Here is a 56144-nt window from a genome sequence, read left to right as displayed (position 1 = left end):
TCAATCTCGAAAAGCAGTCCAGGGATCGCGAGGCGCGTCACTCCCAGAAGTGTCATCGGCGGGATAACCCGATAGGGGTCGAAACGTATGCCTATCAGGTCGAAATTCTTCAGCGCTTCATCCACGTCAGTGGCATAGATACCCAGCTTGACCACATTGCTCAGGTCCAGGCCCGCGCCTTTCAGCACCGCTTCCAGATTGTCGAGCGCGAGGCTGATCTGTGCGCGCATGTCGCCGGGATCCTGCGGGGTGCCTTCCCCATCCACTGCGGTCTGGCCCGCGCAGATCACTTGCCGCGCCGCGCCTTCGATCATCTCTGCCTGATTGTAGCCCAGCTTGATCGACCAGTCCCAGGGGTTCACTGCTGTCCGTTTCATGTCGCAATCTCCTTTTCTGTGTTGCTGGAAACGGTCTAAAACGAAATAGTGCCAAAGGGTGTCACCATTTGTATTATGTTGGCGATATGAACGTGAGACTCAGACATGACGCCATCGTGCGCAGCCTGCGCCGGAACGGCACATCCACCGTTGAAGCGCTTGCCAGAGAGGTTGGCACCTCTCGCCGAACCGTCTTGCGGGATATCAGCGCCCTGAGGGACGAAGGCTATGTGATCCATTCCGATGTCGGCCGCGGTGGCGGTCTTCAGCTTGATCCGCAGTCGGTCCAAACGAACGCCAAATTGACGGTTCCCGAGGTTTTCGCCCTGTTGATCAGTGTCGCCGCCATGCGGGCCGCTGGGAATTTGCCTTTCTCCGAACTTGCCGACGCGGGGCTTGCCAAGATCGAAAAAGCCCTGCCGACAGACAAAGTCAAAGACCTGCGCAGTTTCCTGGAGTGTCTACACATCGGCCAGCTGTCGCCGCTACAGGATCTGTCGGACATGGGGAAAATGGACCCGGAACTGCTGCCCGCGTTTGAAACGGCCTTTCTGGGACGCCGGTTTATTCGCTTTGACTATCGCGATGCAAAGGGCCGTAAGACCCGACGCGAGGTCGAGCCGCAAGCCATGCTGATCTTGCCGCCCCTGTGGTACCTCGTCGGCTGGGATCCCTCGCGCGAGGACTTTCGCCATTTCAGGATGGACAGGATAAGCCGCCCGGAAGCGGTAGCCGAAACACACTTTCGCCGCCGGCACGTACCTTTCGAAGACGATGTTTGCCCTTACAGCGAATTGCTGGCGCAAAACCAAACCGGTCGTCTGTAACGCACGAAACATTCGTCAAAATGGGCTCTCTCGGAACCTTCGCCACGCCAGGGATGAATGGCCTCCTTCGGAGATAGGGGCCGTTCATATAGTCGCGCGTGAATTGGCGTTGAGCGGACCCAGCGACCGTTGGGTCTATGGTTCGAGAAATGCAACGTTGGGGTGGACATTCAATTGTCTCTTGATTGCGTCAATGTCACCCAAAACCCAAAGTTTCCCAATTTTTTGATCCTGCAAAGCAAAGAAGGCCGCGCCGGACCATTCGATCCGCTGCTTGGTTCCGTCTACGTCGAAAAATTTGCCTTGATGCGTACCGACGAAGGACATTCGTGCAGCCGCTGTTTGTCCCGCATCGACGATGTCAATGATATTGCATTGAAAATCCGGAAGAGTCTCGCGAACCTCCTCCATGTAACGAATGAATTCATCCGGCCCTGAGCGCTTGGGGCCGAGGCTCCCACGAAAATCGAACTGTGGGTGCAGGATTTCTCTGGCGCAGTCGTGGTCCGCAAGGTTCCATGCTTCGTTGTAAAAACGCTCAATCAGATCCGACAGCGTCATGAAGTTTTCCCAACCTAGGCAACATGTTCTACATATCACCGCGCGAATTCGAGTGCCAAGGGCTTATGCCAGACCTTTGTCGCGCAATTCATCATGGTCGGTCGTGCGCAAAATACTGCCTTTCTTGCATCATCATCAATGGCTGCTTTGACGCTCATGGATAGACTGTGTGTTCAATCACACGTCTCGCTATCAATCCGATCACGAGTAAGACTCGACACACCCGATGTGGCAGACCAGAAGTTTTTGAATGGTTTTAAGGGGAGTAGAGAATTGGAAGAAAATGAGAAACTATCGCTAAGTGAAGACGACCGATTTGCAATGTTGGCAGCCGCACAGGAAGCTATTGCCTACCGGGAAAGTCTCAAATCATCTGCTGTGAAACCGGAGTTGAGACCCGCTGATTTCGCATCAAACTTCGACAGCGTGCTTCCCAATAAAGGAATGCCCGCCTCTTTGGTTATTGATGACTTGATAACAACTGCGAGCGCGGGGCTACATGGCCATGCGTCCCCTCGGTTCTTTGGTTACGTGTGCGGCGGATCAATGCCTGTTGGTGCAGCGGCGGATTTTCTTGTGACTTCTTGGGGACAAAACGCAGCCTCCTCGTGGGAAAGCCCATCTGCTGCCGTCATCGAGCAGACCGTTTGCCAGTGGTGTCTAGAGCTCCTTGGACTGCCATTGGACAGTGGCGTTGGAATTGTCTCTGGGGCGACAGTGGCCAACGCGCAGGGTATCATCGCCGCGCGGGATTCGTTGCTACATCGACAAGGCTGGGACGTCTTTGAAGACGGTCTCTTTGGAGCGCCGGACGTCCCTGTCGTGATCGGCGATGCGGCCCATTCTGCGCCGATGGCTGGCGTACGTTACGCGGGCCTTGGGTTGGGCCGCGCGACACGCCTTGCGACAGATGATCAGGGTCGGATCAGCTTAAGCGCACTTCGAACCGAACTGGAGGCCTGCAAGAACCCACCTCTGGTTATTCTTCAGGCAGGTCAGATCAACACTGGCGCTTTTGATCCATTCGCGGAAGCAATCCCAATGATACAGGATGCAGGCGGTTGGGCGCATGTAGATGGTGCTTTCGGGCTGTGGGCTCATGCCGTCCCAAGCCTACGGGATCGGTTGACAGGAGTAGATGGCGCCGACAGTTGGGCGGTCGATCTGCACAAGTGGCTGAACGCGCCCTATGATGCTGGGCTTTGCATTGTGCGCGACCGCTCCGCGCTGGTTTCCGCAATGAGCGCTCGCGGCGCTTATTTGCCTGGCGTTGGTGAGACCTGGGAGCCCAGCGACTCTACCCTTGAACTCAGCCGCCGCGCGAGGGGCATTCCAAGCTATGCAATCATGAGGCATTTGGGGGCAGATGGCATTCGCGAGATGATCTCGCGCCATTGCGATATGGCGGCATACTTGGCGGATCATTTGAGCACTGTACCCGGCATCGAAATTGTGAATGACGTTGTGCTGAACCAAGTGGCCATCGCCTGCGGAACGGACGAAAAGACGACCGCGGTCTTGGAACGAATACAGCAAAGGGCACAGGTCTATCCCAGTCATGGGGTTTGGCAAGGAAGACAGATCATTCGTGTTTCCATCATCAACCATGCAACGAGTTACTCGGATATTGACCTTCTCATTGAAGAAATCCTCGATGCAAATGGAAATGGATAAAGATCTTTACTTAAGACGCTCCATGTTTTGCAGTCTTTTGTTGAATATTTGAGTCTTTTGCCGCAGGGCACCAATAAGCCTCGCGAAACCAAGGTCAAAGCTGCCATTCGTGCTGGGCGCAGTAGTCGGTAAGTCTGGGCTCGCTCCGGACCTTAACTGCAAGGTAATTGGTCGGTAGCAAAGCGGGACATTGCGGCCGTCCAATACTTTGTTGCAAATGTCTGCTATCTACGTCGTTCGGCTAAGTAGCCTCAACTCTGATGCGCCCCACGGATGCGGCGAAGCGCTTTAGTATCGGCCTGAGCGGCCAAAGAAGCATCCTACCAATAAACGTAAGAACGGGCCTCGAATTGCGCATCATTGAACGAGCGTACTCATCGGCTTCCTGTTCTTGCTCAGCCACCTGCCCACCCTCAATGTGCCCAGCCACGTGGTGCCCGACTTCATGGTAGAAGGTGAACTCCGCGTCTAGACGCCACCACCAAAGCTTGGCGCCACTGGCGGAGTTGATAGGCCAAGTCAGAATAATTCCAGAGAAAAACAAATTGTACTTTCCCAGATAATCTAGTTCAGGGCGACGCGCGATGACATCTATGCGGGTCACGTTGTTTAGTGATAGCCCCTTTGTTTTGCTCCAGCCTTCAATATTCCTGACGACTACGGAGCGATCCGCGATTTCAGAGGCAACAAATACAGGTATGCCATCAGCAACATGAGTTGCAGGTTCTTCTAGAATGCGCTGTGAAAGAATATCCAATGTCTTGATGTGCATAGGGTGCAATTTGCTTTTACGAAGCCTTGAGACTTCCTCCTCGAAAGCAGATGCGTCCAGTTCATCCAGTATGGAAAGCAACACACCAAAATATTTGGCCAAAGGCCCGCGAGGGTTCTCAGCCCATGCAGATGACGTCAGTTTGTTTTGGATTTGGATGACGGAGTTCGCGTCGTCTTGCAAAATCTCTCGCCAAGCATCTCGAATGGTCTCGACGTGGTTCGTCGAAATGCCTCTCAATAATCTGTCAACAGCTGGCCGAGCTTCCTTTTTCATACTCAAATAAAGACAAGCTAATTCGGCGATTGTTGGGCACTTGAGCGCACCTGCTACGAGAAAATTCTACTTGGGCGAATGCAGGCACACCCAGAATCGCAGTTCGTTCACGACGCAGCATCCGTAACACTGGGCTCGGAGCCGTCGTTCGCTACAGGGCGGTATGCACCCATTGCGCTACGACTGTTAGGAAGCCTGCCCAACAAAACTGGCAGGATTGTCCTCAATGTGATACTTTAAGAAAGCGGACACTTAGGGCGGTGCCTTCCCGCGCTCCTGTCCTTGAGGGATTGAGAAGCATGGTTTCATCTCCCAATAGCCTCGGGAACGCGATAATCCTATATTTGCTCATCTTTTCACCGTCGTATTCTGATGTTCCGACTTGCCATGATCTGATTGCAGATTTGGAAAGACAAAGAGTTGATCAACTCAACGCTGAAAACGAACGCAGGAATAATTTAAAGGTGACAGTTGAGAGTGATATTCAAATTTTTGTGGACAATGAGATAGAGAAAAATAATGAGCTTCGCAAGAATGCGTGGAGAGAAAAGGAAAAAAGATAAACAACCTGGAGGTGAATCATTTCAAAAAATTTCTGCCTCGCGCTCGGATTCAAAAAGAGTTTGAAGATATTAACTCGGCCCTATTGAAGGAGAACCAAGAGTTGGAGAAAACCCGTGATGGCATGAATGAGCGCATAGCTGATATCGATAGAGTGTATTATGACCAGTACAAAAAAGTAAATGACGAAAAAATGCAAAAATAGCGGAAGTAAGAAGTGGTTCAGTGAGTTGCAGATAGTCGAAAATCATGATCGACATTGCTTCGTTTCAATCCGAAATCATTCTTGATACCCATCGAGGTCGACCAGCCCCTGGAGCATGAGGATGCCGTCACTCGTCTGAATGAGTTCAACGACCAATGATTGTCCGCAATCTCTGAATGCGCCAGGTGTTTCCAGACGTTCTGACACCATGTCCATCCCCTTCAGCGCAAGGTTACCACCGATCTTGATCGCCGGTGTAAACCGATGCGCAGGTGTCGTGTGTACCTGTCCGTCGCCGACTACGGCCTCCATTGTTGGCCGAACAGATGTAGAGGGCTCGACCTTGAAGAAGCACGGGTTTTGATTGGACCATTCCCCGAGAGGACGGGTAGACCAGACCAGCCGCAAACGTGTGTTTCCCTCCTCAAAGATCTGCGGATTCCCCATTTGCTTGATCAGATCGACCTTGACCGAATCTAGGGAGCCTGTGGATTTGATCCACTGTGAGCTCGCAATTGCTTGGACGGTCCCGGTGCCGTCGAGGCTTTCTATCAGCTGAATTTGTTCTTTTCCGTCACTGCTGACAAATGCGGTGACCCCTTCCTGAAAGGGTTCTGGGATCGTTAGGTCGGCAAATGTCCCGACCCATCCAACGCTCATGTTCGCCCTTACTTCGCTTTCGGCAGCCATCTTCGAGAGTCCCGGACGCACTCCGCGAAGCGCGAGGTTGGTGACCTGAGAACCCACCGCCGACGGCGTTTCAGCAGCCGTAGTTTGGGCGACTTCCAATATTGTTTCCAGCCTCTTTTCTGGCTGCGGGAGAGAGATCCAAGAGTAAGGCTCCTTGTCACCGCCCCGAACGAGTCCGGCGGACGTGGGCATACCCGCAACCATCAGCACGGGCTGCGGACCTCGCGATCCTGCCACCAAGAAGACGTCGGAGAGGTCGAACTCGAAGATGACATTAGGGCGCTTGCCAAGCAGATTTGCCGGCATCGGCATCCGATAGTCTGCTTCTGTCGATGGCAGAATGACCCCCAAACCGGAGATCAAGTCACTCCCCACTCCCCCGGTATTGTTGCCGATGATGTAGTCGCTCGGGATGCCCAAATCCTCGTGAACTCGAAAGTTCACCGGATTGGGAACGAATGGACAGAGCTGTGCCGGATTATCCTCGCATGCTCCCATGTATCCTCTGAACCGCAGCTTTCCGTACTTGCCGGGCTCCTCGAAGATCGGGACCGGACCGCGTGTTTCTGCGCTCAGGAGGGTGGCAAGTTCCGCCAGTTGCGACTGATCTTCCGATACTCCTGCGTCCCAGGCCTCTTCCCCCGACATCTTGCGCGCCAGTATCTCCCCGGGAGTCGGCTTTCTCTCGCCAATCATCTGGACGATCGGCGTCTGCAGATCGGATGGTCCAGTCAGGAAGTACGGGCCAGCGGCTGTCAAACTGAGCTTGAACTGGCTCCCGCGTGGGCTGCCTGTTTCCCATTCAGCCGTAAGTTCGGCATCGACATACATCGGAGCCTTCGGGATGCCGCCGAGGGCTTGGAGAAGCGCCTCCGCTTGCGCTGGCTCCATTGGGAGTCGCTCGGGGAAGTTCTCCAAATCGACCTCCGGATCGCCTGATAGAGGAACTGTCACGAACAGCGGCAGCGCCAAATCTCCGCAGGCCTCCTTGTCGTGATTTACTGGTGAAGCCCCCTGCATCGGAAACGAATTTGTGCTGAAGTCGTACTCACCGAGGTTCAGGTAGCAATACAGCCTTATCATTATTGGAAATTCTGGCGCGGAAGCCTCCATGAGCTGCGGTAGAGACTGCCGTATCTCGTTTGCCAATCTCTGAGCCTCGAATGGGGTCAGCCGGATGCTGGACAGCCGAATGGCAAGATGCTCTTCATCCCGTCCAGTTGCGGATTTATAGATCTGTCGCGATCTGTCTTCCGGGAAATGTGCGAGCTGTCTGATTGCAGCATCCTGATCCGACAGAAGGGTTCCCAGATCGTCTTTCCTCAAATTTAGGAGCGCTAGCGAAACGAGGCCCGCAAACCGTTTTCTTTCCACTGCTGTGTCTTCGACTATGGTGTTGGGAAACCAAGTAGCGCCAAAGGCTATGAGCCTGCTTCGGCCGGAGTTCGAATTTGCACTTTCGTCAATTGATACCGGTGCGTTTACATCTGCAGAAACGGCTGCGCTCGCCGGCCCCGCTACCCCAAACGGCTCGGTTCCCGACAAAACTGGGAGGGTCGGAAGGCTGCGACGAGGCGAATTGCAGAAGGTCTCAAGCTGCGTGAGCGCGCTGCTGGAGCCGCGGAGCGCGACACTCAAAATCAAGCCGGACGACAGATTTTGGAATGTCAGCGTGCCGCCCCGCTTCATAGCCTCAAGCATTGGGTGGTTTTTTGGGACACGTGCAGCAAACGCACCTTCCGGCTGGAGGAAAGCAAGTTGCGAGGGCCCAAGCGCAATTCCATCGACAGCGACAGAGACGCCCACCAGAGCCCCAGCCGTCGCCGCTTCTGGCTGTAGCCTCTTGGAAATCAGGATAGTCAGTGAGCCTTCGTGGGGTGGGATTAGTGAAACTGTACTAGGATCCCCGGGGTAGGACGCAATATCGACACCCTTGGCCATGCAGCGGAACATGACATCGGGTTGCCCACCTGCAACCGCGGGCGCTGCCCGGCCAAACCAGCTGTATTCATCGGTCGCGAAAGTCCAGTGCTGCTGGCCGAGCACTGGGTTGGCATTCCCAACCTGGCCGCCCCTGCCGGATTGCAGCTCGGCAAGTCGCCGCATCATCCGGTCGTTGAGGCAAGCGGCGTTGCTGCCGCAGGCGTCGCGCTGTCCAATCCAGGCGACCTGCGCCGCCTTTATCTGCTGGCGTTCGGCCGGCGAGGCGGCGGCATGCGCCGCGCCGTACGCCGTCGCGAGCTGGCTGTCGAGCTGCGACAGCTCCGCTGAGGCGCAGATGGCGAACTCGGTCGGCGTGCCTGCCCTGGAGCAATCAAAGCTCGGCGGCCCGGCCTTCCCCTGCGATGCAATCATTAGAGCAGAGGCCAACACCGAAGAAAAAATTGATAGGACAACGACTTGACGAAAATCCACTTCCCCCCCCCGGACCAAAACACCCCGAAATGATACCAGAAAGCCGGCGATTTCCAAAGTTTGCACTTGGCTCAAGGCGGGTGCCCTGAACTGGACGAAGTGCGGACCAGCTCCACTCGACACATTTTTCTCCGCGTCTTTTGATTTCGCAGCGACGTCCAGTATGGTCCCTCTGTACTCCACATCGCGATGGATCAGCGTTCGTCGGCTTCAGGCTCGGAGCCGCCGTCGGCCCATACTTGTCAGATGACCGCTCAGCAGGACGTTACTGCCATTTGCTGCCTCTGCTCCAGTTTCCGCTTTGACATACAGGCGAGATCAAATCTGACGTTCGGTCTTTATTATCGGAATCGGCCAGTTGATGCGTTAGTGAGCAGGCTGATTATGCATCTACATCCAATGCCGTAATGAGACCGAAGACTTGGCTCCGCATCCAGGCGGCCATAGGGGCGTTATCGGATCGCATGTGCCAGATGCCAATGATCAATGCCGGAGGTGCTGTCAGAGGAAACCAGCTTTAGAAGGGCAGGGCGGTTTCGTAGCGTCCCGCCAGGACCAAACGATCACCGTTTCGCCATTTCAAGACCAGTCCCGAAATCATCCGCTTGGCGGTAATGCTGTACATCCGATTTCCGCTCTCGTTGCGGAACGTCGAGGATCTTCTCCATGAGCGCGGCATCGACGTGACCCATGAAGCCGTTCGATTTTGGTGGCACCGGTTCGGACCGATGTTCGCTGCCGAGATCAGGAAACGCCGGATCAATGGTATGAAGTCGAGCCACTGGCGCTGGCACTTGGACGAGATGTTCGTGAAGATCAACGGCGAACGTCATTACCTTTGGCGGGCCGTCGATCAAGAGGGCGAGGTCCTGGAGAGTTCCGTCACCAAGAAGCGGGACAGGAAAGCGGCGCTGAAATTTCTAAGAAAAGCAATGCGCAAGCACGGCCGCCCAGAAGTGATCGTGACCGATCGGCTGAGGTCCTACGGTGCCGCGCTTAGGGAAATCGGTGCTGCAAATCGGCACGAAACGGGACGTTGGTTGAACAAACGGGTCGAGAATTTTCATCTGCCATTCCGACGACGGGAGCGGGCGATGTTGCGCTTTCGGCGAATGCGAAGTTTGCAGAAATTCGCAACCGTCCACGCCTCGGTCCTAAACCTGTTCAATTCGGAGCGCAGCCTCTCCTCCAGACCGAGTTTCAAGCTGAACCGCGCCGCCGCTCTTGCCGAGTGGCGCGGCCTCTGCGCCGAATAAGGGGCAGCGATCCTGTCCATGTAGAGACTGGTTCGCATTCGTCTGGCAGCACCGCCACCCATTCCCGTCTCACTTCAGTGGTGTTTATTGCCCCGGAATTGTGCCGCAATTCCCGCGGGTTGTCGTGTGACCTCCAGATCAGAGACGGTCCAGTGTGCACCGTTCGGGCGCATTTCCCGTGGGTGTCACGGTTCCGCATTTCGGCGCGGTCGCTTTCGCCCGATTGCGCCGGATACAGGGAATTCTGTGGTTTTTCGATCGAATTCCTTCGAGATTTGAGTTTTTCGTCCAGAATGCATGAGTGATTTTCGTGAGTTGCGGCGATTTCCCTGTTCCTGAAGGAACAGGGAATTGAAAGCGGGGGATCAGGGAATTCACCAGCCGGAAACAGGGAATTTTTGGGGGCGATCAGGGAATGCCCCGGTATATTGTTGGCAGATACTACCTGAATCGCGGCAATCCGAGTTCTGGCGGGTTGCCATTTTCGTCCTGTCATCTTCTGGCAACTCCGCCCAGAGCAGGGTTACAGCATGGCCATTCGGCGCCAGCCGGGTCTGTTCGAACATGTCGATGTCGGGGTAACTTGTCCAGGCGTGCGGGTGCGTTTCCGCGAGCCGGTTGAAGCCGTGCGTTCCATTGGCGACGGCGCGAAAGGCCTGCGTGGTCTGAGGCAGCCTGGCGCCCTTGTTCAGGGGCACGTATGGAAATCCATTGCTCCTGATCACATAGCGCACCTACGACCGGTACGACAAGACGGCGGCCAATGGCTCCGGGCGCCGCTCGAGCAGCCGGCGGGTGCAGGCTTCCAGCCTGACATCCAGACTGTCCCGGGCGCGCTGCGCGTCCCGGAGATCGGGATCGCCGGACAGGTGCGGATCGAACAGGGACGGCGGCGCCAGCAGCACGATGGCAAAACTGTTGGCTTCGGTCTTAGAAGCTTTGAACGCCACCGCAACCGACCATCAGGCACCAACTTACCCCCACATCGCCATTCAACGATGAACTCCGCGCCACGTGCGGCATGAACATTCGGACCTTAGTCGAACAGACCAAGGTCCAATACCGCCCGTCGCATCGGGTTTCTATGGTGCCTCCTGCATCGGTTCGGGTTCTCGTCAAATCGGTTTGGACCATGGCGGATCGTTGCGTTTCTTGGATCTCTTTTCATGGGGAGGAATGGCATGAACATTCAAACCACGGTGCAGGTCAGCGCCGCACTGGATACCTCGCATCTTGGGGTGGAATTCCCGTTCCGGTCGCGTTACGGCAATTTCATCAACGGCCAGTTCGTCGAGCCGAAATCGGGGCAGTATTTCGAAAATACGACGCCGATCACGGGTGAAGTGATTTGCGAGATCGCCCGTTCGAATGCGGCGGATGTAGAAGCGGCGCTGGACGCGGCACATGCTGCGTTTCCGGCATGGGGCAAGACTTCGACCACCGAACGCTCCAACCTGCTGCTGAAAATCGCCGATATCATGGAGGCGAATACCCAGCTGTTGGCCGCTGCGGAAACCCTCGACAACGGCAAGCCCATCCGTGAATCGATCGCCGCCGACCTCGCGCTTTGCGTGGATCACTGGCGCTATTTCGCGGGGTGCATCCGGGCCGAAGAAGGCCATGTCTCCGAGATCGACGCCGAGACCTATGCCTATCACATTCCGGAACCGCTGGGCGTCGTGGGCCAGATCATTCCCTGGAACTTCCCCCTGCTGATGGCAGTGTGGAAGCTTGCGCCCGCGCTGGCCGCCGGCAACTGCGTCGTGCTGAAGCCGGCGGAGCAGACCCCGGCCTCGATCCTGGTGCTGGCCGAACTGATCGCCGACGTGTTGCCTGCCGGTGTGCTGAACATCGTCAACGGCTTTGGCCTTGAGGCGGGCAAGCCGCTGGCCTCGTCGAACCGCATTGCCAAGATCGCCTTTACCGGAGAGACCACGACCGGTCGATTGATCATGCAATATGCGTCGCAGAACCTTATTCCGGTGACTCTGGAACTGGGCGGCAAATCGCCGAACATCTTCTTCGAAGACGTGATGAATGCCGACGACGCCTATTTCGACAAGTGCCTCGAAGGTTTCACCATGTTCGCGTTGAACCAGGGCGAGGTCTGCACCTGCCCGAGCCGCGCGCTGATCCAGGAGTCGATCTATGACGACTTCATCGCCCGCGCGCTGGAACGGGTGAAGGCCGTCAGGCAAGGCAACCCGCTGTCGATGGACACGATGATCGGCGCGCAGGCATCGACGGAACAGAAGGAAAAGATCGCCTCGTATCTGCAGTTGGGCAAGGACGAAGGCGCAGAACTTCTGACTGGCGGCAACGTGTCGGAACTGCGTGGCCTCGAAGGCGGCAACTACGTCGAACCGACCGTGTTCAAGGGCCACAACAAGATGCGGATCTTCCAGGAAGAGATCTTTGGGCCCGTCCTGTCCGTTACGACCTTCAAGGACGATGCCGAAGCGCTGGAGATCGCCAATGACACGCTCTACGGCCTAGGCGCCGGCGTGTGGACCCGCGACACCAACCGCGCGTTCCGCTTCGGTCGCGAAATACAGGCCGGCCGCGTCTGGACCAACTGTTACCACGCCTACCCGGCGCATGCGGCCTTTGGCGGGTACAAGCAATCGGGGATCGGACGCGAGAACCACAAGATGATGCTGGATCACTATCGCCAGACCAAGAACCTGCTGGTGAGCTACAGCCCGAACGCCCTGGGTTTCTTCTGACCCTGGGTTTCAAAGGCGGCCCCGTTCTCCCCAGGGGCCGCCACCCTTTCTCAGAGGATTGCGTCTTGCCCGAAGCCATGACCGTCACCGCCACCGATGCGGCGATTGAACTGATAGATGAGTTGAAAGGCCGGTTTGGCCCCAATTTGCTGTTTCACCAATCGGGCGGATGCTGCGACGGCTCGGCGCCGATGTGTTTCCTGCAAAGCGACTACATCGTCGGCGACCGTGACGTGCTGGTGGGCAAGATCGGCGGGGTTCCGTTCTTCATGAATGCAGATCAGCACGAGCGTTGGAAGCATACCGATCTGGTGATCGATGCGATCGATGGCATCGGCGGAATGTTCTCTCTGGAAAACGGCAGCGGGCGGCGGTTCTTGACCCGCTCGCACCTCTGTCTGCCCTAGTCGGCCAGTGCGCTTTCGATGAAACCGCGCAATTCGCCGGGATCGATCGGCTTGTGCATCAAGGAAGCCCCCAGTTTCTCGCAGGCGCTGTGCAGGTCCGGCGAGCGGTTCGCAGTCACCAGGCAAGCAGGGATCGGGCCGTGGAAGTTGCGCAAGGCGAGGATCGCGTCGGTGCCCAGTTCTTCGTCGTCAAGCTGATAGTCGGCAATGATCACGTCGGGGGCAATGTCGACCTCGCGCAGCAATTCTTCGGCCTCGCGCCGGTTGCTGCACGGCAGGACATCGAGACCCCAGTTTTCCATCGTTATCGTCATGGCGGATCTAAGCGCATTGTCGTTTTCGATCAAAAGCGCGATGCGATGGGTCAGCGGCATGCCGTTTGCCGCGCCGCTGTCGGTTGGTTTGCGGAGCGGTGCGCCGGTGCTGCGCGGTAGTTCGATTGCAAAGCAGGTTCCGTGACCCAGTCGCGAATTGAGATGCAGTGGGTGTTTCAAAAGCCTGCAGGCGCGTTCGACTATGGCGAGGCCAAGCCCCATGCCCTCGGAGGGGTTGGCAGAGGCATTCAGGCGCTGGAATTCTTCGAACACCTTCTCCTGCTGGTCCTCGGGGATGCCGGGCCCCGTATCCCAAATCTCTACCCGGACAAAGGACTTGCGGCGGCGCACGCCCACCAGAACCTTGCCGTTTTCGGTGTAGCGGATCGCGTTCGAGGCAAGATTTTGCAGGATCCGGCGGAGGTATGACACGTCGCTGTCGACATGAACATCGCTGCCTACCAACCTGAAATCCAGTCCTTTTCTTATGGCCAGCGGCTTGAGTTCATCATTCAATTGATTGAGCATGTCCTTGAGCGAGATCGAAGAGATATCGACCGAGGCAAGGCCCGAATCCAGTTTGGAGATGTCAAGCAGGGCGCCAAGGATGCGTTCGACGCTGACAAGCGCGTTACCCGCCTTGGCAAGGCGCTCAGACTGGCCCGGATCCGTCAGGTCATTCTCCAGCGAGGCGACAAAGAGTTTGGCGGCCGACAGCGGTTGCAACAGATCATGGCTTGCAGCGGCGACAAAGCGGGATTTCGAGGCATTGGCGCGTTCCGCCTCGGTCAGTGCGTCCTCTAGTTCCAGCGTGCGTTCCGCGACGCGCAGTTCCAGCGTTTCATTGGCCTGTCTGATCGTCCGAACGGCGGCGCGTTCGGCCGAAACATCCGTGAAGCTGATGACGAAGCCGCCGTCGGGCGTCTGCTGAGCGAACACGGCCAGACTGCGATCCGCCCCCATTTCGATCTCAAAGGCCAGCGGGGCCCGCTCGGCCTTCCTGGCCACCCAGGCCTCGACGTCCTCGGGTCTGGTGTCGGCCAGAAATCGGACATCGGCGCGGATGCGTTCGTAGAGCGAGGAGAACTGCGCACCCAACTGGAAGTGGTGTGCCTGGATCGACAGCAACTCGCCCGCCCGCCGGTTCCAGCCAACCAGCCGGTTTTGATCGTCGAAAATACACACACCCTGATTCAGGTGTTCCAGCGTCGCACGGATCAGCCTAGCCTGGTCATCCAGAAGCCGCTCGCGTTCCTGCCGTTCCAGCCGCATCATGTCGGTGATGTCGGTCTGCAGGATCACGGTGCCGCCGTCAGGCGTGCGGTGTTCGCTGACCTGCAGCCATCGGGCGCCCGCGATGCGCACGTTGAACACCGCGTGGCTATCCTTGTGGCGCGCCATGCGAAAGGCGAACCAGGACTCCGGCGACTCGCCCTCGGGCAGCGACAGGTAGGGGCTGGTGGAAACGAGGTTTACATAGTCTTTGAAGCGGAGCCCCGGTTTGAACAGGTCATAGATGTCCAGCATGTGTTTGCCGAACCTGCTGTTGCACATGACCAACTCGTCTTGTGCGTCGAACAGGGCAAAGCCTTCCTGCACAGTTTCGATCGCGTTGGTCAGGTTCGAGCGGGCCGCTTCGGTTTCGGCATTGGCCTGCGCCAGTTTGGCGTTGGACTCGTTCAGAAGGTCCAGCGCCTTTTCCAACGCGATCGTTCGCGCGCGGATCTCTTCTTCCAGCATCACGGCCCGCTGGAACTGGGCGTAGGCTGCGCCCGAGGCGGCGGAACTCTGCTCGACCCGCCGCATGAGCGTTTCGGTGATCTTCAGAAGTTTTTCATTCTGACGTTCCAACGAGTCCCGCGGATCGATCAGTTCGCGCGCCATGACTCAGGCCTCGACCGGGGGATAGATCGCGACGCCGGTCAGAGTCTGGTTGACGTGCATCGAGTTGATCTGTTCGCCATAGGTTGAGAACCCGACAACCCGGTTCCTGGCCAGTATGCGCGATATCTCGGTGGACTGCTGTTTCTGCTGGGCTTCCAGCCGGCGCAGGATGCAATCGCAGGCCAGAATGATCTCCGGTTGTTCCTGCTCGGACAAGGCGGTCATCTCTCGGGTCAAGTGGGAGACCATGTTTTCCGGCTCTGCCAAGGTCAGGACGACGCCCTCGTCGATCGCCGAAAAGAACACCAGATCGCCATTCTCGGCGACACGCTGGATCGCGCGCACATGGTGCTGATCGCCGATCCGCACGACGACAGGATGGGCGGCGAAAGTAAAGCTGGTCAGTTGCTCGGGATCCTTGCCCAGCACGCGGGCGTATTCGCGGGCGGCGGGCTCGGCATTGATTTCATGCACGATGCGCCGGGCCGGGTCGGCTCCGGTCACGACCATGCGTGACTGCGCCGGGATCAGGTGGTCGGTCTTGAACACCTTGATCGGGCATTTGCTGCGAATCTGGATCAGGACGGCTGCGTTCGGATGGGCGCGTCCTCCATGCAGGACATAGGTGGCGCCGAAATCCGTTCCGTCGCCTGCCGAGCCGCCGAAGAAAGGCACGGGCCCCAGTCCGGCGGACAGCTGCGAAGTCAGCGCATCCTCCTTGGTGGACAACCCGTCGATCAGCAGGAACGTGAAGTCCGAGGTCCAATCGGGTGTTTCCCCTGCCATGTGGTTGCGGTTCCGGATCATCCGCTCGATCACCCCGTAGGGTTCAAAGGTATCCAGGTCGTCGATCAGGATTGTCCTGGTGCGGAAATGCGAGACCGGGAAGCCGACGGCGACGATCTGGCCTTCGACGTAACCGGCATCGCCGATCTCGCCCGCGGTGGTGCAGCCAACGACTTGCGCAGGCGCAAACGTGCGCTGCGCTTCGTCGATCAGTTGCGACACATCCGTTTGCGGAGACAGGAAAAGAACGACAAGCGATAGGTCGCCCGGAGACAGCGCCCTTGCAAGTTGCGCGACCGCGTCACTTGCCCGGCAATCGACGCTTCCCGACCGCACGATCCGTGCGGTGTCGACTGCATCTCCGGACGGACCACGGAAATGGTCCATCACATATTCCTCCCTATGAGACGCCCGCAAGATTACGCGGGGGGCGTCGTATCATGCAACACGTTCGCGAAACTGGTCTGTTTTGCGATCAAAACCGCCTGTGTGCGGCTTTGCACTCCGAGTTTGCGCATGATGGCCGTGACATGTGCCTTGACGGTGGTTTCCGCGATGGACAGGTCATAGGCGATCTGTTTGTTGAGCTTGCCTTCGCAGATCAGTTGCAGGATTCGGGCCTGCTGGTTCGTCAGCGTTCCCAGCCGCATAACGGCATCGTCCTTGTCGGCCGTATCGGCTTCTTCCAGCAGATCGTAGCCGTGGGGAATGAAGGTTTCCCCGTTCTGCAGCGTGTCCAGCGCCTTGTGGAACACGTCCCGTTGGCTGTGCTTGGGAATGAAACCTTTCGCTCCGGCGTGGATGACCGAGCTCATGATACGGTTGTCCGCCATCGATGAGACCACGATGATCGGAGATTTGGTGGCATTGCGCAGCCGCAACAGGCCGTCGAGCCCGTTCACGTCCGGCAGGTTCAGGTCGAGCACCACGAGGTCGATCGACGCGCCTTGCGCGATCAGGTCCAGCGCATCCTGCAAGGTCGGGGCGGTGTGCATGCTGTTGATGGACGAAACCGCCTGCAACGTCATCGAAAGGGCGTCGCAGAACAACGGGTGGTCATCGACGATCAGCGCCGACTGGAACTTGGCGCTATGCGGCGTGTCTGGGTCTGGGCGCATCCGCGGTCCGTTTCGTTGGCTTTCCCATCAGCCTAACAAAACCGGGCGAGGGAGGCATATACGCTAAAAGTCGTAGAGCGAAAAAAACGCGCGCCCGGCAGGGCGCGCGTTCACTGTCCCGCATTCTAGGATCAGTTGGATGAAGCCAACTGCTTGGGCAGCTTGAACGTCCAGATCATGCCGCCCTGGTTCAGGTAGTTGACCTTCTTGGCGACTTCGCCGCCCCACAGAGGCACCGCGCCACCCCAGCCGGACGCGATCGCGACGTACTGCTCGCCGTCCTGTTCCCAGGTAATGGGCTGACCGACGATGCCCGAACCGGTCTGGAAGGACCAAAGCACGTCGCCGGTTTCGTCGTCAAAGGCGATGAACTTGCCTTCGGGCGTGCCGGTGAACACAAGACCGCCTGCGGTCGCCATCACGCCGCCCCAGAGCGGTGCGTCGTTCTTGTATTCCCACTTGATCTCGCCGGTATCCGGGTCGATCGCCTTGAGGCTGCCGATGTGGTCCTCGTAGTTGGGCTTGATGGTGAACCCAGCGCCCAGATAGGCCGCGCCCTTCTTGTAGGTGATCGGCTCGTTCCAGATGTCCATGCCCCATTCGTTGGACGGGACGTAGAAATTGCCGGTCTTCTGGCTGAACGCCATCGGCATCCAGTTCTTGCCGCCGAGGAACGATGGCGACGCGAAGATCACTTCGCCCTTTTTGCCGTCCGCCGCATCCGCCGGGTTGCCCGGGCGGTTGTCCTCGACAAAGATCGGGCGGCCGTTCTCGTCGATGCCTTCGGCCCAGGAGATGTCCTTGACGAAGGGCGTGGCGGAAACGAATGCGCCATCCTCGCGGTTCAGCACGTAGAAGAACCCGTTGCGGTCGGCGGTGGCATAGCGTTTGTTGCCTTCGCGGTCGGTATAGGCCACCACTTCGTTCACGCCGTCATAATCCCAGCCTTCGCGCGGGGTGGTCTGGAAATGCCACTTGATGTCGCCGGTCTTCGGGTCGATGCCGAGGCGGCTTGCGGCGTAGAGGTTATCGCCCTTGTTGCCTTCGGTCGGCGTGCCGGCATCGCGCAGCCAACTGTTCCACGGTGCCGGGTTGCCGGCGCCGAACACCAGCGTATCCGTCTCGATGTCGTACGATCCGCCCAGCCAGGTGGCGCCGCCGCCCGTTTTCCACATGTCGCCCGGCCAGGTCGCGTTGAGCGTGCCGGTCATGGTCGATTCCTCGCCATTGAGGGTGCCCATGTGGCCTTCGATGACCGGTCGGGTCCAAACCAGTTCTCCGGTTTCGGCATCGCGCGCCTGCACTTCGCCAATGATACCGAATTCGCCGCCCGAATTGCCTGTGACCACCAGGCCGTCAACGATCAGCGGCGCCGCGGTGTAGGAATAGCCGGCCTTGTAGTCGGCAATCTTCTTGTTCCACACGACATCTCCGGTCATGCGGTTCAACGCCACGATGCGGGCGTCGAGCGTTCCGAAATAGATGTTGTCGCCATAAAGGGCGGCTCCGCGGTTGATCACGTCGCAGCAGGGCAGGATGCCTTCAGGCAGTCGGGCGTCGTATTGCCAGATTTCCTCGCCGGTCGTGATGTCGATCGCATAGAGGCGCGAATAGGAGCCAGTGATGTACATCACGCCGTCATAGATCAGGGGCTGGGTTTCCTGGCCGCGCTGTTTCTCACCGCCGAGCGAAAAGGCCCATGCCGGCACCAGGTTCTTGACGTTGTCCTTGTTCAGGGTGTCTAGCGGGCTGTAACGCTGAAGGTGACGCCCCATGCCGTTCGTGACCACCTGGGTGGTTACGGATTGGTCATTCTTAAGATCGTCCTCGGTCACGCCGGCGAAGCTTGCGCCTGCCACCATGACGCTCGCGACGACCGCTGCAGTAAAGCGATTCATGTGGGCTCCTCCCATTTGTCACTAGTTCCAAGGCCAGAGCCCCGTTCGCGCGGGTTACCGGCAAGCGCATTATCGGGAACGGCCGGTCGCGGCGGTATTGCACAATGGTCGTAGGGCAAGGGGAAGATGCCCGCGCTACTGTTCCGGGCAGGATGCAAACAAAATTCGCGGAGATAGCCATGGGCAAACTGCTGAAAACAGTTGCGACTGCAGTTGCCCTGACAGGTCCCTCAGCGTGGGCGGAACCGTTGGGCGGACAGAAAACCGTTTGGCTTGTGGACGGTCAGGGCCAGCGCACCGCGATCGCCACCATTGCCTTTGAACCTCGTGGCGAGCGGATGAGCTACAGCATCGATTGGAACGACGAGGTCTTCGCGGATCATTTTCTTTCGATGCGTCCATTCAAGTGCATCGAGGGTCCGGACAAGCACTGGTGTCATGTACCATACCCCTACGAGATAAACCGACAGGTCGATGTGGGCGACCTGACCGATCTTGAATACGATCTGCTCTTCCTGTGGAAAGGCTCCACGGAATACGGCATCAACATGTGGAACGGGGTATACTACCGGCTTGACGCCACCGACGACGGGCTTGTCGGGCGTTTGCACGAGATGGACATGGATTTATTGTCGGCCCCGCCCGAGCCGGGCGACCTTCGCCCGCTGTCGGACATGGATCTGCACGAGGCAGACCCCGAAAGCCATTGGCTGCCGGAGTTGCTGATCGAATAAGTCGTGCAAGTGGCCCTGTCGCCTATTCGGAAACCGCAGACCCGTCGCGGGTGGTGATCGATCCCAGGTAGGCCAGGATGAAGTCCTGCACCGTGCGGTCGGTGATGCCCACGTGACGCATCTTTGTGCCCGGCATGAAACCGTCATTGTCCTCCATCCAGGCGCGCAGGGCGGCCGGAGTCCAAACGATGCCGGACGCTTCCAGTGCAACGGAAAAGTCGTAGTCGGGATAACTGCCGGCGGCGCGCCCGACGATGTTTTCCAGCGGCGGCCCATAGCTTGGGTCGGTCGAGTCGTCGGCGTGGCAGCGACGGCACTTGGCGTCGTACAGCGTCTGACCGGCGTCTACCTTGATGCTCTCGTAGATGGTCTCGCTCGCGGCGGCGGGAAGGGCCGGACCGAGGGCGAGGAATAGGGCAGGGATGATCCGTTTCATTTCGTCCTCCGGGTTGTGCTTGAACGGAGTGTACGGCACCCGTGATTTCGGATCATCGAAATAATGAGCGAAAATATGAGGTTAGTCATAGACTTTAGTCGCAGTCCAAGGGCCGGTTTGCGCTGCGTCTAGAACAAAGGTGCATATTTCCAGTTGTCGGCGTCCGGCGTCACCTCGTCCAGGTCATAGTCGGCACGCTGCAGTCGGCGGGCGATTTTCAGCCCGTCCCGAGCGGCCTCGTCCACCAGCGCACGGCCGCGCGCTTCGTCCCGCGCCACGCCGTGGCCGCGCATCAGGGCGAGGCCATAGTTGAACTTGCCCACGGGATCTCCGGCTTCGGCGGCGCGGCGGTCCCATTCTGCGGCGGCATCCGGGTCATAGGCACCGCCCAGGCCGTTGTTGTCCAACTGCCCCATCCAGGTCATCGCGCCCGTATATCCGGCCTCGGCGCAGACTTCGAACAATTCGCGAGCCATGGCGTGACGGCCACTCTTGGTGATGAGGTAGCCCGCGGCGCAGGTGGTCATATCGGTTTGACCGCGCCGGATGTTGTCCATCACGTGTCCCATTGTCATTTCATCGGGATTAAGTGTGCCCAACTCGGCCGGGTTCTCACCCAAAACAGGGGTGGCTGTCATCAGGGACAGGAAAGCGAGTTTTCTCAACATCGTGCAGGTCTCCCTTTGCCAAGACTAACATGTGGGCAAGGAATTTGCATTCCCGCGATGGTCGCAAGCGTAATCAGGACTTGCGACGTACCATTCCTCGAGCCGGGTCATAGCCCCATATGGCGAGTGCCAGCAGCACAAGCCCGGTCAGCGTCGTCCACAACAGCGCCATTCCGTTGAACTGGGCGTAGAGGGCGAAGCGGATCAGTTCGACCGCATGGGTGAATGGGTTCACCGCGCAAATGTCATGCAGGAGTTCCGAGCTTTCCGCCATTTTCCATAACGGGTAGAGGGCAGTGGATAGAAAGAACATCGGAAAGATCACGAAATTCATCACCCCGGCAAAATTCTCAAGCTGTCGGATGGTCGATGAAAGCGCCAGCCCCAGCGCACCCAGCATGAGCCCCGCGATGACCAGCGCGGGCAAGAGGGCGACATAGCCAGCCGCGCTGAACTGAATGCCATACAGCGCGGTGACGGCCAGAAAGGCGTAAACCTGCAGGATCGAAATCGCGGTGCTGGCAAGAAGGCGGCAGAACAAAAGCCACCAGCGGGGCAAGGGACTGGTCAGGAGCAGCCGCATCGAGCCCATTTCTCGGTCATAGACCAGCGACAGCGAGCTTTGCATGCCGTTGAACAACAGGATCATGCCGCAGAGCCCGGGCACGATATAAACTTCGTAGGTGGTGTAGGTCTGGTACGGTGGAGTTATCGACAGGCCCAGCGCGGCGCGGAAGCCGGCCGCGAACACGATCAGCCAAAGCAGCGGGCGGACAAGGGCGGCGACAAACCGGCTGCGCTGACCGACAAAGCGCAGCGCCTCGCGGGCGATGATGGCCCGGAGAGCGATCAGCGCGGGGATCATTCCGTCTCTCCGGTCAGGGAAAGGAAATGCTGCGCAAGCGGCACGCCGCCGCGCAATTCTCCGGTTTGCCCATTCTCCAGTAGCCGACCGTGGTGCAGGACTAGCAGTTGGTCGCCATCGCGGATTTCGTCGGTCAGATGCGTCGCCCAAAGCACGGTCAACCCGTCGCTTCGGGACAGATCGTGCACGTGCTCCGTGATGGCTTGGCGTGTGGCCGCGTCAAGCCCCACTGTGGGTTCGTCAAGCAACAACACCTTTGGGCGATGACACAGGCATCGGGCGATTTCGAGCCGTCGTCGGTGGCCGCCATTGAGATTGCGCACGATTTCGGATGCCTTGTCCCGCATCCCCAAACGGTCGAGCGCCTCATCGATCCGGGAGCGGGCGGTGCGGCCAGACAGGCCGTGCAACGCCGAAAAATAGTCGAGGTTGCGTTGCACCGTCAGGTCGAGGTCAAGCGTCGGTTGTTGAAAAACGACGCCCATGCGCTTCAGTGCAGCGCGCGGAGAACGGGCCATGTCATGCCCGGCAATCTCGATCCTTCCCTGCGGCGAAGTAAAAAGGCGGGTCATCAGGGCAAAAAGCGTGGATTTGCCGGCGCCGTTCGGGCCGAGCAGGGCGCAGAACATTCCTGACGCGACCTCGAAACTGACCCCGCTGAGGGCCGTTTTCGATCGGTAGGAAAAACTCAGGTTTTCGACGCGAAGCCCTGTCACTGAATGGTAATCTCAAGCCTTTGTGTATCCCCGGTCGATCCCGGTACTTTCAGATAATAGCTGCCGGGCTTCAACGCGATAAACCCGATCTCCATTTCGCCGGCTTCGTCGAACTCGATACTATCGAGGCCGAGCGGGCGGATTTCCAGCCCCTCGACCACGATTTCGTCGATCCAGATGGCGCGGAAGAACTCGGGACCGACAAGTGCCAGTTCCTGGCTTCCGTCGCCCTGGATTTCAAACTCGTAGTAAGTACCCGATTGCAGAACCCAAGGTGCTTCGGCCAGGGGCATCCCGGCAGACAGGATAATGGGGGGCAGATCTTCCTTGTTGGAGGCCGACAGTAGTCCGGCCAGACCCAAGCCGGGCTTGTCGTCTTCATCGGCCAAGGTCGTCATGGGCCAAGCAAGGCTTGCGGCGATGGCAAAGGCGGCGGCGCGTCTGGTCATCTGGTTGTCTCCTTGATGAATAATAGGCGGCGGTTATGGGCGCAGCGCGGCGCCCCAAGGGAAGCGGCCGACCTTGATGGACTTGATGGCCTCGCGTTTGGCGACATCGATCACGGTGACATCACCTGAAACGCCATTGGTGGTGAACAGCAGCGACTTGTCGGGCGAAAACGCCATGTGCCAGACCCTGCGGCCGACGAGAATGTAGTCTTCGACTTCCAACGTCTCGGCATTTACTACTGCGACATGATTGGAAGGCCCCAGAGCCACGAAGGCGGTCTTTTCGTCGGCTGTGAACTCGAACCCCACCGGCTGGACCCTGTCGGGATGCACACCCTGGACTTCGAATTCGATCTTGCCTTTCTCGGTCTGGGTGCCGGTGTCGAACACGGTGATCGTGCCGCCAATTTCGGAGCTTACCCAAAGCTCCGATCCTCCGGCGGTGAACTCGGCGTGACGTGGGCGGGAGTCGACCAGCGTGTTTGCGAACAGTTGCCGCGTTTCGGTGTCGATCCAATGCGCCATGTTGGTGGTTTCGGACGTGGTAATTGCGATCTTGCCATCTGGCGAAACGGCCATGCCTTCGGGTTCGATACCGACATTGATCTGGGCGATCACGCTGCGGGTCTCGGTATCGACCACAGTCGTGACCGCGTCATCCTCGTTGGCGATGTAGAGATGGCGGTCGTTGGGATGCAGCACGAATTGCTCGGGGTCTTCGCCTGAAGGTAGATCATGCAGTATTTTACCCGTTTCAGGGTCCATCACCTGCACCGTGTCGCTGTCCGAGGCGCAAATGTAGACGCGGGAGAAGTCCTTGGAAAAGGTGATCCCGCGCGGTCTTTCGCCCGTCGGGATGGTACGCACGACCTCGAGCGAAGCGATGTCGATTACGCTGATGGTATCGTCCTTTTCGTTCGTCACCCAGATCTCGGCGGCCATCGCGGGTTCGGACAGAACAAGAAGGGAAAGTAAGGGAAGCGAGCGAAGCATGGGAAGCCTCCGTTGCCGGCCATCTGAACAGGAGTTTCTCATCTGAACGCCTCGCAGGCGCTTTCCGGTTCGTCGAGGCCGAGTGTGTCCAATTCGTTACGTTGGTGCAAATAACCCTCTAGCGGAGCCTGGGCGACCAGCGCGCGGGGCGTCACCAAGGGAATGGGCTGGCGCAATTGGCCGTTCCACGACCGAAAGCTCAGGGGGCGGCCCTTGAACCCGGCGAGTTCGAATTTCTCCGACAGGATGAAAGCGCGCAGTACGGCGGGGTCGTCCGAATTCGTGCGAGTCACCGCTTCGCCGATGCTGCGCATGGCGGCCCAGGCGGCGTAGTCCTGCGGGTGCATTGGACGCGCCGCCAGGTCGTGAAACCGCGATTGCAGCTGCGCCGCGCCCCATTGCTCGACAACCGGGGCCCAGGCGGTGGGAACCAGCCCCTCGGATCCCGCGACCGGACGGGGTTGCCATGTGTTGTAGGCGATGTAACGGCCGAAATCGTGCAACTCGTCAGCGATCAGCAGAATGTCGTAGTCCCCGAAATCCTGTGTGAACAGCGGTACTTCCTGCGACGCGTTTCGGCGCATGTCCGCGTCGAAAACCCAGGACTTCTCGCCCTCGATCCGGAGGCCGAACTTGGCTGCGCTTTGCCGCAGCGCTTCGGCAAAGGCTTTGTCCTGCGGGTGGGTGCCTGCGACGAGAGGCAGAGACTCCCATTTCTTGAACCGGGCGAACTGCATCAGGGCGTCGCTGCGCATCTGGTAGGACGGAAGAGTGTGAAACAGATTGCTTCGGCAATCCTCGCCGCGAAGATTCATGTCGGCGCTTGAGGCGTTGAACAGAAGTGCGGACTGCGCTTCGGGCAGATCCGCCACCGTGAGCTGATCCGAAGCCGGCGCGTCGAGGATCAGAAATGGCGATTGCTCGAGAGCATTCCGGGCCGAGGCGATCAGGTCCCCGCCCACTGGAATGCTGATCACTTCCAGCGCGTAGCTTTGTCCCAGAAAGGATCCGGTGGTCATGTTGTCGGCAAGGCCAAGCCGCGCCCCGATTTCGCCCAGATCACCGGGAACGGGGTCGAGATTGGAAAGGGTCGGGGGCAGATCCACCTCCTGCCTCAGATAAACGGCAGGAACATTCACGTCGGCCAGCGCAGCCTGGGCAGCCAGCACTAGACCTGCAAGGCAGGTGCCAAGGTTGCGGCGTTGCACGGTTCCTCCCGATGTTGTGCAGCGTTTCCCGTGAGCCTAAAGGCGGGTCAGCGGCATTCGCCATTGTACCAAGGTCGTATGGTGAAAAACACGATTTCAAACTTTAGTCTCGTATGAACCTATGGTTAGACTCCGGTAGACACTGAGCAAGGAACTCACCAACGGGAGGACACTATGTTCAGATTGCCCCAGACCGCGCTCGGCCTGATCGTTGCAGCTTCGATGGCACACGCCCATGGCGATGTGGCGCCTCAGCCCATGAATACGGATGCTCTGCCGGATCTGGGAGAGGAATGGCTGATCGAAAATCCCTATCGCGATCAAGGCGACGAGGTCTGGAAGGCCGCCATCGAAATCGGCGACAGCGGATACAACCAGAACTGCGCGCGCTGCCACGGGCTTGGAGGCGTGTCGGGCGGGCTGGCGCCTGACCTGCGCTATCTCGAGGCGGAAGAATACGGCGATGAATGGTTCATGGAGCGGTTCCGGACCGGATACACCCAGAACGGCATCACCAAGATGCCGGCCTTCGGAGAGCTTTTGGGGCAGAAGGCGGCCTGGGCGATACGCACCTACATCGAAACGCGTCCGGATGACGGAGAGTTGGACGAAGTGACGCCCCGCCTGCTGGAGATCCGGGATGAGCTTACCCAAATGGCTGGCGGCGCTTCGGGGGATGCGACGGCGTTGCAAACCGAATTGACGGCGATTGCCCAGGACATCGAGACCGGCTCGGGCGCGCCAGTGGCCGACAGCGTTGCCTATCGAGCGGCAAATCTGATTTCGGGCGACAATCCAGATTTCGGTGCGGCGGCCGAGGCCCTGACCATCGGGCTGTCTGCCGCCAACTGACCAAATCAAATCGGGGCACATGGCACAAAGCTTCTACGGCCTGATCTTCTCTGCAGCTATGGTCTGCGCCACTGCGCAGATCGCCGTGGCGCGTTGCGAAGGCCACGTGCCCCAAGCCAAACCCCAGAACGTTTCGCGTGACATCGTCGGGCAGGATCTGGACACGATCCAGGAACGCGGCTTCATCACCTTCGCCGCCTACGAGGATTTTCCCCCTTGGTCCTACGAGGAAGGCGGAACGGCGAAGGGCGTGGATATCGAGATCGGCCACCTGATTGCCGAGGCTTTGGGGGTCGAGGCGCGTTTCACGCTGGTTGCCGCGGGTGAAAACCTTGAGGCCGATCTGCGCAACTGGGTCTGGCGAGGTCCGGTCGTCGGGGGACGTGTGGCCAACGTGATGCTGCACGTGCCCTACGACAGCGAGTTTTCCTGCCGGGTGGAGCAGGTGGTCTTCACGGGCCAGTATCACGTCGAAGAAATCGCGATTGCCTATCGCGAAGACGCGTACCCGGATGATCCGCCGGTGCCAGCCTATTTCCGGTTCGACACGGTGGCGGTCGAGAACGACTCGATTGCCGATTTCTACCTGTCCGCCTTCCCCGGCGGGCAGTTGAGCGGGAACGTGCATCGGTTCCCTTCCGTGAAAGCGGCGATGGAGGCGCTTGCCGCCGGCGAAACCATGGCCGCGATGGGGCCCTTGGCGCAACTGGAGGCCGGTCTGACGGATGGCATTTCCGTTCACACCCCCGCGCTACCGGGGTTCACCGTGGGCACCTGGACAGCCGGGGTCGCGGTTCATTTCGCCTATCGCCCATTGGCCTATTCGGTCGAGGACGCGATCTATGCCGCGATTCAGGACGGGCGGATGGCCGAGATTTTCGCCAGACACGGGCTGAGCTTTCGCCCGCCGGAGCTGCGCTAGAGTGTCTCGATATCCCCAGCCTCGGACAACAACGTCACCCGAACGTCGCCGGGCAACTGTGCCTTCGACGCCGAAATCTCCGTTCGCGTCATCAGCGTAAACGCAGTCGAGGCGGCATCGGCCTGAGTGGCGCTGTCTGCTTCGACGCTGACGGTCGCCCATTGAACGGGCCGGGCTTGGACCGGATGCAGGATGTGGGAAGCCGCGCCCAGACGCATCGCCGATGCGCTCGATGTAGCAATAGCGCGGTTCTCAAGGTTTTGCGTCGCGAATATCCCACGAACCGGATCGGCAAGGCCGATGCGGAAAGGACCGCCCAAGGCCGATAGTTCCCCGATGTTGATCAATGCGTGGTCCAGGCCTATCCGGGCCAGATCCGCGCGGATCAGGTCGGTGGCAAACCCTTGTGCGATCCCGTTGAAAGTCAGCGCCTGACCGGGGCCGAGGCGGATTGTGTCGTCGATGTGGACGCGTTGCCAGCCGACGGCCCGGCGCGCGGCGTCGGTCGGTGCGCCGGTGGCGATCGCGTGCCAAAGCGACTGGATCGTGGGGTCGAACACGCCGTACGTTGCCCGGTTCATCCGCGTGCATGCATTCATCAGGTCGCGAAACAGGGCCGGAGGTTCCGGCAGCAGACCATCGCGGTTCAGAACCGACAAGGTCGAGTTGGGGTCGTAGAGGCTGAAGAGCCGCTCAATGTCGCGCAGACGATTCCGCGTCTGCTGGATCGCCAGTTCCGCCTGCGGCGCTGGAGCATGCAGGGTCAGCCCGATCTCGGCGCCAAGCGCATGTCCTTGCCAGCGTATGGGAGAAGCGTTGGCGGGACCGGCAAGAGCTGCGGCCGAGATGGCAAGAAAACGGCGGCGTGTCAGGGATCGGGTCATTCGGCGGCCTTCAGTCTGCTGCCCTGTCGCGCCGACAGGATAAGGGGCACGCACCGGGTCTCATCATTGTGGATCGAAACACAGTCCAGGCAGCCGAAGCACTCCGAGTAGTCGATCTTGCCGGTCTTGCGGATGGCGCGATAGTTGCACTTTACCCGGCAAAGCTGGCAGGGGCTGCCGCATTCGGCGCGCCGGGCAATCCAGGTCCGCCCGCGCAACAGCCCTCCGATCGCCATGACCGCGCCCAGTGGGCAAACGTAGCGGCAAAACCCCTTGAAGAGGACCATTCCAACGACAAGCCAGAGAACCGCGTAGGCCACGAAATACCATTCACGGACGAAAAACGTGGTGATCGCGGTCTTGAAGGGTTCGATTTCGGCGGCTTTGTCAATTTGGTCCGGGGCAGCGAAAACGGTGGCGATCAATCCTGCCAACAGAACATATTTCACCCATTTCAACCGGGTGTCCCACCTGGGCGAAGGGTCGAATTGAGGCAGCCGCAAGAGACGGCCCAGATGATGGGCGAACTCCTGCAGTGCGCCGAAGGGGCACAGCCAGCCGCAGAAATAGCCGCGTCCCCAAAGCACGAAGCCGAGGATCGCAAATCCCCAGATCAGCAGGGAAAACGGGTCATAAGCGAGGAAGGCGTAGCTGCCGCCTTCGACCGCGGTGCGGATCACGCCCAGCACGGTGACGATCGACAGTTGACCTTGGCCCCACCACCCGATGAACACGGTGACGAAGGCAAGGATCAAGAGGCGGAATGGGGTGAACGCACGATTGTCTGCAAGCGGGTTCTGTGCGAGCAACAGCAGCGCCGTCAGGCCCACAAGAAAGACGGAAAGCACGATCATGTCGCCCACTCGCGCCCGCAACGCCTCTTGCCATGGGGGTACCGGTTTCACCGCTTCGGGTCGGGAAAAGAACCTTTCATCGGTTGAATGTCGAGCGGTCAGGGTCACGGAACCGGTTTCGGGCTGGAACATACCGTGTTCCCGGATCGCCGCGACGTTCAGCTTCCATTCGCGGGCCGGATCAAAGCCCAGGCGGCGGTCGGTCCGCAGGATCATCGCCGTACCCTGATGCAAGTCGTCGGGCAAATCCGCGGAGAGGTCGACATAGAGATCGCTGTCGCGAAGGGCTATGGGCAGACCATCCTGTTCGGCCGACAACCAGTCGGGCGCGGTGTTGCGCACGAAATCCGGGCTGACCAGCCCGTGGCGGGCGGTTTCGATCAGCAGGATCGGTTCGTCATCCGGCGAAATGGACAGGAAATTCTGCAACTCCGTGTACCCATCTTGGGAGAGCACGGCCCGTGCGATGGAAGGCGGCCCCAGATCGACGATCCAGAGGTCGAGATAAAGTTCCTCCGGATAGTCCTTGGCCTCTGGATCGTCATCTTCCCAGAGCGTGTCGGCAAATGCGGCATCGATTTCGGCGTTGCTGACGGTCCTGCGGGTGACGAGGCCCTGTTCCACGAGGTCGGCCCAGGACAGCGTCTCGTCATGTTCCAGGTTGGGATGTGCAGGTGGACTGCTCGAGATTCCCTGCATCTTTTCGCGCGCGACGGCCAGAGCCGCGGCCATGACCGACTCATGTGCGATGCGGACCGAGGCGGTCGCCTTGGTCACCCCGTCCAGATAGACCAGCGAGCTTCCCGAGCCGCCATCGCCATATGGAGTTCCGACAACGATGGAAGATGAGATCGACAGGCCGGGATATTGCTCGAAGAACTTGTGAAACGGGGCCTCGCCCAGACCCGAAACGAAGATCGGCTCGTTGTGTTCGATCAACCGGACGTCAAGGAAGTTCCCTTCGAGGTCGAGGACGACCAGCGCGTTTACAGGCGCTCCGGAAAAGCCTGGCAGGGGGGCGAGCGGTTCGGTTTCAAAGACATAGCCGGCTTCCGCGCCTCCGGAATTCAGCAGCGAATAGACACCTTTGTCGTTGACTGAATCGCCCAACGAAAAGGGCGGCATGATGAGTTCCGCCAACGCGGCACGATCGAGCGGTGCTGCATGCGGCAGTGCCGTGACCAGCCATAGAACCATCGTGTATATGATCGCGCGCATGGGCCGAGCCTAAACGCCCATGCGGTGCTTGCCCTATTCGACCTTGGTCGCAAGAATTACGACCAAAGACCTATACGCAGATCGGCGGCGCGTTGTTAGACTGCACAAACCCTAACCAGCCAGCGGAGGATGAAAATGGCCTGGGCATCACCGAAACTGAAAGAAGTGAACTGCGGCATGGAAATCAACATGTACGCACCGTCCGAGGACGAAGGCCGCGAGTACGAGCGCGACCTGTTCTGATCCGCGACTAATCCGGGTACACGGCCATGCGATTTCTGGTGCTTGGCGCTGCGGCCGGTGGTGGGTTGCCGCAGTGGAACTGTGGCTGCCCCAACTGCAGGGACGCGCGCAGCGGCAAGATCGCTTCGGCTACCCAGTCGTCGCTGGCCGTGTCTTTGGACGGTCAGGTTTGGGCCGTTCTGAATGCCTCTCCTGACATTCGCGCTCAGATGATGGGCTGCCCGTCCATGCACCCGCGCGAGTTGCGCGACACGCCGCTGGTGTCGGTGCTGTTGACCAATGGCGATATCGACCATATCGCGGGGCTTCTGTCGCTGCGCGAGCAGACGCCCTTCACCTTGTTCGCGACCTCCGAGATTCTCGGCGTTCTGGCCGGGAATCCGGTGTTCAACGCACTCAATGCGGAAAAGGTGTCGCGAGAGCAGGTCGAAATCGACCGTCCCTTCGAAATCTTGCCCGGTCTCGAGGCATTGGTCTTTCCCGTGCCAGGAAAGGTGCCGCTTTTCATGGAGGGCGACCTAGTGCGGACCGATCTGGTCGGAGAGCAGACCGTTGGCGTGCGCCTCAGCGACGCGCGCAGGGTGGCCTACTACATCCCCGGATGCGCAAATGTGACCGCGGATCTGTTGGACATGTTGGGAGATGCCGACCAGATATTCTTCGACGGCACGTTGTGGAGCGACGACGAGATGATCCGCTCGGGAACCGGGACCAAGTCGGGGCTCCGGATGGGACATATTTCGATCAGCGGGCCTGACGGATCGATTGCCAGGCTGGCGGGGCTGAAGGCGAAAAAGACCTTCATCCATATCAACAACACGAACCCTGTCTGGCAACCGGACGGTCCCGAGCGCGCCTTCGTTCGCGCGCAGGGATGGTCGGTCGCGGCGGACGGGATGGAGATCGAGACATGAACGCGCAGGACCGGGAAATAGGATCGCTCGAGAAGCGGTTGCGCGCGATCGGCGCTGAACGTTATCACGACAAGCATCCATTCCACCACATGCTTCACAACGGTCGGTGCAGTCCGGATCAGGTCCGCGCCTGGGTGATCAACCGTTGGGCCTATCAGGCAGCGATCCCGAAGAAGGACGCAGCCTTCCTGTCGCGCTGCGACGACCCGCAGATGCGGCGCGAGTGGCGCAGCCGGATCGTGGATCACGATGGTGACGTGGAAGGCGGCGGCGGTATCCGCCGCTGGCTCAAGTTGGCCGAAGCGGTCGGGTTGGATCCCGACTATGTGGCCTCGGGGCGTGGAGTTCTGCCGGCGACCCAGTTCGCGGTGGACGCTTATGTGCGGTACGTGCGCGACATGCCGCTGTTGCAGGCGGTGGCCTCTTCCCTGACCGAGCTTTTCGCGCCATCGATCCACGAGCGCCGCATCGAAGGCATGCTGAAACACTATGATTTCGCAAATGCCGAGAGCATGGCCTATTTCCGGAAGCGCCTCACCGAAGCTCCCAAAGATGTGAAATTTGGTCTCGCCTGGGTACTGGAACACGCGGATACCCCCGAAAAGGAAGAGGCCGCCTGCGAGGCGCTGATCTTCAAGACCAACGTGCTTTGGGCGCAATTGGACGCGCTCTGGGGCGCCTATGTCGACCCGGGCCGCATCCCGCCGGGGGCCTGGCGGCCGGGTGAGGGACTGGCATGACCCTCGCCCTTGCCGCCGACGATCGTCCCTATCTGCCGCGCGGCGTGCGCGTGGTCGAGGATCGGGTCCGGGGCGGTAAAGTGTTGTTGGCGCCTGAAAAGGCCATCGCGCTGGACGCGATAGGCGTCGCGATCCTGAGCCGTGTGACAGGAACCGCGAGTCTTGCCGAGATCGTGGCAGATCTTGCGGCAACCTATGACGCGCCGGAAGCGCAGATTCTCGAAGACGTGCAGCGATTCATGATGGGGCTCAGGGCCCGAATGTTCCTGGGGGTGCGGCCGTGAACGTTCTGCCCCCGATCGCCATGCTGGCGGAATTGACCCATCGCTGCCCGCTGGCTTGCCCCTATTGTTCGAACCCGACCGAGTTGCAGGCGGCGCAGGATGAATTGGATACGGAGACCTGGGCCGACGTGTTTCGGCAGGCCGCGGATATCGGCGTTCTGCAACTCCACCTGTCCGGAGGCGAGCCGGCCTCGCGCCGGGATATTGTCGAGTTGACCGCAGCCGCCCGAGCGGCAGGGCTCTACACCAATCTGATCACCAGCGGGATCGGCCTGACGCCGAGGCGGCTGGACGCTCTCGAAGCGGCGGGTTTGGATCATATCCAGCTGTCGTTGCAGGGAACCAATGCCGATCTGGCCGACTGGATCGGCGGCTACAAGGGCGGATTCGAACGCAAGATGCAGGTTGCCCATGCGATCAGGGAACGCGGCATACCCCTGACCTTGAACGCGGTCATGCATCGGCACAACCTTGACGATCTCGAACGGACCATCGAAATGGCAGTGGAACTTGGAGCGCGCCGGCTCGAAGTCGCATGCGTGCAGTTCCATGGCTGGGCCACAATCAACCGGGTCCAACTCATGCCGACCCGCGAGCAGACCGAGGACGCAAAAAGGATCGTGGCCGAGGCCGAGGCCCGACTGCGCGGCGTGCTGGCCTTCGATTTCGTGCCGCCCGACTACTATTCGGACTTTCCCAAGGCCTGCATGGGTGGATGGGGATCGGCCGGATTGAACGTGACACCCAACGGAACAGTCCTGCCTTGCCATGCAGCCGAAACCATTCCGCATCTGACCTTCGAAAACGTCCGACACCGAACGCTGTCCGAGATCTGGTACGACGGCGACGCGTTCAATGCCTACAGGGGCACGGACTGGCTTCCGGAAACCTGCCAGACCTGTGATCGAATGGAAATCGACTTTGGCGGCTGCCGTTGTCAGGCGCTGGCGCTGGTTGGAGATGCCGGCGCAACCGACCCGGTGTGCCGGAAATCGCCACAGCACTTCATCGTGCGCGATATTGTGGAAGCGGCAGCGTCCGAGGATGCCAGCGACTTCGTGTACAGGGGCAAGGAACTGGAGCGGTTGGGCCGGCGCTGTCAAAGCAAACAAGCTTGAGGCGAGGAGGGCGGTTTTGGGCAGTGTCAGATGAAACCAGCTTGAGACGGGCAGGGCGGTTTCGTAGTTTCCGCCCATGAACAAACGATCGCCGTTTCGCTATTTCAAGCCAGCCCTGTGATCATCCGCCTGGCGGTGATGCTTTATTTCCGGTTCCCGCTGTCGCTGCGAAACGTGGAAGTTCTGCTCCACGAGCGCGGCATTGACGTGAGCCACGAGGCCGTTCGATTTTGGTGGCACAGGTTCGGTCCAATGTTCGCCGCCGAGATCAGAAAACGGTGGTGTCAGAAGGAATCTAGTTGAGGCGGGCAGGGCGGGCTCGTAGCTTCCCGCCATGCCAAAACGCGACCCATTCAAGCATTTTCACAGCAGCCCGGAAGTCATCCGGTTGGCGGTCATGATGTACGTACGCTTCCCGCTCTCACTGCGGAACGTCGAGGACCTTTCCCTCGGACCGGGCCGCTTTGCGGGAAATCGGAGCTGCCGATCTGCAGCGTACAGGGCGTTGGTTGAACAATCGGGTCGAGAATTCACACCTGCCATTCCGACGACGAGAGCGGGCAATGCAGCGCTTTCGGCGAATGCGAAGTCTGCAGAAATTCGCCGCCGTTCACTCTTCCTTCTCAAACCATTTCAACCAGGAGCGCCACCTATACTCCCGCGAAGACTTCAAGCTGATCCGCAACGCCGCTCTCGCCGAGTGGCGTCAGTTCTGTTCCGCCTAAGTTCCCTTGTTTTTTAGAAAACTGAGACTGGTTAGAATCTGTCTGACAGCACCATACCCGGGACGCGGTTCTGGCGGGTGTCTCTGTTGGGCGTGTTGGCGGGGTCGCTTTGGCTGGCATTTCCCTGATAGCGGGCGATTTCCAGGGAGTTTTTGCCGGATAGGCCGGAATCCGTCGTTTCGCACGCGGATATCAGCAGTTTCTTCAATGGCTTAAGGCACAATTTCCCCTAGGTCGTTTTGGCAATAGGGATTCACACCCGACGATAGGCGTGATTCAAGCTGGCATCTGCGATGGAGACCAGCTTGGCACGAGACCTGATGTCGGACGAAGAGTTGGCGTTCTTTGAACGGTTCATCCTGTCTGTCCGCGCCCCGAATGGGCGCAAACCCACGAACCACCGCCTTGTTCTTGATGGCGTTTTCTGGATTTCGCGCACAGGAGCGCCATGGCGGAACCTTCCTGAAGAGTTCGGGAAATGGGCGAGTGTCTATCGACAATTTCGGCGGTGGACGCTCGCAGGGCTATGGTAGCAAATCCTGGAGGCGCTGAATGAGAGCCGGGTCGTCCCAGACGCCCTTCAAATGGTCGACAGCACTGTGGTTCGCGCCCATCATCAGGCGGCGGGCGCTAAAGGGGACTCCGCGACAGGGTTTCGGCCGTTCGAAAGGTGGCTTCCCGACCAAGATCCACCTCCGGGTGAATGCCGCCGGGCTGCCGATGCGAACGGACATCAAGCCCGGTCAGACATCAGATTAATTCGGCTTCGACCTCGTCATGGACGGTAACCTGCCGGAACCCTTCGTGCTGCTGGCGGACAATGGCTACGATGCCGACAGCATTCGCGACGACATGCGCAGCCGATACATCCAACCCGTGATCCCGAGGCGGAAATCTCGAAAGAAGCGCGTTGGCGTTGATCGCCACCTGTATCGCCTGCGGAAACTGGTCGAGAGATGCTTCAACAAGCTGAAGAATGCACGCCGAGTTGCAACTCGCTACGACAAAACCTCCGAAAGCTTTCTCGGGTTCATCGACACCGCATCCATGCGTCTATGGCTCCGCCATTTGTCAACATGACCTAGGCAGGTACCTTTTAAGGACAACGCGCCTCTAAATGTCATGTTGCGGCATTAGGGCAGCGACTCCGGCATCCAATTCCGGACAACGTGAATGGGCCATTTGGCCTTTACATTTGGCCCATATGGTCCATATTGGAGTCAAGGAGCAATAGAATGCAGATTTCCGTCAAAAGCCGCAAACCGGTTGAATATACAGCCGTCGCACTGAAAGCATATGCGCGTGCGGCCGCTGCGTGGCGGTTGTCTCAGAAAGAAGCCGCAGGATTGGCCGATATGTCGGAGAGCACCTGGAAGCGCGCCAAAAAGCCCGGCTTCACCGGGGAATTGACCAAGGATCAGTACTTGCGTCTTTCCGCGATCATCGGGATCTACAAATCGCTTGAATTGTATTTCTCCGCACCCCTAGCGGCGGAGTGGATGACCCGCCCGAATACTGGCCCGCTTTTCGGCGGCGCGCGCCCGGTCGATACCGCGATCGAAGGCGGCCTGCCTCAGATCCTGAACATCAGGACCTATCTGGACGCGCTGCGAGGCGGTGCATGAGGAAGACCGAGATCTCGGACCGTGGGCTGATCCGTCTCATCGCTGCAACCCATCACAAGCCACCGGTTCTCAGGGGGCTGGTGGACAGCGACGACGAAGCCGAGATTCTGGCCGAGATCGAGGGGCTGACCAGCGCGCGCCTGGTCGCCGAGCGCGGCAAGAGCCCGCATTTCGACCCGCGCGAGCTTGCCTGGCATCGCCGCAAGGCGGATCTCAGGGTCTATGGGAACACCCATGTCAACGCCGCCTTCACCTACACGCGCGCTGGCGGCAACCGGTTCAACAGCGGGGACCGAGGCGCGTGGTATTGCGCCTGGGACGTGATGGTGTCCGTGGCCGAAGTCGCCTTCCACCGGACGCGCGAACTGGAGTATGCCCGGCACTATCAGGACACCGCACGCTACGCCGAAATCCACGCCGACTTCATCGGCAGCTTCGATGACATCACGGACGAGCCCCGGCACGCTGCTTTGAACCCGGATCCGACGCTAGGTTATCCGGAAGGTCAGAGCCTGGCGGAAAGCCTGCGCCGCGCGGGATCGCGCGGGCTGATCTATCCTTCCGTCCGGGCGCCCGAGGGAAACTGCCTGGTCTGCTTTGACCCCCAGGCCATTCAGAACGTCCGCCCCGGCGCGTCGTGGGAATTGGCGTGGGAGGGGACACCGAACTACGCGATCCGGCAGGTCGCCTGAAACGACGGCCCCGTTCAGTCGCCTTTTTCAGAAGCATCGGGGACATGCAGCTTGACCGTTTCGAGTTCCCGAAAGGCTCCGTGCGGTATGACGTCCGCTCTGGCACATTGTCTTCCCGCAATCTCATTCCGTCAAACGGCGCGGCCGTGAACAGGGTCCGTCAATTGAGAGGAAAGCGGCGCGGGACCTAACCTCCGGCTCCTGCGCGATCCGCCGATACGACAGCATCGCGAGTGCCCTCGGCAATGAACGGGCAGCCTGGCGGCTGCCCGCATCACTGACGGCCCGGCCGGATCCCCGTTGGGGTCACGCGGCCTGCCCGGTTTCTTCCGGTTTCGAAAGCGAGATGACTGCGACGACGGCGGCCCCGTTGGCCCAATAATAGAGCGCATCCAATCCTGAGAACCCAAGGGCGAACGGAATGGCGAGGAAAAGGATGCCGACGGCCAGATCGACGGCGAGATGGATCTTGTAGGGCAAGATCCTGACAATCCCCAGGTGGTGATCGGTGAAGACGGTCAGGATCAGGGCGGCCAACCCGACGACAGGCGAGATGTAAAGGGCAAGTTGGCTTGACTCTCCCAGCCCCAAAAGAAACGGCAGTCCGATCAGGGCGAAGGCGACCGGGTAGTCAAGATAGGCGTGGATTTCCTTGGTGACAAAGCGAGGCATGGTGCTTCTCCGTTGTTGCGATGTTGAAGCCGGAGCTTCTGATACAACAAATGAGGCGCGTGATCCGGATGATGAATGCTGGTTTGTTCAGAATTCATTGCAGATCATTCGCAATCAGTGCCATCAGTGCATGGATCGATACGCTGCAGGGGCCAAGCCAAGTTCCTTTTTGAACGCCCGGCTGAAGGCGGCTTCAGAGCTGTAGCCGCATAATTCGGCGGCCTCGGCGACGCTGGCGCCGCGTTCCACCAACGCGTTCCGGGCAATCTGCATGCGCCAGGACGTGACATACTGCATGGGCGTGATCCCAAGCTTGTCGGAGAACCGGAGCGCGAAGCTGGTGCGCGAAAGCGCCGCCTCCCTTGCCAGCGCCTCGACTGTCCAGGTGGCTACGGGATCGCGGTGAAAGGCCGTCAGCGCACGGGAAAGGTTGCTGTCGCCGAAGCCCGACAGCGGCCCGCCGGCCGCCGCAACGTCCGCCAGATGACGCCGGATCGCCTGCGCGAAAATCGCCTCTGACAGTTTCAGCGATATGAGATCGGCGCCGTATTTGTCGCTTCCGGCCTCGGCGCCGATCACCCGCAAGGTCGCTTCCAGCCAGTCGCCCGCCTCGGTACCGTAGTCGCGGATCAGGATGCTGGACGGCAGCCGGTCGAACAGGACATGCCGTGACCCGCGCGCAAGGGAAAAATGTCCGCAAACAAGCTGCGTTTCCATGTCGGGCTCGTTGCCGCCATAAACCAGTACGCCAGCGCCGTCATAGCCAGACCGCTCCAGCACATCGTCGAGCGGCAGTGCGTCTTCGGGGCCCGAATGGCGGCAGTTCAGGATATGAGCCGCGCCGTGCGGGATCAGCACCAGATCGCCCTTTGCCATCCGCAAGGGCCGGTCTTCGCCCGCGATCCGCACGACACATTCGCCGCGATGGACATAGTGAAACCGGGCGACGTTTTCGAAGGCAGGCACCCGCACGCCCCAGGGTTCGGTAAAGCTGGTGCGAAAGTACAAGGTTCCTTTCAGCGACAGCTTCGTCAGGATGTCACTCAACAGATCAGTCATACAAGTCATATCGCTGATACGCCCGCTCATGTCCACACTTCTGAACGAATGAGCATGATTTCCGGACAATCAGAGATTAAAGCGGCGCCATAGGCGGGTTTAATTGATGTCACCAAAAAAACAGGAGAAGCATCATGAAGACCTTGAAACTGACGCTCGCCGCCCTGACTGTCGCGGCAACCGGTGCCGTGGCCGGCGAAGGCGCGAAAATGAACGACCTCGAAATCGCGCACACGGCCTATACCGCAGGACAACTCGATATCCGCTACGCGCATCTGGCGCTGGCTGTGTCGGAAAACGACGCCGTGCGCCAGTTCGCCGAGACGATGATCCGCGACCACAGCGCCGTGAACCAGCAGGCCGGGGCGCTGATCGCCGAGCTGAACGTCACACCGCAGGACAACGACCTCAGCCGCGCGCTGGTTGCCGGCGCGGCAGCCAAGCGGGCCGAGCTGATCGCGCTGTCCGGCAACGACTTCGATTGCGCCTATGCGCAGAACGAGCTTGGCTATCATCAGGTGGTCAACAAGACCGTGGAAGGCCAGTTCATCCCCTGGGCGACGGTCGAGCCGCTGAAGGCGCTGTTGTCGGAGGCGCTGGTGACCTTCAAGGCGCATGAAAAGCATGCCGAGCACATGGTGGCAGGGCTGACATGCGACGGCTAGGCCGCCTGTCGCGCCGCGCATTCGGTCAGAGCCTGGGCGCGTCTCTTGCTCTGGCCATGCTGCCGCGACCGGTGCCCGCAAGTGACGCCCCGCGGGTGGTCGAAGTCCGCATTTCCGACTTCGCGTTCAATCCGGAACGGGTCGAGATCGCCACAGGCGACACCATCGTCTGGATCAACGAAGATCTCGCGCCGCATACGGCGACTGCGACGGATGGCGATTGGGACACCGGCGCCATCCGCAAAGGCAAGGAGGCGCGTGTGACCTTCGAGTCCCAGGGCGCGTTTGAATATTTCTGCGCCTTTCATCCGCACATGACCGGAACCGTCACCGTCCGGCCCCGGCACGGCGGCTGAGCGGACCGACGATTGCCAGCCTCCCGCTTTCGGGGCGGGAGGTCGGGGTCGATGATCTGCACGTCAACTTGTCAGCCGGTTTCACGATGCGAGGGCTCGGCGTTCCGATCCCCTGGATCGTCAAATCCATGCTATCACCATCCGACAGAAATCGGCCAGTCTCCAGACCGCAGCCTGTGCCAACGGTACCGGATCCGTTCACTTCGCCAGGATAGAGAGTTTCGCTGGCGGAAATATGAGCAACGATATCGGCGAAGTCATGAAGCATGTCACGCGAGTTTCCGCCTCCCCACGGTGCGCCATTCACCGAAACGGCTATGTCCAGTGCCGCCGGATGCCGCTCCTTGTTCGCGGTCAGAACATAGGGTGCTAGGTGTTTGATCCCACGGTTTGATGGTGCGATCCATTCACGAGAATGGAAGGAAGTACTATGGGACAAGTTCGTCACGGCAGCGCCACGACCACGCACGTCATCCGAGCAGCAATACAGCGATCGCAAGCTTCGACCGCGGCGTTGAGCCGGGAGCTGGGTCAGAAGTGAATAATGCGAAAACCCTCTCAAGATATTTGAGCCGGCTGGCCCCCAGGGCATCATTCAAGGAGAAATTACACTTGGTGGATCAGGTGATGTTGGCCAGGTTGTACAAAAGACGGGAATGCAGGTCCTTGTCGGGTATCATTGTCACGATGGCCCGTCCGGCGAAATCCTCCACACGGGGCACTTCCGCCCTGAGCCACGCCCAGATCTGCCGCGACGTGTGCCGATCGCCGAGATCCTCCGCCAGCGAACACTGAAATACACGGGTCCAAAAATTCTCGTCCGGCCGCGGTTTGAACGCCTGGTCTGCGGCCTGCTCGATATCCCCGGACTGAACCGCGGACAGGATATGCGCCAAGTCCGCCATGAAAGAACCCGGATGGCCGGACCCGGCGTTGTCCGAGCCGCTTTCGGGCGCCATTTTCAGGGATTGATACAGTTCATAATCGTCCCCCAGCGACCCCTCCCAATTGATACCCTCGGCATCCCGTGACGGCAGCTCCGGAGGGTGATCCGCACCCGTCGCGATTGTTGCATAGGCATGCGCCAAGACCGCATACGGCTGGTACGGGTCGCTTTCGCAAACGAGGGCGGCTGTCTCGACGAGATCCGGTCGCAACCAGGCCACCCGGCCCGTCGCAAAGGCGTAATTCGACCGGATCGTGTCGACCCGCAGTGCCCGGATCAGCGGCGAGTCCAGTCGCGACCCGGCGGCGTTTACAAACGCGTCGAAACAGGCCGGCAGTCGCGCATGATCTTGCGTGGCCATGAAACCCAAAAAGCGCCCGGCCAGTGCCAGTCGGCAGTTTGGGAAAAGACGCGCAAGGCGCCCGGGCACCACGCTTTGGAGCGGGTCGGTCAAGGCCAGTACGATGCGCCGCACCAGCCGGTCGACTCCCAGATCGTCGCCCAAGCGGCCAAGGCTCTTGATGATCGGCGCACGGTCGCGCTTCGGGCAATGTATCTCCAGCACGACCGGCTGGTCCGGCGCGCGCACAACCACCAGCGCCAGGCAAGGGGCACCGGACCTTTGAGCCTCGTCCAGCGCCTTTTCCGGTGGTGATGGCGGGATCCGGTCCGCCCTGAGCGCGCCGTCATGCACCAGGGGGGCTTGGACAAACCGCGCGGCCAGTGCCCTGTCGATCCGGTGCCCGACAGACATCGCCTCGGGCGTCATTTCTGTCGAAACGGTCCAGACAAAAAACGGCCTCAGCTCCGGAGCAGGGTCCCGGTCCAGAACGATGGCGTCATTGGGCAAGACCGAGACGCAATAGCGGCCTTTCGGGATGCTCAGGCGCAGTGGGCGAAAGGCTCCGACCCCATCATAAAGCGCGGCCAGGTCCTTGCGGAGCCGAGAGACCACCACCCGGACTTGGGAATCGACATCCGCCCGAAATCGTGAACCGCGTCCCAAGACGTCGATGGCGATAGACGTCTGGTCCACAGCGCCCGTCGCCCCGGCATCGGCCAGGTAGCGCAGCAGGCGAACGCTCTGCGGACGCAGCTCGCGGCGGGCATGACCCAGAACAAAGGTCAGTTCGCGCTCAACCGAGATTTGGTTGTCGCCGGTATCAGAACGATTCGCCATTTCGGCTCGCGATTTCAACATTTAGCTGCATTGGTGTTGTTGGATTCCCTCATGCTCCCTTCAATCTTGTAACGCTCGGAAACTTACCTGCATTTTGGCCTCATCTTATCATCAGACTGAGAGCATAGTGAGTTTCGATGCAGAATGCGCGTTTTGAATCGCCATTTGACGATATGTTTGGTGACAATCGTCTTTCTGACCGGGCCTTCCGGCCTTCATGCTGAGACAGTCGGCTTTGAATATGGCGAGATGTCGGGCGTATTCGAGCCGACCTCGGAGCGTGATGGCTACCTGTCTATCGGGCTGATCGACAGGGCCTACGACTCCTATGCCGATTGGAAAACCGGGGTCCAGCAGCGCCATGGCCTGTCGTTCCTGATCGAAAACCGCCTGATCAATCAGTGGGGTCCGGAGGCCGAGCTTTATGACAACGAACTCAACCTCATAGCGCGACAAGAGGCTTTTCGGTTCTCGCCGGGCACGGTGTCGCTCAATATCTGGGGTCAGTTCGCCAATTCGCTTGGCGGGCGCACTGCGGGTCGGTTCCAGAACGACCTCGGGATCCTGTCCCCCCTGAACGGAGGCAATTCCGGGCCGGACACCTCCAACCAGATCCTGCAGATGCTGGTAGTCGAGTATGTTTCCCCGGACGAACGTTGGCGGGTGCAAGCGGGCAAGCTGGCTCTGCGCACCTTGGTCAACCTCAACCGTTACGCCAACGGCGACAGCGAGATGTTCTTCTCGCCCATGCTGGGGAACAACCCGGTCGTGCCCTACACCGCGCTGCTTGGGCTCGGTGTATTTGGCGAATACCGGAGCGACTTGTGGCGGGTGTCGGCCCTCGTGCGCGCACCTGACACCGAACTGGGGCTGTCCACTGATGCCTGGAAGGAAGGCAAGCGCGGTTACGTGGTCGAGGCGGCGCTGACACCCGGCATCCCCGGATTGGGCGATGGCATTTACCGGCTGACCTGGTCGCTGGACGAAGCAAACGATACTCTGCCCCGGATGGAAACCTGGTCGATCAGCGCGGACCAGGATTTCGGCGCACGTTTCGGCGGATTTGCCCGATACGCACGCGCGGATACCACGTTCAGGGATTTCCGGCGCAGGGCAGCTCTGGGGTTTCAGATCAAGAAACCCTTTGGATTCACCTATGACAGGTTCGGCCTGGGTGGTTGGTGGGGTGACCCGTCCAACCCCGCCCTGCGCGACGAGAGAGGCATCGAGATGTTCTATAACGCACAAGTCACGCCCTACCTTCAGGTCACGCCGGACATTCAGGTCGTGTTCGATCCCGCCAACAGCAACGCAAATTCGGAGGTCGTCCTAGGCCTGCGCCTGCGGCTCGCGCTTTGAGTACAGAATGAAGAGGTAATCAATGTACCTATACGGCCAACGTTTGCTTGTATCCGCTGCGCTTACCGCGCTGGCGGTGAGTTTTACACCTACTCCCGCACATACTGATGCCCTGAAAGGCGCTGCCATCGGAGCAGGCGTCGGCGCATTGGTTGGCGGCAAGAAGGGCGCCCGTAACGGAGCGCTGGCAGGTGCCATCGTTGGTGGCGTCAAGAAAAACAAGCGTAAACGCTGAGGAGAACCGTGATGTTTCGAACTATTGTTCTTTCGCTGGCTCTGTTTTCGGCAGCATCCACAAGCGTTGCTCAAGACGCCGAGGCCGAGGCCATTCTCGCCGAGGCGCAGGGCTATCTGCATCTGACCTGTAACACCCTTGTGGCGCAATACGACAACGACGAGGACAAGATGCTCGACGTGATCGGCCTGATGCTGGCCGTGTCGCTCAACAATCGCGGAATCGACTTTCTGCAGATGAACCTCACCGATGCGGAAGTCGAAGAGATCCAGACCGAATTCGCCGACCAGATTGGGGATGCCTGTGCCGCAGATGCCGACCGCCTAATGGCAGGCATCGTCGATGAGGTGACCGCTGAACTGGTCCAGTACTACTGATTTACCTTTCTCCCGAAAAAGCTTGACCAATAGGAGGGACGACATGACCCCAAAGACATTTCTGGCAAGCGTCGCTTTGGCCGCGCTGATGCCTCTTGCCGCCGCGGCGCAGATCGTTTCGGTTGACGAAGAAGATGAAATGGCCCCGATCCGGGAGGGGGAAGAGCCCCTGATCCGTCTCAACCGACACGACCCGACCTACGATCTCTGGAAGAAGATGCGCGACGATCTGCAAGAGGGCCGCGAACCCGGTCCGATCAACGTCCAGCGCTATGTTGGCGGGTTCCCTTGGGTCGGCATTCCGACCTTTTTCCACCTGCCGGTGGCGTTGACGCCCGAGGACCTCAAGGCCGGTCAGGTGGAGGTCGCGATCTTTGGCGCCGAGATGTACAACGGCATGCGCGTGCAGTCCTACGGACCGATGGAAATGCGTGCGCCGATGAAGTCCGAGATCTATCACAACTGGGGCCTGCACATGCCCGAGTTGGATAGCGGGCTGGCCGCGTTGGACGAGTTGAACGTTGTCGACTACGGTGATGCACCGGTGCATCCGCTGAGCATGGAAGCCTCAATCCCCGAGGTTCGGAATTTCGTAGCCGAAGTCGCGGGCGTAGAACTGGAGGATGGTCGGCGCACGATCCCGATCATCATCGGCGGCGGGCACGCGCTGATGTATCCCGATGCCGCAGGGCTGACGGACATCTACGGTAAAGGCAACCTTCAAATCATCCATTTCGACGCCCATGCGGACCAGGCGCCGGTGGGCTTTGGCGTGTTCAACACCCACGGAAACCCGGTGCGGCGACTGATCGAGGACGGCCTCATCACCGGCAACGACGTCGTGCAGATCGGCCTGCGCGGTCCGAACTCCACTGATCTAAGCGGTGTCGCCTGGAATCGCGAACAGGGTCTGCGCTATCACATGCAGATCGAGATCGACCGCAACGGATGGGGTCCGACGCTCGAAACCATCCTTCAACAGGCCAAGGCCAACGGCAAACCTGTCTTCCTTTCGTTTGACATCGATGTGGTCGACCCGGCGTTCATCCCCGGCACCTCGACCCCGGAACCGGGCGGCATGTACATGCGCGAGGTGTTGCCGGCGATCCGCCGCATGTGCCACGAGCTGAATCTTGTCGGAATGGAGATTGTCGAACTGCGCCCCGAGCGGGATCCGGGCTATACCACCATCTTGAACTCCAAGGCCGTGCTTCGCCAGTGCCTGAACGGGTTGGCGATGAAGAAACGGGGTTTCCCGGACGACTACATCAACCCCGAGATTCTGGACGACGATCAATGACGCCAGCCGGGGTGAGAAAGGCGAATGTGGCAGGCATGCTCCGGCACCTGTCGCGCGAACCTCTGGTCGGTTTCACGATGATGGCGCTTGCGATCTTTGGCTTTGACGCCATGATCGGCGAGCCCGAGCAGGAAACGATCGTACTCTCTCCCGACTCCGTCGAACTGCTGATCGACAACCGCGCAGCCATGCTGGGCCGCGACCTGACGCAGGAGGAACGCCAGCAGATCTTCCAGAATCTTGCCGACCAGGAGGTGCTGGTGCGAGAAGCGGTCAAGCTGGGCCTCTACATGCACGATCCGATTACCCGCAAACGCATGATCGACCAGATGCATTTCCTGATGGCGAAACGCGCGCCGGACCCGACGCGCGAAGATCTCGAACGCCTGCGAGCGGAACGGCCGGATCGCTATCTCTATCCGCGCACGATCAGTTTCGAGCATGTGTTTTTCATGGCGGACCCCGAACCGGCACGGCAATTGCTCCTTGACCTGACCGATGGTGCTGCCGTTCCGGACGGCGCGGGCGACCGGTTCTGGCTTGGCCAGCAACTGGAAGAGTATACGATTTCGCAGCTACTGACCCTGCTGGGCCATGACTTCGTGCAGAGCCTTAACAGATTGGAACCCGGCACCTGGGCCGGTCCGGTCCGATCGGCCCGCGGGTGGCACGTGTTGCGTATCATTGCTTTCCACGATCCCAAACCCCTGCCGGATCGCGAATTGCAGCGCCGATTGCGCGAGGATTGGGAAGCCGCCTATCGAAGACAGACCTATGACGCGCAACTGGCCGACATGCGGCAACACTATCGCGTCGATCTGGCAGATACGCCGCCGGACGACGTTCGGAATGTCTCCGAACTGGTACTTGGCACGGTCCGGCCGGGACGCCAACCGTGAGGCCGCTCTTCTTTCTTGTGGCGTGCCTAGCGCTTCTGGCCGCCCCTCTGTCCGCCCATGACCTGGGGCTGGCGCAGGTTGAACTGACGCGGACCGAAACCGGAGACATGTCGTTGAGTGCCAAGCTCTCTGCCACGGTCCAAGCCACAGACCCGGTGGTCGCGCCCGCCTGCACGTCCAGCCACGCAATCGCTCGCGATGCACCGGGCGGCAATCAACGCGTTCGCTGGATCATCGCGTGCCCCGGCCTCGGCGAGTCGACAGATGTTCTGCTGCCATGGGCCTTGCAGGCCGCGATGGTGACGCGGCTCGAACCCGGCGGGCAGGCCACCAGCAAATTGATTCAAGCCGGCCCGGACGGCATACGGTTGTCCTTGACTGGGGCCGGGGGCCACCCCCCATCCTTCTGGACCGCGCTTGTCGGATATACGTCCCTGGGGATCCAGCACATCCTGATCGGACTGGATCACATCGCCCTGCTTGTCTGTCTGGCGCTGCTGGCCAGCGGGTGGACGCTGGTGCGCTTGGCAACGGCCTTTACCACCGGGCATTCACTGACCTTGTGTCTGGCTGCGTTCGACATCCTGCGGGTCCCGGCCGGTCCAATGGAGGCGGTGATCGCCCTGTCGGTTGTCTTCCTCGCCCGCGACGTGGTGCTGGGTCGTCGGCTCGGCCGGCGCCATACCGCGCTGCTTGCCGGGGTCGGCTTGGTTCACGGCTTGGGTTTTGCCAGTGTCCTGGGCGAGATCGGCCTGCCGAACACGGCGCGGATTTCTGCGCTGCTCGGGTTCAATCTCGGAGTCGAGATCGGTCAGATCCTTGTATTGTTTGCCTTGATCCAAGGCAGCGCCGTTCTGGCTCGCCTCGTGCAGCTTCCGGAACGCGCCGGCGGGCTGGTCGCCGGGGCTGCCATAGGCAGCATCGCCGCCTTCTGGACGCTGGAGCGTGTCATGTCCCTCGCCTGACACGCGGCAAGTATCTTTCAAGAGCGCAAGAGATTTTCGCTAGAGAAAAACAAGAAAAGCCGCTGGCGGGGCGCTGTCAAAGCAAACCGGCTTGAGGCGGGGAGAGCGGTTTTGTAGCTTCCGCCCATGACCAAGCGATCGCCGTTTCGCTACTTCAAAACCAGCCCGGAAATCATCCGCTTGGCAGTAATGCTGTACATCCGATTTCCGCTCTCTTTGCGAAACGTCGAGGATCTTCTCCATGAACGGGGCATCGACGTGAGCCACGAAACCGTCCGGTTCTGGTGGCATCGGTTTGGTCCGATGCTTGCGTCCGAAATCCGAAAACGTCGCGTGATGATGATGCAGTCGAGCCAATGGCGATGGCATCTCGACGAGGTGTTCGTGAAAATCAATGGGGAACGTCACTATTTGTGGCGGGCCGTAGATCACGAAAGTGAGGTCTTGGAGAGCTTTGTGACAAAGACCCGGGACAAGAAGGCGGCGTTGAAATACTTAAGGAAGGCAATGAGAAAGCACGGACGGCCTGAGACGATTGTTACCGATCGTTTGCGCTCGTACGGCGCTGCTCTGAAGGAAATCGGTACAGCGGATCGGCAGGAAACAGGGCGCTGTTAAAACAGCAGGACCGAGAATTTGCACCTGCCATTCCGACGACGAGAACTGGAGATGCAGCGATTTAGGCGCACGCGAAGTTTGCAGAAATTCGCCTCCGTTCATGCTTCCGTCTGCAATTAACTCAATCAGGAGCGCAGCCTCACCTCCCGAGCCAACTTCAAGCAAAACCGCGCCGCGGCTCTCGCCGAGTGGTGCGGTCTCTGCGCGGCATAAGGGGCAGCAATACTGTCCTTGCAGAGACTGGTTCGCATTAGTCCGGCAGCACCCGTCTAACAGAACCGCTGCTGGGATCGGGGCCCCCATTGATGGGGTCACCCCGGCCCTTTCTGGAAGGTTGGGTGCCGACGTCAGACAAGCCGCCCCATGAAGCTAGGATTGCTTTCCTCCGGTTCCTACGGCGGCGGGGTCCTGAACATCCCGGCCTAGTTCGGCCAGATCGGAGTATCTGTCCCCGATGCGGTGATGCGGTCGTCCGCGTGTTGCGGCCCCCAGCGCGACCACCAGCTCGTTACTGGCGGGTGCGTCATAGACCGAGAATTGCACCGTCAGATAATGCGACCTGCGGCCGGTATCGTGCTTGTCCATCAGCGGGATCTGGATTTGCGTATTTGCGGGTCCCCGCGTGTTGGTAAAACCGAGATAGCTTTTCGCACCCACCGCCTCACGATAGAAATTGCCGAACTTCAGCGTGTGGATCAGCGCCGAAGCATGCTCGACCTCACAATTCGTTCCCGAGATGCAAGCCTTGCCATAGGCCTCGATCGCCTCGCCCGATCCGGCCAGAGCGATCAGACGGTCGGTCAGGAGTTTGCCCAGAACCGGCGCCATGCGGCGGATCTCGGGCGAGAGATCCTCGACAAAGCCGCGCCCGGCCCAGGGGTTGGCCACCACCGCCGCGACCCCGATCATGCGCAGGACCGGGTCGGCGGCCCGGCCGCCCTCGGTGTGGATATCCTCGTCAAACGTGACCACTTTTCTCAGTTCCGGAAGCATCTGGGTTCTCCTGTCAGACGGTGTATTCGGTGTGATCGGAAATCGAATGGACGACGCCGCTGCTCTCGGTGCCGTGGTAGATGCCAAAACTGCCATGGCGATATTCCCGCTGATATCGCGCCAGCATCGAGCGTTCGGTGCTGCTGGCGACTTGTTCCAGCGGCAGCGCGGCAAGGTCGTGATAGCGCATGCCCTCGGGCGCGGCACCGCTGACCGTTCCGTGATAGACGATCGAATGCGCGCCGGTCTGACTGTTCTGGAAAACGGCGTACAGGTGGTCGAGCCGGGGAGCGAGGCCGCGACCGTCCATGTACCGCACGAAACCTGCGACCGTGTTGTCGCCCAGCGGTGCCTTGGGAACCGCGAGGGTGCCGTCCGGCGCCTCCTCCAGCAGGATCCGCTCGCCATCGGCCAGGACGGCCGCGATGACACCGTTCGCATCCTTGGTCGCCGCGTCGGCCAGCCTGTTTTCCAGTCCAAGGTCGAAATAGGCGCCGTTGAAAAAGCCCAGCGGCTTGCCCTCGATCACTTCGTGCCGCAGGACGCGCCCGATCAGGATCAGGTGGTCCCCGGCATCGACCAGCCTGTGGCGGGCACAGGCAAAGGTCGCTAGCGCCCCGTCGATGAGCGGCAGCTCATACGGACCCGCATGCCAATGGGTGCCGGCGAATTTCTCGGCCGAGCGCGAGGCGAACACACCTGAGATCTCTTTCTGCGCATCCGACAGGATGTTGACCGCGAAATGCGGCGCCTGGGCAAAGACATCGCAGCTATGCGCCGTCTTGGCGAGGCAGACGAGCAGCAAAGGCGGGTCGAGCGAGACCGAGCTGAAAGAATTGGCGGTAAAGCCGCGTGGCGTTCCGTCCTTCTGCCTTGTGGTGAGCACGGTCACCCCGGTGGCGAATTGCCCAAAGGCTCGGCGCAGGTCGCGCCGGGCGCTGTCGTCGAGGGGCGCGCTGTCCACCAGCGTGTCGAGCAGCGCGTCATGCTCGCCCAGCCGCGGCGGGGCAGGCAGGGAAACCGGTGCCTGCCCGCCAAAGCGCAGCGGGTTGGCGGCAACGGTCCACGGCGCATGGCCGGGTTCGGGATGGGGAATTGTCTCCAGCATGTGCCGCGCCGCGACATGCGGATCGGCGACGATATCGGCCACGGTGTTGAGCGGACCAAAGGGCACATGGCCGCCCAGCAGATCGGCTAGTTCCGCCTTGCTGCGGGTCGCGGTCCAGTCCGAGACGATCCCGTTGATCTCGACCGAATTGGCGGAACGCCCCGCGCGGGTGGAGAAACGCTCGTCAGCGCCAAGGTCGGGGCGGTTCATGATCTCGGTCAGCTTCTGCCAGAACCTGTCATCGACAATGCCAAGTGCCACATGACCGTCGGCGGCGGGAAACACGCCGAAGGGCGCCAGCAGCGGGTGGCCGTTTCCCTCGGGGCCCGCTACCTGTCCGGTCATGTCATTCAGATAGACCATGCGCTCGCACATCGAGATCATCGCGTCATACATGGCGACATCGACGAAACGGCCCTTGCCGGTCGCCTCGGCCTCCCGCAGGGCGGCGAGAATGCCAAAGGACATCATCATTCCCGCAAAGATGTCGCCGATGCCGGGGCCGACCTTCGTCGGCGTGTCGGCATCGGGGCCGGTCATCGCCATCAACCCGCCCATCGACTGCGCCACCACGTCGTAAGAGGGCCAGTCGGCATAGGGGCTGGCCCCGGTGCGCGGGTCGCCGAAACCGCGGATGGCGGCGTAGACAAGCCGGGGATTGGCCTCGGCCAGGGATTCATAAGACAGCCCGAGGCGGTCCATCACTCCGGGCCGGAAATTTTCCAAAACTACATCCGCCGTCGCCGCCAGCCTGCGAAAGGCGGCCTTGCCCTCGGGCGATTTCAGGTCGAGACGGATGCTTTTCTTGCCCCGGTTCAAGCTGACGAAATACCCTGACCAGTCGCGGTTCGGATCGTCCTCGCGATAGGGTCCGTTGTTGCGGCTGGTGTCGCCGGTGCCGCTTTCGATCTTGATGACCTCGGCACCGTGATCGGCCAGGAACATGCTGCAATAGGGACCCGACAACATGCGGCTGAGATCCAATACCCGGAGACCTTTGAGGATCGTGCTGCTCATCCGGTCGCCCCCCTTGGCAAGCCGTCCAGGAACCGGCGCAGCGGCTTATTGACGGCCGCGGGGTCCTGGGCCAGGGCCATATGGCGCAAACCCGGCAGGACCAGCGCCTGCGCCCCCTTGATCTCGGCGGCGATGGCGCGGGTCATCTCGGGGCCGTTGCCGAAATCCTCGTCCCCGGTGATCACCAGCGCGGGGCAGGACAGCGGCGAGACCGGGGCGGTAATCTCGTCGATGCCATCGGCCAGAACCCGGTAGATCCGGTGATAGACCTCCTTGCGGTTCGCCGTGACCCAGCCGCGCACGGTGTCCATCATCGCAGGATTGGCCTGGCGGAAATCTTCGGTGAACCAGCGCTCCAGCGCCGCGTCGACCGTCGCTGCCGGGCCCTGGTCGCGGGCCTGCTCGACCCGTGCCAGGATCGCGGCCTGCGCCTCTGCGCTGCGTTGGTGAGGCGAATGCAGGATGACCAGCGCACGCGCCCTGTCGGGAAGATCCTGCGCGAACCGGCGCGCAATCATGCCCCCCAGCGAGAACCCGGCGATCACGGCGTCGACAATGCCGCAATTGTCGAGCAGGTTGCGCAATTGGCGCGAAAAGAGCGACAGGCTCGGCGCCTCGGGCGGATCCACCGAGTCGCCGTGGCCATAGAGGTCATAGCTGAGCACGCGATAGCCGTCGGCCAACGCCGGAATGGTCCATTGCCAGCAGGCCCGGTTCAGCCCCAGACCGTGGATCAGGACCACGCAGGGCGCATGTTCAGGACCCGCAAGCTCATAGGCGCTGCCATCGGGTGCAATCGGCATCAGTCCTCTCCACTCAGGGGCTTGTAGGCCATCACCTCGACCTCGACCCGGGCATCAACCAACAGGTCGCTGACGACCGCCGAGCGGGTCGGCGGGTCGTGCGGGAAGTATTCGCCATAGACCGAGTTGAAGCCGGGGAAATCGCTGCGGTCGCGCAGCCAGACCATGGCCTTGACCACATCGTCGCGGGTGCAGCCGGCCAGGGCGAGGGTGGCGGTGATATCATCGAGTACGGCGCGGGTCTGTTCCTCGACCGATCCGGTGGTCATCGGCACGCCTTTCCGCATCGGGATCTGGCCGGTCAGGAATACAAAATCGCCGGCCCGGATGGCACGCGACAGCGACAGTACCCTGCCACCGATTTCGAGAGGGCCGCCGACTACCTGTTTCTTGCTTCTGGTCACGTTCACATCTCCCTTTGCGGTCAGCCTGCCCTGACCCCCAATCCTCAACTTGAGAATTTTCGACATGTGGATGGCGATTTTTCGCACAACTCGCCGACGATTCGCCGTTTTGAATGAGACAAGTCACAAAAGGGGGGACCGACATGGCCGATATCCAGAGCTACCGGATGCTGATCGACGGCGCTTGGATCGATGCCTCGGACGGGTCGCTGTTCGACAGCACCAACCCCGCCGATGGCAAGGTGTGGTGCCGGGTTCCCGAAGCCACCGAGGCGGATGTGAACCGGGCGGTCGAGGCGGCGTATCGCGCCTTCACCTCGGGACCCTGGGCCAGGATGACGCCGACCGAGCGTGGCAAGCATCTGCGCCGACTGGGCGATCTGCTGGCGGACCGTTCCGAAGAGTTGGGGCGGATCGAGTCGGTGGATACCGGCAAGATGCTCAAGGAAACCCGCTGGCAGGCCAAGTATATCGCGGAATTCTTCCATTTCTTCGCCGGGTGCGCCGACAAGGTCAGCGGCGAAACGCTGCCCATCGACAAACCGGACATGTTCGTCTTTACCAAGCGCGAACCGCTGGGCGTGGTTGCTGCCGTGGTGCCTTGGAACAGCCAGCTTTTCCTTGTGGCGGTCAAGATTGGCCCGGCCTTGGCGGCTGGCAATACAGTGGTCCTGAAGGCTTCGGAACACGCCAGCGCGGCGATGCTGGAATTCGGGAAGCTGATCGAAGAGGCCGGTTTTCCCCCGGGGGTGGTCAATATCGTCACCGGCCACGGCGAACCCTGCGGCCGGGCGCTGACCGCGCATCCGCTGGTGGCGCGGGTCTCGTTCACGGGAGGGCCGAATGCCGCGCGCCACGTGCTGGAGAACGCCAAGCGCAACTTTGCCGAGGTCTCGCTGGAGTTGGGGGGCAAGTCGCCTTTCATCGTGTTCGAAGATGCCAATATCGAAAGCGCGGTCAACGCCTCGATCGCGGGCATCTTCGGCGCCACGGGGCAGAGCTGTGTCGCCGGATCGCGGCTCTACCTGCACGAGGATATCGCCGATGAATTCCTGGACAGGATGGTGAACCAGGCGCGCGCCATCGTGATCGGGGATCCGCTGGCCGAGGACACCCAGATGGGGCCGCTCTGCACCGCCGGGCAGCTCGAGCATATCCAGCGCGAGGTCGCCCATGCCCAATCCGAGGGCGGCACAGTGCTGACCGGCGGCAAGCAGCCCGAGGGGCTGAGCGGCCTCTACTATGAACCGACGATCATCGCCTGTCCGCGCCAGGATCTGCGCATTGTCGATACCGAGCTTTTTGGCCCGGTCCTGTGTGTGCAGCGGTTCCGCACCGAAGAAGAGGTGCTGGCGCTGGCCAATGACACCGAACACGGCCTGGCGGCCGGGATCTTTACCCGCGACAGCGCCCGCGCGCTCAGGATGGCGGGCGCCGTGCGCGCGGGGATCGTCTGGGTCAACACCTATCGCGTGGTTTCTCCCATCGCCGAATTCGGCGGCATCAAGGGGTCCGGCTATGGCCGCGAAAGCGGGTTCCAGGCGATCTACGACTACACCCGGCCCAAGACGGTCTGGATGAACACCTCCGACGAACCCATGGCCAACCCCTTTGTCATGCGCTGACCGAGAGCCCTTAGAGGAACACAGACAATGAAATTCCAACTTGCCATCAACCTGGAACGGATCGATGACAGTCTCGACATGAATGATGTCGCCCGCCACACGCTCGAGATGGTGCAAATGGCTGAAGAGGGCGGTTTCGACATCGTCTGGGCCGCCGAACATCACGCCATCGAGATGACGATCGCGCCGAACCCGTTCCAGATCCTGACCTGGTGGGCCGGAGAGACCAGCAATATCAGGCTGGGCACTGCGGTGGCCACGGCGGCCTACTGGCATCCGATCAACCTGGCGGGCGAGGCCGCGTTCCTTGACCTGATCAGCGGCGGGCGGCTGGAATTCGGCATCGGCTCTGGGGCTTACCAGCGCGAGTTCGACCGGATGAAACCGGGGCTGAAACAGTCCGATGCCTGGCGCTACATGCAAGAGATGCTTCCGGCGGTGCGCGAACTGTGGAAGGGCGACTATGCCCATGATGGCGAATACTGGCAGTTCCCGACCTCGACCTCGGTGCCCAAGCCGGTGCAGGCCGACATGCCGGTATGGGTCGCCGCGCGCTCGCCCATCACCTATGACTACGCGGTCCGCAACCGCTGCCACATCAATTGCTGGCCGTTGACTCGGCCCTTTGCCGAGGCGGAACTCTACAAGCGGCAACTGGACGAGGCCATCGCCAAGGCCGACAATGGCTGGTTGCCCCGTTTTGCGCTGATGCGCCATGCCTGCATCTATGACAATGCCGCCGACCGCCAGCAGGCATTGGACGCGATCCGGCGTCTGCTGTCGCAATTCGAGAACCTGTTCCGCAATGCCGGCGACGTGGTCAACGGCTTCCCGGCCGCGCTGCCGCTGGACCAGATCGCGGGCCGCGAGCAATACGACCCGGAGATGCTGGAGGAGAACCTGTTGTTCGGTTCGCCCGAAACCGCCATCGCCAAGCTCAAACGCTATCAGGACCTGGGGGTGAGCGAGTTCATCTACTACGCCTCGATGGGGTTGGACCATGACGCGCAGAAACGCTCGCTCAGGATGTTCTGCAACGAAGTCATGCCGGAATTCCGGTGATGGAGGAGACCCAGATGACCGAAGGGGTAAGCACACTCCGCGATGGCCATGTACTCGAGGTCACGCTGTCGCGCGGCAAGGTCAACGCCATCGACGTGCCGACTTCGCAGGCGCTGGCGGCGGCGTTTCAGGAACTGCACGAGGACAGGGAACTGCGCTGTGCGATCCTGACCGGTGGCGGTGACAGGATCTTCAGCGCGGGCTGGGATCTCAAGGCGCTGAACGCCGGCGAGATGCAGCTCGACAACTGGTGGGAGAGCGATGACTACGGGTTTGGCGGTTTTACCGGCCTGACCGAGAACTGGTCGCTAAACAAGCCGGTCATCGCGGCGGTCAACGGGTTGGCCATCGGTGGCGGTTTCGAAATGGCGATGGCCTGTGACCTGCTGATCGCCGCCGATCATGTGGAGTTCGGCCTGCCGGAAATGCCGCTGGGGATCGTGCCGGATGCGGGCGCGCTGCAACGTCTGCCCCGGCGCATTCCGCATAACATCGCCATGGAGATGTTCCTTCTGGGCCGCCGCATGTCCGCCCAGGAGGCCGCCCACTACGGGCTAGTCAACAAGGTGGTGCCCAAGGAGCGGCTGATGGATGCGGCCCGCGAATGGGCCGCCTCGATCGCCTGGTCGGCGCCGCTGGCCATGCAATCGGTCAAGGAGGTTCAGCGCGAGATCGAATGCGTGCCGCTGGAACAGGCGTTTCACAAGATGCGCACCGACCCGATGCCGACCTATCGCAAGATGCTCAGATCCGACGATGCGGCCGAAGGCGTCGCCGCCTTCGTCGAAAAGCGCGAACCCAAGTTCAAGGGCGAATGATGTATCCCGACCCTTCAGCCATCACCCGCGTCGCCAGCATCGGCGGCGGGCCCATCGGCGGCGGCTGGACCGCGCATTTCCTGGCGCGCGGCTATGAAGTCACTAGCTATCTGCACGATCCGTCCGAAGAGGCCGCGTTCCGCACCATCCTCGAAACCGCGTGGATCAGCCTGACCGCGTTGGGCCTCGCGCCGGGCGCGTCGCTGGACCGGCTGACCGTCGTCAACGATCTCGGCGCGGCGGTCGAGGGCGCGGGTTTCATTCAGGAAAGCGCGCCCGAGAATCTGGCGGTGAAACAGGCCCTCTATCGGCGTCTGGGGCGCATCGTGCCCGCGACGGTGGTGATCGGCTCTTCGACCTCGGGCCTGATGATGACCGACATCCAGGCCGAGTGCGAAACGCCCGGGCGCACGGTGATCGGGCACCCGTTCAACCCGCCCTACCTGCTGCCACTGGTCGAGATCGTCGGCGGCGAGAAAACCGACCCGGCGGCTGTTCAGTGGGCGTGCGAATTCTATCGCGTCGCGGGCAAGTCCCCGCTTATGATGAAAAAGGAAATCCCGGGCTTCGTGGCGACGCGGCTGCAGGAGGCGCTGTGGCGCGAGGCGCTGCACATGGTCGCCAATGGCGAGGCCACGCCCGAGGACATCGACATCGCGCTGATCAACGGCCCGGCGCCGCGCATGGCCAGCCAGGGGCAATGCATGGCATTTCACGTGGCCTGCGGCGCGGGTGGCATGGCCACCAATCTCGACCAGTTTGGCCCGGCGCTGAAACTGCCCTGGACCCGACTTGAGGCTCCGGAGTTGACGCAGGAGCTGCGCGACCGCATGGTGGATGGCTGCAACGCCATCGCCGGTGACCGGCACTTTGCCGACCTGGCGGCGCAGCGCGACCACGAGATTGTTGCCGTTCTCAATGCTCTTCGGGAGGCGCGAGAGGCGCAGTAGCGCGCTTCTCACCCGAATTAAGCGCGTGCAGAAAATCCGACAGGGTGCCGGGCCAGGTCGGCGCGGTCTCGTTCGAGGGCCAGGCTTCGCGATAGTCTGAGGGCCTGCGACCGAAGAACTTGCTGAACGAGTAAGAGAAATGCGACAGCGTGTTGAAGCCGGAGGCGGTGGCGATTTCCCGCACGCTGAGTTCTGTGGCGATCAGCAGGACACGTGCGTTCTGCAACCGGCGCAACAGACCGAACTGAACGACGGTGCAGCCGACATGTTTCTTGAACTGCCGCTCCAGCTGACGCTGTGACACGTCCAGCGCGGCGGCGATTTCGGGCACTGTCAGCGGCTCTTCGATGTTGCGTTCGATCAGCGTCATGGCTTGCCGCACCAGCGGCAGGATCGATTCCGTACCACGCCCCATGGTCCGGCGCTGCGAGGACGATCCCTTGCGGATCGGATTGTGCAGCATCTGGTCGGCGATCTCGCCCGAGAAACTCGCCCCGTGCGACTGCTCGATCAGCCGCAGCATCAGATCGACCCCGGCCATGCCGCCGGCACAGGTCAGGATCCGTCCGTCGATGGTGAACAGTTGCTCGACAACGGAAATCTGGTCGAATTTCTCTTGAAAGCCGTTGATCCAGGACCAATGCGTCGTGGCCTCCTTGCCATCCATCAGCCCGGCTCGGGCGACAAGATAGCAGCCAAGCTCTACCGCACAGATGCGTTCGCCTCGGCGGGCGCGCTTGCGCAGCCAAGAGGCCAGCGCCTTGTTTTGATAGTGCTCGCCGCCCCAGCTGGCCAACACAAAGACCTGATCCGCCGACGCGGTCTGTTCCGGCTCGGTGTCCAAAT

55 protein-coding genes and 6 pseudogenes (2 of these 61 running past the window's edge) are annotated in these 56144 nt (G+C 60.5%); 33 read left to right on the top strand and 28 right to left on the bottom strand.

From position 1 onward, the window contains the following. Positions 1 to 377, bottom strand: the 5' portion of a protein-coding gene (locus FGK63_RS08405) for a RidA family protein (protein WP_138841152.1). The gene continues 19 nt to the left of window position 1, outside the view; the window shows 377 of its 396 coding nt (coding positions 1-377); it begins with the start codon at positions 375 to 377; its stop codon lies beyond the left edge, outside the window. Positions 378 to 463: 86 nt separating this feature from the next. Between FGK63_RS08405 and FGK63_RS08400 the strand changes: the two genes are divergently transcribed. Continuing rightward, entirely contained in the window at positions 464 to 1204 is a 741-nt protein-coding gene (locus FGK63_RS08400; RefSeq protein WP_138841151.1) for a helix-turn-helix transcriptional regulator, read from the top strand. A 135-nt stretch (positions 1205 to 1339) separates the two neighbouring features. On the opposite strand, the gene FGK63_RS08395 is transcribed toward FGK63_RS08400, so the two are convergent. Next, a complete protein-coding gene (locus tag FGK63_RS08395) occupies positions 1340 to 1765 on the bottom strand; it encodes an ester cyclase (RefSeq protein WP_138841150.1) in 426 nt (141 codons plus the stop codon). Positions 1766 to 1993: 228 nt separating this feature from the next. Here FGK63_RS08395 and FGK63_RS08390 point away from each other — a divergent pair, with 228 nt between their 5' ends. Continuing rightward, on the top strand, positions 1994 to 3439 hold the full coding sequence (locus FGK63_RS08390) for a pyridoxal phosphate-dependent decarboxylase family protein (RefSeq protein ID WP_171052602.1): 1446 nt from the start codon (positions 1994 to 1996) through the stop codon (positions 3437 to 3439). Positions 3440 to 3680: 241 nt separating this feature from the next. Here the strand turns inward: FGK63_RS08390 and FGK63_RS08385 are convergent, their stop codons facing one another. Then, positions 3681 to 4487, bottom strand: a complete 807-nt coding sequence (locus FGK63_RS08385; RefSeq protein WP_218961121.1) for a M48 family metalloprotease — start codon at positions 4485 to 4487, stop codon at positions 3681 to 3683. 574 nt (positions 4488 to 5061) lie between these two features. Here FGK63_RS08385 and FGK63_RS08380 point away from each other — a divergent pair. After that, positions 5062 to 5253 (top strand): hypothetical protein, encoded by a 192-nt coding sequence (locus tag FGK63_RS08380; protein ID WP_218961120.1) that lies wholly within the window; start codon positions 5062 to 5064, stop codon positions 5251 to 5253. 75 nt (positions 5254 to 5328) lie between these two features. Here FGK63_RS08380 and FGK63_RS08375 read toward each other — a convergent pair whose 3' ends face one another. Further along, a complete protein-coding gene (locus tag FGK63_RS08375) occupies positions 5329 to 8424 on the bottom strand; it encodes a lysozyme inhibitor LprI family protein (protein ID WP_246043987.1) in 3096 nt (1031 codons plus the stop codon). A gap of 509 nt (positions 8425 to 8933) precedes the next feature. Between FGK63_RS08375 and FGK63_RS08365 the strand changes: the two are divergent. Further along, a pseudogene (locus FGK63_RS08365) lies at positions 8934 to 9614 on the top strand (IS6 family transposase); the annotation flags it as partial. A gap of 374 nt (positions 9615 to 9988) precedes the next feature. Here FGK63_RS08365 and FGK63_RS08360 read toward each other — a convergent pair. Together FGK63_RS08360 and FGK63_RS08355 are read right to left on the bottom strand one after the other, a co-directional pair. After that, entirely contained in the window at positions 9989 to 10348 is a 360-nt protein-coding gene (locus tag FGK63_RS08360) for a hypothetical protein (RefSeq protein ID WP_218961119.1), read from the bottom strand. Beyond that, the gene (locus FGK63_RS08355) at positions 10349 to 10564 is read right to left on the bottom strand and encodes a hypothetical protein (protein ID WP_138841143.1); all 216 of its coding nucleotides are present in this window, start codon (positions 10562 to 10564) and stop codon (positions 10349 to 10351) included. 231 nt (positions 10565 to 10795) lie between these two features. Here FGK63_RS08355 and adh point away from each other — a divergent pair, with 231 nt between their 5' ends. Then, complete coding sequence (adh, locus tag FGK63_RS08350) at positions 10796 to 12340, top strand: aldehyde dehydrogenase (protein ID WP_138841142.1); 1545 nt, start codon at positions 10796 to 10798, stop codon at positions 12338 to 12340. Between the two features lie 77 nt (positions 12341 to 12417). Next, on the top strand, positions 12418 to 12747 hold the full coding sequence (locus FGK63_RS08345; RefSeq protein WP_138841218.1) for a DUF779 domain-containing protein: 330 nt from the start codon (positions 12418 to 12420) through the stop codon (positions 12745 to 12747). Here the strand turns inward: FGK63_RS08345 and FGK63_RS08340 are convergent. From FGK63_RS08340 to FGK63_RS08325, 4 genes are all read right to left on the bottom strand, one after another. Beyond that, complete coding sequence (locus FGK63_RS08340; RefSeq protein WP_138841141.1) at positions 12744 to 14945, bottom strand: hybrid sensor histidine kinase/response regulator; 2202 nt, start codon at positions 14943 to 14945, stop codon at positions 12744 to 12746. The genes FGK63_RS08345 and FGK63_RS08340 overlap by 4 nt on opposite strands. Positions 14946 to 14948: 3 nt before the next feature. Then, positions 14949 to 16118 (bottom strand): FIST N-terminal domain-containing protein, encoded by a 1170-nt coding sequence (locus FGK63_RS08335; protein WP_138841140.1) that lies wholly within the window; start codon positions 16116 to 16118, stop codon positions 14949 to 14951. 32 nt (positions 16119 to 16150) lie between these two features. Then, positions 16151 to 16849 carry a response regulator transcription factor gene (locus tag FGK63_RS08330; protein ID WP_138841139.1) on the bottom strand — a complete coding sequence of 233 codons (699 nt, stop codon included), beginning with the start codon at positions 16847 to 16849 and terminating at the stop codon, positions 16151 to 16153. Between the two features lie 131 nt (positions 16850 to 16980). Then, on the bottom strand, positions 16981 to 18747 hold the full coding sequence (locus FGK63_RS08325) for a PQQ-dependent methanol/ethanol family dehydrogenase (protein ID WP_138841138.1): 1767 nt from the start codon (positions 18745 to 18747) through the stop codon (positions 16981 to 16983). Positions 18748 to 18995: 248 nt separating this feature from the next. Here FGK63_RS08325 and FGK63_RS08320 point away from each other — a divergent pair, with 248 nt between their 5' ends. Then, positions 18996 to 19481, top strand: a complete 486-nt coding sequence (locus tag FGK63_RS08320) for a hypothetical protein (RefSeq protein WP_138841137.1) — start codon at positions 18996 to 18998, stop codon at positions 19479 to 19481. A gap of 22 nt (positions 19482 to 19503) precedes the next feature. Here FGK63_RS08320 and FGK63_RS08315 read toward each other — a convergent pair whose 3' ends face one another. From FGK63_RS08315 to FGK63_RS08285, 7 genes are all read right to left on the bottom strand, one after another. Continuing rightward, positions 19504 to 19917 (bottom strand): c-type cytochrome, encoded by a 414-nt coding sequence (locus FGK63_RS08315; RefSeq protein ID WP_138841136.1) that lies wholly within the window; start codon positions 19915 to 19917, stop codon positions 19504 to 19506. A 128-nt stretch (positions 19918 to 20045) separates the two neighbouring features. Then, a complete protein-coding gene (locus tag FGK63_RS08310; RefSeq protein ID WP_246043977.1) occupies positions 20046 to 20555 on the bottom strand; it encodes a tetratricopeptide repeat protein in 510 nt (169 codons plus the stop codon). Positions 20556 to 20658: 103 nt separating this feature from the next. Further along, a complete protein-coding gene (locus FGK63_RS08305) occupies positions 20659 to 21450 on the bottom strand; it encodes an ABC transporter permease (RefSeq protein ID WP_138841134.1) in 792 nt (263 codons plus the stop codon). Then, positions 21447 to 22166: an ABC transporter ATP-binding protein gene (locus FGK63_RS08300; protein WP_138841133.1), complete on the bottom strand. Its 720-nt coding sequence runs from the start codon at positions 22164 to 22166 to the stop codon at positions 21447 to 21449. Before FGK63_RS08300 ends, FGK63_RS08305 begins: the two co-directional genes overlap by 4 nt. Continuing rightward, on the bottom strand, positions 22163 to 22615 hold the full coding sequence (locus FGK63_RS08295; protein WP_138841132.1) for a hypothetical protein: 453 nt from the start codon (positions 22613 to 22615) through the stop codon (positions 22163 to 22165). The genes FGK63_RS08300 and FGK63_RS08295 overlap by 4 nt, the downstream gene beginning before the upstream one ends. Before the next feature lie 33 nt (positions 22616 to 22648). Beyond that, complete coding sequence (locus FGK63_RS08290) at positions 22649 to 23608, bottom strand: YVTN family beta-propeller repeat protein (RefSeq protein WP_138841131.1); 960 nt, start codon at positions 23606 to 23608, stop codon at positions 22649 to 22651. 38 nt (positions 23609 to 23646) lie between these two features. After that, entirely contained in the window at positions 23647 to 24816 is a 1170-nt protein-coding gene (locus tag FGK63_RS08285) for an ABC transporter substrate-binding protein (protein WP_138841130.1), read from the bottom strand. 174 nt (positions 24817 to 24990) lie between these two features. Between FGK63_RS08285 and pedF the strand changes: the two genes are divergently transcribed. Both pedF and FGK63_RS08275 read left to right on the top strand, forming a co-directional pair. Next, positions 24991 to 25668, top strand: a complete 678-nt coding sequence (pedF, locus tag FGK63_RS08280; protein WP_138841129.1) for a cytochrome c-550 PedF — start codon at positions 24991 to 24993, stop codon at positions 25666 to 25668. A 19-nt stretch (positions 25669 to 25687) separates the two neighbouring features. Further along, the gene (locus tag FGK63_RS08275; protein ID WP_138841128.1) at positions 25688 to 26590 is read left to right on the top strand and encodes a substrate-binding periplasmic protein; all 903 of its coding nucleotides are present in this window, start codon (positions 25688 to 25690) and stop codon (positions 26588 to 26590) included. Here FGK63_RS08275 and FGK63_RS08270 read toward each other — a convergent pair. Both FGK63_RS08270 and FGK63_RS08265 read right to left on the bottom strand, forming a co-directional pair. Next, complete coding sequence (locus FGK63_RS08270) at positions 26587 to 27474, bottom strand: FAD:protein FMN transferase (protein ID WP_138841127.1); 888 nt, start codon at positions 27472 to 27474, stop codon at positions 26587 to 26589. The genes FGK63_RS08275 and FGK63_RS08270 overlap by 4 nt on opposite strands. After that, positions 27471 to 29546 (bottom strand): 4Fe-4S binding protein, encoded by a 2076-nt coding sequence (locus tag FGK63_RS08265; RefSeq protein WP_138841126.1) that lies wholly within the window; start codon positions 29544 to 29546, stop codon positions 27471 to 27473. The genes FGK63_RS08270 and FGK63_RS08265 overlap by 4 nt, the downstream gene beginning before the upstream one ends. Positions 29547 to 29681: 135 nt before the next feature. Between FGK63_RS08265 and pqqA the strand changes: the two genes are divergently transcribed. The 10 genes and pseudogenes from pqqA (at position 29682) to FGK63_RS08215 (ending at position 35887) form a co-directional block, all read left to right on the top strand. Further along, positions 29682 to 29789, top strand: coding sequence for a pyrroloquinoline quinone precursor peptide PqqA (pqqA, locus tag FGK63_RS08260; RefSeq protein WP_138841125.1), 108 nt, complete (start codon positions 29682 to 29684; stop codon positions 29787 to 29789). A gap of 26 nt (positions 29790 to 29815) precedes the next feature. Continuing rightward, positions 29816 to 30703, top strand: coding sequence for a pyrroloquinoline quinone biosynthesis protein PqqB (pqqB, locus tag FGK63_RS08255; protein ID WP_138841124.1), 888 nt, complete (start codon positions 29816 to 29818; stop codon positions 30701 to 30703). Then, on the top strand, positions 30700 to 31443 hold the full coding sequence (pqqC, locus tag FGK63_RS08250) for a pyrroloquinoline-quinone synthase PqqC (RefSeq protein ID WP_138841123.1): 744 nt from the start codon (positions 30700 to 30702) through the stop codon (positions 31441 to 31443). Before pqqB ends, pqqC begins: the two co-directional genes overlap by 4 nt. After that, positions 31440 to 31727 (top strand): pyrroloquinoline quinone biosynthesis peptide chaperone PqqD, encoded by a 288-nt coding sequence (gene pqqD / locus FGK63_RS08245; protein WP_138841122.1) that lies wholly within the window; start codon positions 31440 to 31442, stop codon positions 31725 to 31727. The genes pqqC and pqqD overlap by 4 nt, the downstream gene beginning before the upstream one ends. Next, positions 31724 to 32845, top strand: a complete 1122-nt coding sequence (gene pqqE, locus FGK63_RS08240) for a pyrroloquinoline quinone biosynthesis protein PqqE (RefSeq protein WP_138841121.1) — start codon at positions 31724 to 31726, stop codon at positions 32843 to 32845. Before pqqD ends, pqqE begins: the two co-directional genes overlap by 4 nt. 76 nt (positions 32846 to 32921) lie before the next feature. Continuing rightward, a pseudogene (locus FGK63_RS21165) lies at positions 32922 to 33125 on the top strand (IS6 family transposase); the annotation flags it as partial. Between the two features lie 178 nt (positions 33126 to 33303). Next, positions 33304 to 33570, top strand: a pseudogene (locus FGK63_RS08230) (DDE-type integrase/transposase/recombinase); the annotation flags it as partial. A gap of 293 nt (positions 33571 to 33863) precedes the next feature. Then, positions 33864 to 34650: pseudogene (locus FGK63_RS08225) on the top strand (IS5 family transposase). Positions 34651 to 34805: 155 nt separating this feature from the next. Beyond that, on the top strand, positions 34806 to 35195 hold the full coding sequence (locus FGK63_RS08220; RefSeq protein ID WP_138841120.1) for an MbcA/ParS/Xre antitoxin family protein: 390 nt from the start codon (positions 34806 to 34808) through the stop codon (positions 35193 to 35195). Beyond that, positions 35192 to 35887 carry an RES family NAD+ phosphorylase gene (locus FGK63_RS08215; RefSeq protein ID WP_138841119.1) on the top strand — a complete coding sequence of 232 codons (696 nt, stop codon included), beginning with the start codon at positions 35192 to 35194 and terminating at the stop codon, positions 35885 to 35887. Before FGK63_RS08220 ends, FGK63_RS08215 begins: the two co-directional genes overlap by 4 nt. Positions 35888 to 36193: 306 nt before the next feature. On the opposite strand, the gene FGK63_RS08210 is transcribed toward FGK63_RS08215, so the two are convergent. Together FGK63_RS08210 and FGK63_RS08205 are read right to left on the bottom strand one after the other, a co-directional pair. Beyond that, positions 36194 to 36559 carry a hypothetical protein gene (locus FGK63_RS08210; protein ID WP_138841118.1) on the bottom strand — a complete coding sequence of 122 codons (366 nt, stop codon included), beginning with the start codon at positions 36557 to 36559 and terminating at the stop codon, positions 36194 to 36196. Between the two features lie 123 nt (positions 36560 to 36682). Further along, the gene (locus tag FGK63_RS08205) at positions 36683 to 37618 is read right to left on the bottom strand and encodes an AraC family transcriptional regulator (RefSeq protein ID WP_138841117.1); all 936 of its coding nucleotides are present in this window, start codon (positions 37616 to 37618) and stop codon (positions 36683 to 36685) included. 134 nt (positions 37619 to 37752) lie between these two features. Here FGK63_RS08205 and FGK63_RS08200 point away from each other — a divergent pair, with 134 nt between their 5' ends. Beyond that, positions 37753 to 38283 (top strand): DUF4142 domain-containing protein, encoded by a 531-nt coding sequence (locus FGK63_RS08200; RefSeq protein WP_138841116.1) that lies wholly within the window; start codon positions 37753 to 37755, stop codon positions 38281 to 38283. Next, the gene (locus FGK63_RS08195; protein ID WP_138841115.1) at positions 38271 to 38639 is read left to right on the top strand and encodes a cupredoxin domain-containing protein; all 369 of its coding nucleotides are present in this window, start codon (positions 38271 to 38273) and stop codon (positions 38637 to 38639) included. Before FGK63_RS08200 ends, FGK63_RS08195 begins: the two co-directional genes overlap by 13 nt. Here the strand turns inward: FGK63_RS08195 and FGK63_RS08190 are convergent. Next, positions 38611 to 39087, bottom strand: a complete 477-nt coding sequence (locus tag FGK63_RS08190) for a fumarylacetoacetate hydrolase family protein (RefSeq protein WP_425471840.1) — start codon at positions 39085 to 39087, stop codon at positions 38611 to 38613. The two genes, FGK63_RS08195 and FGK63_RS08190, sit on opposite strands and share 29 nt — an antisense overlap. Here FGK63_RS08190 and FGK63_RS21195 point away from each other — a divergent pair. Next, positions 39070 to 39171 (top strand): annotated as a pseudogene (locus FGK63_RS21195) (IS481 family transposase); the annotation flags it as partial. The gene FGK63_RS08190 and the pseudogene FGK63_RS21195 overlap by 18 nt on opposite strands. A gap of 88 nt (positions 39172 to 39259) precedes the next feature. On the opposite strand, the gene FGK63_RS08185 reads toward FGK63_RS21195, so the two are convergent. Continuing rightward, positions 39260 to 40765: a hypothetical protein gene (locus tag FGK63_RS08185; protein ID WP_138841113.1), complete on the bottom strand. Its 1506-nt coding sequence runs from the start codon at positions 40763 to 40765 to the stop codon at positions 39260 to 39262. 180 nt (positions 40766 to 40945) lie between these two features. Here FGK63_RS08185 and FGK63_RS08180 point away from each other — a divergent pair, with 180 nt between their 5' ends. The 7 genes and pseudogenes from FGK63_RS08180 to FGK63_RS08150 all read left to right on the top strand — a co-directional run bounded on the left by FGK63_RS08180 (position 40946) and on the right by FGK63_RS08150 (position 46731). Then, complete coding sequence (locus FGK63_RS08180; RefSeq protein ID WP_171052600.1) at positions 40946 to 42124, top strand: carbohydrate porin; 1179 nt, start codon at positions 40946 to 40948, stop codon at positions 42122 to 42124. Positions 42125 to 42146: 22 nt separating this feature from the next. After that, a complete protein-coding gene (locus FGK63_RS08175; protein WP_138841111.1) occupies positions 42147 to 42359 on the top strand; it encodes a YMGG-like glycine zipper-containing protein in 213 nt (70 codons plus the stop codon). Positions 42360 to 42370: 11 nt separating this feature from the next. Then, entirely contained in the window at positions 42371 to 42736 is a 366-nt protein-coding gene (locus FGK63_RS08170) for a hypothetical protein (RefSeq protein WP_138841110.1), read from the top strand. A 43-nt stretch (positions 42737 to 42779) separates the two neighbouring features. Continuing rightward, on the top strand, positions 42780 to 44036 hold the full coding sequence (locus tag FGK63_RS08165) for an agmatinase family protein (protein ID WP_138841109.1): 1257 nt from the start codon (positions 42780 to 42782) through the stop codon (positions 44034 to 44036). Between the two features lie 35 nt (positions 44037 to 44071). Further along, the gene (locus FGK63_RS08160; protein WP_171052599.1) at positions 44072 to 44935 is read left to right on the top strand and encodes a peptidyl-prolyl cis-trans isomerase; all 864 of its coding nucleotides are present in this window, start codon (positions 44072 to 44074) and stop codon (positions 44933 to 44935) included. Continuing rightward, a complete protein-coding gene (locus FGK63_RS08155) occupies positions 44932 to 45900 on the top strand; it encodes a HupE/UreJ family protein (protein ID WP_138841107.1) in 969 nt (322 codons plus the stop codon). Before FGK63_RS08160 ends, FGK63_RS08155 begins: the two co-directional genes overlap by 4 nt. Positions 45901 to 46026: 126 nt before the next feature. Continuing rightward, positions 46027 to 46731, top strand: a pseudogene (locus tag FGK63_RS08150) (IS6 family transposase). A 156-nt stretch (positions 46732 to 46887) separates the two neighbouring features. Here FGK63_RS08150 and FGK63_RS08145 read toward each other — a convergent pair. The 4 genes from FGK63_RS08145 to FGK63_RS08130 are packed head-to-tail and all read right to left on the bottom strand — an operon-like array spanning position 46888 to position 50843. Next, entirely contained in the window at positions 46888 to 47511 is a 624-nt protein-coding gene (locus FGK63_RS08145; protein ID WP_138841106.1) for an amino acid synthesis family protein, read from the bottom strand. Positions 47512 to 47524: 13 nt separating this feature from the next. Continuing rightward, complete coding sequence (locus FGK63_RS08140; protein WP_138841105.1) at positions 47525 to 49636, bottom strand: CoA transferase; 2112 nt, start codon at positions 49634 to 49636, stop codon at positions 47525 to 47527. Then, positions 49633 to 50439 (bottom strand): alpha/beta fold hydrolase, encoded by an 807-nt coding sequence (locus tag FGK63_RS08135; RefSeq protein WP_138841104.1) that lies wholly within the window; start codon positions 50437 to 50439, stop codon positions 49633 to 49635. The genes FGK63_RS08140 and FGK63_RS08135 overlap by 4 nt, the downstream gene beginning before the upstream one ends. Further along, positions 50439 to 50843 (bottom strand): RidA family protein, encoded by a 405-nt coding sequence (locus FGK63_RS08130; protein ID WP_138841103.1) that lies wholly within the window; start codon positions 50841 to 50843, stop codon positions 50439 to 50441. The genes FGK63_RS08135 and FGK63_RS08130 overlap by 1 nt, the downstream gene beginning before the upstream one ends. Positions 50844 to 50986: 143 nt before the next feature. On the opposite strand from FGK63_RS08130, the gene FGK63_RS08125 reads away from it, so the two are divergent. From FGK63_RS08125 to FGK63_RS08110, 4 genes are read left to right on the top strand one after another with little or no spacing between them, the layout of a single operon-like run. Further along, positions 50987 to 52468: an aldehyde dehydrogenase gene (locus FGK63_RS08125; protein WP_138841102.1), complete on the top strand. Its 1482-nt coding sequence runs from the start codon at positions 50987 to 50989 to the stop codon at positions 52466 to 52468. Between the two features lie 27 nt (positions 52469 to 52495). Further along, entirely contained in the window at positions 52496 to 53530 is a 1035-nt protein-coding gene (locus FGK63_RS08120; RefSeq protein ID WP_138841101.1) for an LLM class flavin-dependent oxidoreductase, read from the top strand. A 14-nt stretch (positions 53531 to 53544) separates the two neighbouring features. Continuing rightward, on the top strand, positions 53545 to 54348 hold the full coding sequence (locus FGK63_RS08115) for a carnitinyl-CoA dehydratase (protein WP_138841100.1): 804 nt from the start codon (positions 53545 to 53547) through the stop codon (positions 54346 to 54348). Continuing rightward, entirely contained in the window at positions 54345 to 55298 is a 954-nt protein-coding gene (locus FGK63_RS08110; protein ID WP_138841099.1) for a 3-hydroxyacyl-CoA dehydrogenase NAD-binding domain-containing protein, read from the top strand. Before FGK63_RS08115 ends, FGK63_RS08110 begins: the two co-directional genes overlap by 4 nt. On the opposite strand, the gene FGK63_RS08105 is transcribed toward FGK63_RS08110, so the two are convergent. Further along, a protein-coding gene (locus FGK63_RS08105) for a GlxA family transcriptional regulator (RefSeq protein ID WP_138841098.1) crosses the window boundary here: on the bottom strand, positions 55264 to 56144 show its 3' portion. Its footprint extends 205 nt past the window's final position; 881 of the gene's 1086 nt are visible here — the last part of the coding sequence; the start codon falls outside the window, past its right edge; it ends in the stop codon at positions 55264 to 55266. The genes FGK63_RS08110 and FGK63_RS08105 overlap by 35 nt on opposite strands.

Source organism: Ruegeria sediminis (assembly GCF_005938215.1).
Classification (GTDB): Bacteria; Pseudomonadota; Alphaproteobacteria; order Rhodobacterales; family Rhodobacteraceae; genus Ruegeria; species Ruegeria sediminis.
This window is presented reverse-complemented; position numbering and strand designations above follow the sequence as displayed.

Coding starts and splice junctions, on each gene's coding strand:
- FGK63_RS08400 (WP_138841151.1), top strand. CDS start 464: ATGAACGTGAGACTCAGACATGACGCCATCGTGCGCAGCCTGCGCCGG.
- FGK63_RS08395 (WP_138841150.1), bottom strand. CDS start 1,765: ATGACGCTGTCGGATCTGATTGAGCGTTTTTACAACGAAGCATGGAAC.
- FGK63_RS08385 (WP_218961121.1), bottom strand. CDS start 4,487: ATGAAAAAGGAAGCTCGGCCAGCTGTTGACAGATTATTGAGAGGCATT.
- adh (WP_138841142.1), top strand. CDS start 10,796: ATGAACATTCAAACCACGGTGCAGGTCAGCGCCGCACTGGATACCTCG.
- FGK63_RS08345 (WP_138841218.1), top strand. CDS start 12,418: ATGACCGTCACCGCCACCGATGCGGCGATTGAACTGATAGATGAGTTG.
- FGK63_RS08340 (WP_138841141.1), bottom strand. CDS start 14,945: ATGGCGCGCGAACTGATCGATCCGCGGGACTCGTTGGAACGTCAGAAT.
- FGK63_RS08335 (WP_138841140.1), bottom strand. CDS start 16,118: ATGGACCATTTCCGTGGTCCGTCCGGAGATGCAGTCGACACCGCACGG.
- FGK63_RS08330 (WP_138841139.1), bottom strand. CDS start 16,849: ATGCGCCCAGACCCAGACACGCCGCATAGCGCCAAGTTCCAGTCGGCG.
- FGK63_RS08325 (WP_138841138.1), bottom strand. CDS start 18,747: ATGAATCGCTTTACTGCAGCGGTCGTCGCGAGCGTCATGGTGGCAGGC.
- FGK63_RS08315 (WP_138841136.1), bottom strand. CDS start 19,917: ATGAAACGGATCATCCCTGCCCTATTCCTCGCCCTCGGTCCGGCCCTT.
- FGK63_RS08310 (WP_246043977.1), bottom strand. CDS start 20,555: ATGACAGCCACCCCTGTTTTGGGTGAGAACCCGGCCGAGTTGGGCACA.
- FGK63_RS08305 (WP_138841134.1), bottom strand. CDS start 21,450: ATGATCCCCGCGCTGATCGCTCTCCGGGCCATCATCGCCCGCGAGGCG.
- FGK63_RS08295 (WP_138841132.1), bottom strand. CDS start 22,615: ATGACCAGACGCGCCGCCGCCTTTGCCATCGCCGCAAGCCTTGCTTGG.
- FGK63_RS08290 (WP_138841131.1), bottom strand. CDS start 23,608: ATGCTTCGCTCGCTTCCCTTACTTTCCCTTCTTGTTCTGTCCGAACCC.
- pedF (WP_138841129.1), top strand. CDS start 24,991: ATGTTCAGATTGCCCCAGACCGCGCTCGGCCTGATCGTTGCAGCTTCG.
- FGK63_RS08275 (WP_138841128.1), top strand. CDS start 25,688: ATGGCACAAAGCTTCTACGGCCTGATCTTCTCTGCAGCTATGGTCTGC.
- FGK63_RS08270 (WP_138841127.1), bottom strand. CDS start 27,474: ATGACCCGATCCCTGACACGCCGCCGTTTTCTTGCCATCTCGGCCGCA.
- FGK63_RS08265 (WP_138841126.1), bottom strand. CDS start 29,546: ATGCGCGCGATCATATACACGATGGTTCTATGGCTGGTCACGGCACTG.
- pqqA (WP_138841125.1), top strand. CDS start 29,682: ATGGCCTGGGCATCACCGAAACTGAAAGAAGTGAACTGCGGCATGGAA.
- pqqB (WP_138841124.1), top strand. CDS start 29,816: ATGCGATTTCTGGTGCTTGGCGCTGCGGCCGGTGGTGGGTTGCCGCAG.
- pqqC (WP_138841123.1), top strand. CDS start 30,700: ATGAACGCGCAGGACCGGGAAATAGGATCGCTCGAGAAGCGGTTGCGC.
- pqqD (WP_138841122.1), top strand. CDS start 31,440: ATGACCCTCGCCCTTGCCGCCGACGATCGTCCCTATCTGCCGCGCGGC.
- FGK63_RS08220 (WP_138841120.1), top strand. CDS start 34,806: ATGCAGATTTCCGTCAAAAGCCGCAAACCGGTTGAATATACAGCCGTC.
- FGK63_RS08215 (WP_138841119.1), top strand. CDS start 35,192: ATGAGGAAGACCGAGATCTCGGACCGTGGGCTGATCCGTCTCATCGCT.
- FGK63_RS08210 (WP_138841118.1), bottom strand. CDS start 36,559: ATGCCTCGCTTTGTCACCAAGGAAATCCACGCCTATCTTGACTACCCG.
- FGK63_RS08205 (WP_138841117.1), bottom strand. CDS start 37,618: ATGACTGATCTGTTGAGTGACATCCTGACGAAGCTGTCGCTGAAAGGA.
- FGK63_RS08200 (WP_138841116.1), top strand. CDS start 37,753: ATGAAGACCTTGAAACTGACGCTCGCCGCCCTGACTGTCGCGGCAACC.
- FGK63_RS08195 (WP_138841115.1), top strand. CDS start 38,271: ATGCGACGGCTAGGCCGCCTGTCGCGCCGCGCATTCGGTCAGAGCCTG.
- FGK63_RS08185 (WP_138841113.1), bottom strand. CDS start 40,765: ATGGCGAATCGTTCTGATACCGGCGACAACCAAATCTCGGTTGAGCGC.
- FGK63_RS08175 (WP_138841111.1), top strand. CDS start 42,147: ATGTACCTATACGGCCAACGTTTGCTTGTATCCGCTGCGCTTACCGCG.
- FGK63_RS08170 (WP_138841110.1), top strand. CDS start 42,371: ATGTTTCGAACTATTGTTCTTTCGCTGGCTCTGTTTTCGGCAGCATCC.
- FGK63_RS08165 (WP_138841109.1), top strand. CDS start 42,780: ATGACCCCAAAGACATTTCTGGCAAGCGTCGCTTTGGCCGCGCTGATG.
- FGK63_RS08160 (WP_171052599.1), top strand. CDS start 44,072: ATGCTCCGGCACCTGTCGCGCGAACCTCTGGTCGGTTTCACGATGATG.
- FGK63_RS08145 (WP_138841106.1), bottom strand. CDS start 47,511: ATGCTTCCGGAACTGAGAAAAGTGGTCACGTTTGACGAGGATATCCAC.
- FGK63_RS08140 (WP_138841105.1), bottom strand. CDS start 49,636: ATGAGCAGCACGATCCTCAAAGGTCTCCGGGTATTGGATCTCAGCCGC.
- FGK63_RS08135 (WP_138841104.1), bottom strand. CDS start 50,439: ATGCCGATTGCACCCGATGGCAGCGCCTATGAGCTTGCGGGTCCTGAA.
- FGK63_RS08125 (WP_138841102.1), top strand. CDS start 50,987: ATGGCCGATATCCAGAGCTACCGGATGCTGATCGACGGCGCTTGGATC.
- FGK63_RS08120 (WP_138841101.1), top strand. CDS start 52,496: ATGAAATTCCAACTTGCCATCAACCTGGAACGGATCGATGACAGTCTC.
- FGK63_RS08115 (WP_138841100.1), top strand. CDS start 53,545: ATGACCGAAGGGGTAAGCACACTCCGCGATGGCCATGTACTCGAGGTC.
- FGK63_RS08110 (WP_138841099.1), top strand. CDS start 54,345: ATGATGTATCCCGACCCTTCAGCCATCACCCGCGTCGCCAGCATCGGC.